The following is a 57,671-nucleotide window of genomic DNA, read 5'->3' as shown; positions in this document are numbered from 1 at the left end:
CATACCAGATGTCGCTACTATAACCCCAGAGACTGGAGAGATGGTACGACCTAAGTTAGAGGCTTGTAACATTGGGATGATAAGGAACGCTGGGTTAAGACCCATTTTACCAGCAAGTTGTGGAGCAAGCTCAACAAATGCGTAGAAAGGGGCGTTACCAGAACCTGTTGCGACAGCAGCAGCAACGGTTAATAGCGTTAATAGAAGCATCAGCGCAACACCACCTGCACCAGCGGCTTCTGCCAGACCAATGAGGTTATCAATCGCACCAATTGACATTAGACCCTGAGCAAATACGCCTGCTGCAACTAACAGCATTACTACGCCTTTAAATGCGTCCGCCATACCTGCATAGCAAGATTCAAGATCTTCTAATGTCTCTTTACCATTAAAGCGATGAGTCGCTAGATTGACCAACGCACCGACGAAAATAGAGCCAACAACGATAGTATAGATATCCAAAGACAAGCCAGGAATCACTTTACCATTGAAAAGGAATACACCGACGATTGGTAGGAAAGGTAAGATTGCATAATAGGCAGGCGCTTTTACTTCCATTTCAGAGATGTCAACTTTCTCCATTGGCGTGTTCTCTTTTTTATCCAGATAGATGTTCCAGAAATACGCAGCAGCTGACATGACGATAATTGCGCAGATAGACACTGGAAGAACGGTTTGAATGGCAAACACATCTAATGGCATGCCTGCTTTTTCTGCAGCAACGACAACATCACCAGAGGTCGGTGATAAAATGATAGCGGCCGGAGAGGCACACACTGCAACCGCTGCTGGGCGAGAGATACCCATCGCTGTCATCATTGGGAACAAGGTTGCCATTAAGAGAACACCAAGACCTGTTGCAGAACTCACGGCAAGAGACATTAGGCACGCAACAATATAAGCCGCAACAAGTAAAATGTATGGTGATTTGATGAACGCAAGAGGTTTAGAAAATTGTTTTACTACAACATTATTAGCACCGATATGTGTCATGTAAGAGGCAAAACCACACAGTAGCATGATCTGCATACCCAAGCCGCCGCCACGGTATTTCAGCATGTATTTAACAAATTCCAGTGAATCGGTCAAAACGTTACCCGTTGATGCCACTTTTGCAGGTAAAACAGTATGGCCAATTAGACCTGTAGTGATTAATAGAACCAAACCAGCAGTCAATAAAACACCAGCAGCTCTGTAGCCTTTAACAATAAAATAACCAACCGCAATGGTGACGATTAGTCCGATCATTAACTCCAACATAGAGTTTTCCTTAATAAGATAAAAAATAAAAAATCGTTGATACCAACTCCTTTAAATACTCGTAATCTGTAAGTGTTCAAAGGACTAAGTACCAACATATTTGCTTACATCTTTCACGAGGCAACTCTACATAATAATTTATAGAAAATGATAAATACCGATGAGAGACGTGATCTATGACAAAGAGAAAATCATCATGTTAAATGCTTGTTCGGCAGGTGATTTTTGCCAGTAATCAGCTAGTAATAAAAATAGGGTGTAAATGTTGCAAAATATAGATGCTATAGGATGAGGGATACGGTTTAATCGGTGTGGTCGCGTAATTATTAAGCAGTGAATTTTTACGCAATTGTTATGGGTTGGTAACAACTTTGATGATGGTCACTGCTGAAAAATCAGAGTGATACTCCATTAGAGTTCGCTATTGGGAATATAAGTATTTAAGAAATAAATTGAAAAAATACATTTAATATATTTTTCATATCATAAGAATGTTGATAGGCTGTAAATGCAACCATTAGGTATACGTACCATGCATTTTAGAGGCAGTAATGATCAGTGCAGGCACCCAACAGTATCGTACCGTGACCACCGCATTAGCCCTTGGTTCATTTATGGTTTTTTGTAATTTATATCTTTTTCAGCCGCTGTTACCGATTTTAGCTGAACACTATCAAGTCACCATCATTCAAGTTAACTGGGTATTGGCAGCCAGTACATTTAGCTTGGCTTTTTCTCTGGTACCTTGGGCTATTCTGTCAGAGATGATTGGGCGGAAGATTGTCATTATGATCAGTCTGCTGTTGATCCCTATCTTGGCTGTTTTGGGCAGTTTTGTAGACAATTTCTTACTGTTGGTCGCTCTACGAGTGGCGATGGGAGTGGCATTAGCGGGTTTTGTGGCCGTTGCCGTTGCGTATATGGCTGAAGAGTTAACTCCTATGGCATTCAGTGTGGCAATAGGAATCTATATAAGTGCTAACTCGCTAGGGGGAATTGTAGGGCGAATCATGGGCGGACTATTAACGGATCACTTTGGTCTGATGCACGCTCAACTGCTGTTTGGTGGCTTCAGTGTTTTACTTGGTCTTTACGTCATCTTTTCGCTTCCGGATCAACAGCACTTTTGCGCCAAAAAAGTATCAGTGAAAGCGCATATAAAAAGTGCATGGCTTCATTTGAAAAACAGGCATCTACGTTCTGTAATGTGGATTGGTGGCTTGAACTTCGCACTGTTTGTCAATTTATACTCCGTCATGGGTTTTCGATTAGTGGAAGCACCATTCTCACTGCCAGTCAGTATTACTTCGATGATATTTATCTGCTATTTAGCGGGCACGGTGAGTTCATCGCTTAGTGGAAAATGGGTTCGTCGCTACGGAGCAGAGTCAGGTATGGTATTAGGGACTCTTATACTCGCTTGTGGCCTATTGGTGGCATGGTTTGACTCGATTCCAGCGGTGGTGATAGGTCTGTGTTTGATCAGTACGGGCGCTTTTCTTACTCACTCTATCGCTTACGGTTGGATTGGGCGTCACGCCAAACGGGCGAAAGCTTCTGCAACATCACTCTATCTGGTTCACTATTACGTAGGCGGTAGTTTAGGTGGGTTCTATCTGATTCTCTGTTGGCAGTATTTCCAGTGGCTAGGCGTAATGTTCGGCGCGTCATTGTTAATTGTGGCTATGCTAGTGTCGATCTTCTCTTTGATGCAGTCGAAAATACCAGATCCGCAGCAAATGAACTCTTTATAAAGCATTTGAGTCAACTATTGATGCCCTTTATACTTGCGGCTCACTATTTAGGACTCAACTATGCCGTACTTTGACACTTTGATACCCCACGCACACTATCTTCTTATACCTGGGTTACTGGGCGCACAGCTCATACTCTCTCTGGTTCTGCAAAAAGGGGATATCTGTCCAGGCCAGCGTGGCCGAGTTCATAAAGTACTGCCTTTGATCATCTTAGGCTGGGGCTTGTCAGCTTGGTTTGCTCCGGTTGCGCTACTGCCACTCAGCTTGCTTGCTGCCTTTACGGTGAAGGTGAAAACCAGTAAAACTCGCGATAAAGGCCCAATCTTACTGCTTAATCTATCTAGTATTACGGCGGTAATGAGCTTGCTGTGGTTAATCACTCAGCAGTTCACTCTATTTTCTCTACTGTTTGTTCTGCTGGTGGTGGTGATATTAGGTTCCAGTTTGGCGCACCTATTTCTTATCCAAGCAAGGAGCCGGCTACAAGCTTTCCATAAACTGTTACCAGTGATTGGCACTGTGGCTGTGATGTTATTGATCTTGGCCACCTTGATTCCGATTAGTGCTCTTGAAGCGTCGCTACTGCAGAAAATCACTCCGATATTATTAAGCAGTTTTGTGTTGTTGGTGATGGCGGTTGTCGGTTGGGTGTGGCATTTAATTCGCGTAAAAGCTGTCAGCAAAATGCAAATTGCACTCTCGTTATGTCTGTTATCTGCCTCATTAACGCTACAAACTATCTTGTTGTAGCGAGCTTGGTAAACAGAGTCTAAACTGAGGTTAGGTGCATTCAGAGGGAAAATAGGATGGATTTAACCAATACGTCAAAAATGAACAGCTCAATTTTGTTGGGTATAGTGAATGAAAAGTTGCGTTTAGAGTGCGATAGTTTTGATGATCTGATCAGCATGTATGAGATGGATATGGAGGGTGTGGTAGGAAAACTCGATACATTGGGTTACCACTATGATCCATTAACAAATCAGTTTAAATCCTACCCACGATAATTCAAATTTTAAGCCATCTTGATCTCATCAAGGTGGCTTTTACTTTCCGTTTTAGCGGTTGAGAAGAACGCTTGCAGATAGCGCCTGTCATGCTCAGAGTTTCTGACGGCAGCAAACAGTCGTCGCCATAACCCACTGCCTAGCGGTTTACTCACGATTAATCCCTGCTTTGAAAACTCACTGATCGCCCAGTTGGGTAACGCTGCTACCCCTAAACCCGCCGACACCATTTGCACCAACATTAAGGTATTGTCAGCTTGTTTCCAACGATTAGGTTCAACACCAGCAGGTTGCAAAAAGTGCTTTACTACGTCCAGTCTCTGTTTGGGGACGGGATAAGTGAGCATGGTTTGATCCGTTAAATCTTTTGGTTGGATCGTTTTACGATTGGCCAACGGATGGTTGGTTGACATGATTAACTTCATTTCAAAATCAAACAGGGGCTCATAGTGTACTTCAGATCGAGGCTGAATGTCTGAGGTGATCACCAAGTCTAATTCTCCCGCCACTAAAGCAGGCAGCGGTTCAAAACTGAAACCAGACGAGAAGTCTAGCGCAACACTTGGCCAGCTTACTTGATACTCTTTCAGAGCGGGCATAAGCCACTGAAAACATGAGTGGCACTCGATGGCCATATGAAGTCGTCCGTTCAGATCCTCTTTTAGGCTCGCCACATCATGTTCAGCTTTAGCTAACTTCGGTAATATTTCGTCAGCAAGCCCGAGAAGAATATCCCCTTCAGCGGTGAATTTAACCGGGCGAGTCTTCCGTAAAAAAAGCGCGCCGCCTATTCTTATCTCTAGATCTTTAAGCTGATGAGAAAGAGCTGACTGGGTTAAATGCAGCGCAGTTGCCGTTGCTGTCAATGAGCCGGTGTCCCGCAATTTTGTTAATGTTCTTAAATGTTTAAGCTCAATCATTATCTATCTCAATGTCGAAATACTCAGCCATTTCTGAGTCTAATGTCACTACAGTAAAAGATATTCTTAGACTTGTAAACATCTAGACGTCCAAATGACCATATTTGCAATGTTGAAACAATTTCATAGTTACGATGAAATATTAGACATTGTCTGTTATCAATAAAATAGCCATTATTTAGCCATCTAGACGCCTTAATTCGTCAGTTGGTTATACAAGGAAAAAAATAATGACTAAAACTACAACACACATATTGGGGTACCCTCGAGTAGGGGCACAGCGCGAACTGAAATTTAGTTTAGAAAAGTATTGGCGTGGTGAAATTGAACAGCGGGAGCTACTTGAGGTCGGAAGTTTATTGCGTAATCGCCATTGGGGTGAGCAAGCAGGAGCTGGGCTAGATTTCGTTTCGGCGGGAGATTTTGCTTGGTATGATCATGTGTTAACGACGAGTTTGTTACTCGGTAATGTACCAAAACGCCATAACTCTAATGGCACCATTTCTGATCTGGATACCCTGTTTAAAGTCGGTAGAGGGCAATCTCAATCTGATTGTGGTTGTGGGGCGGCGGCCTCGGATATGACCAAATGGTTTAATACTAACTACCACTATATTGTGCCTGAGTTTACTAAAGAGCAGCGATTTGAAGTGAGTTGGACTCAGCTATTTGATGAAGTGGCAGAGGCCGTAAAGTTGGGACATAAAGTAAAACCAGTGCTGTTAGGTCCACTGAGTTACTTATGGTTAGGCAAAGAGGTAGAAGAGGGTTTTGAACGACTCTCTCTATTGCCACGCCTACTTATCTCTTATCAGAACATTTTATCTAAACTAGCCAGTTTAGGGGTGGAGTGGGTGCAAGTTGATGAACCGATTCTCTCTTTAGAGTTGCCAAAAGCCTGGAGTAACGCCTTTAAAGTCGCTTACCAGGTGATTGCCGGAGACGTAAAGATACTGCTTACAACCTATTTTGATTCTATTGATCATAACTTGGACAAGATCATTGAGTTACCAGTGAATGGTTTGCATATTGATCTGGCAGCGACACCTAACCAACTTGAGGCTGTGGTTGAGCAGTTGCCAACTGATTGGGTGCTTTCGGCTGGTGTGGTTAATGGTCGTAATGTATGGCGAGCGGATCTGAACCAATGGCTATCTCAACTGCAGCCGTTGAAAGCAAACTTAGGCGATCGTTTGTGGATTGGCAGCTCATGTTCACTGCTGCATAGCCCGGTTGATTTAGATTTAGAAACAGCGTTAAGCGCCGAAGTACGCAGTTGGTTATCTTTTGCTAAACAGAAGTGCCGTGAAATTAGCTTATTAGGAGCGGCATTGGATGGAGATGAGATCGCCATTGGTCAATGTGCGCAATACAGTCAGCCAATTATCAATCGTGTGAATGCACAGCATGTGAATAAACCGTCGGTCAAACAGCGAGTGAAGTCGATTGATGCTCAATCTGGTGATCGCAGTGCTGAGTATGCGGAGCGCGCCCACCACCAAAAAGAGGTACTTGGCTTGCCTCTGCTGCCGACCACGACCATCGGATCATTTCCGCAAACCGCTGAAATTCGTAGCCAACGAAGTGACTATAAAAATGGCCGCTTAGGTGAGACCGAATACACACAAGCGATCAAAGGCCACATTAGTGATGCGATAGCGCGACAAGAGGCACTGGATCTTGATGTACTCGTGCATGGTGAAGCGGAACGTAATGACATGGTGGAGTACTTTGCAGAACACTTATCGGGTTTTGATGTCACACGATTTGGTTGGGTACAGAGCTATGGCTCACGCTGTGTTAAACCGGCGATCGTGACAGCGGATATTGAAAGAGAACAGGCCATTACCGTTGAGTGGACCACGTATGCTCAGTCGTTAACCAGTAAGCAGGTAAAAGGGATGCTTACCGGACCTGTAACCATTTTAGGTTGGACTTTCCCACGTGAAGATATCAGTCGTAAAGAGATTGCTCAGCAGTTGGCGCTAGCTCTGCAAGATGAGGTGAGAGATCTGCAACAAGCAGGTATCAATATCATTCAGATTGATGAACCCGCTATACGCGAAGGCTTGCCGCTTAAGCGTTCACAGCAGAAAGAGTACCTCGATTGGGCGGTGGATGCCTTTAAGGTATCGGCGGCCAGTGCTAAGCCAGAAACCCAGATACACACTCACATGTGTTATAGCGAATTTAATGAAATTATCGACTCGGTGGCAGCTCTAGATGCCGATGTGATCACCATTGAAACCTCTCGATCAAACATGGAACTGCTCAAAGCGTTTGAGGAGTTTAACTACCCGAATGAAGTTGGGCCTGGAGTGTATGATATTCACTCACCTAACATTCCAGATGTAGAGTGGATTGTGGCGTTATTGGAAAGAGCGGCGGATAGAATTCCGGTAGAGCGTTTATGGGTTAACCCAGATTGCGGTCTGAAAACACGTAATTGGACGGAGACTGAAGCGGCGTTAACTAACATGGTCACGGCAACAAAACAGTTAAGGGCTCAGTTAGCGAAATAGAAAGAAAAGAGGCCGTCATTATTGACGGCCTCTTTACATCGTTCATTTGGTAGCTACTTCCAATCACTTAAGGTGAAAGTAAGTTGGTGTTGCTCACCTTGTAAAGTTAACGACTCTTTGGTCAAAGAGATGTCACTCCAATCCGATAGGGTACTCGTCACAACTTGTTCCGTTTTCATTACATCACCCAGACAGGCTTTCATCGACATGCCCATCCTCTCGATGCGGAACTGACCTTTATCATTAAGCTCAGCTTGACCAAAAAAGTTATTACATCCCGCTTTACCGTTGGCCGAGAAGTTTTCTCCAATTTCAAGATCAGGAGCAGCAAATTTATCAGGAGTACTGATCGCTTCACCATCGATTTTGGTTAGTATCCAGTGATGATGCTGAAGTGCTTCTGCAGAGACTTGGATCTGTTTTTCATCAGCGGTTGAACCACAAGCTGCCATAAATAGAGGCAGTGATGCTGCAATTATTAGTTTTTTCATTGTATCTCCAATTTGAAGAGGTGCAGAAAGAGTGTAGTAATTATAATCGATAGATGTGACTGCTTGTCAGCCAATTGTCAGACTTGTCTCAAATAACAGGGGGTTCAGTTGTTTTTCCTGATTATGCTATAGTGATGGTGTAACGTATGAGAGTTGTACGGTTTTAATGGAAAAGTATCGATAATACGGTTAAGGGGGAGACATAGAACAGCTCGAGTTTTTTTCAGTTCCTAGCCCCTGTATCGGCGTATGCAGTTTAGACAGCAAAGGGTATTGCAATGGCTGTATGCGTAAGCGCGAAGAGCGTTTTACTTGGATGGATATGACGATTGCACAGCAGAAAAAAGTGATTCAATTATGTAAACAGCGTTATAAACGTAAAATGGCTAAGCAGAAAGAGAAGGTCCAAGAGGTGGAGCTACAGAGCAGGCAGGTTGATCTGTTTTAGCGTAAAAACTCAGAGAGTAGAGAGAGAAAAAGCAGCTTGGTAAGGGCTGCTTTTTCAATTATGCAAAAGAATAATTACAACGAATTAGATGCGGATGAAGTCCATGTGCATGACTTTAGGCTTAAACGCGTGACGTTGAACGTCTTGCGGCTTAACCTTAACTTCAACACCATCAACAACTAGAACTAGACCTTCGTAAAACTCAGGCTTGTCCATTTGGTTGATAACTTCATCATGGTTTAAAGCGATAGAAACTGGAGCTGCTTCACCACCGTAGATGATTGCTGGGAATTTCTCAGCGTGACGAAGGCGGCGGCTCGCACCCTTACCTTGTTCAGTACGTACTACTGCATCAAATTTCATAGTTTTTACTCTCAAAAATAGTAAAATAAAAAGAATCCACTAGGTTTAGCGACCTAACTTAGTGAAGTTTCGTTCCTAAAAACGAGCGCGGATTCTAACATTGATTATGGGGATGCGCAAATGTTTAACCGTCTAGCAATGAAAAGCTTAAAAGCTCCATTTTATTCGGCCAAAAATCTGGGTAGCGGCGCTGCTATCAAACAAGCTCTCTTCTTTTATCCCATCAAAGCGTTGCACTACCGCGAGTAACTCCCAATCATTCGCCAGTGAATAGCTGTTAGTAGCACTGACAAAGTAGGAGCCATCTTGATAATAGCTGGCGGCAAAGGTGAGGCGGCTAAGCGGTGTGAGGTCAACCCCGACATCGGCATAGTAAGTCCAGTGAGCGAAACTCAGGGTTTTTGGCGTTAGGGGCATGTTCAGATAGTGCAAACCGCTGTTAATATCTTGCAGCTCTGAGATATAGAGAATGGCGGCACGAGCAGCCCAGTTGCTGCTACTGTTAAAGGTATAGTCCGTTTCCAATGACGCGACCCAGGTTCTTTTTTGTACTGAACTGCTCTGCGATTGTCCAGGGATGGTTTCCCAAATAGGATCAAAAAACGTGACCTCTCCGCGAGCGCCTGCTCCAGCAATATCTCCAGCAAAACCTGCCCCTATCACCCGGTCAGACAGGGATTTACCCAGTAGCAATTGCATATCCCATAAGTCATGATTAAACAGGTAGCGGGCTGAGTAGCTGTCTAAATCTCTATTGCTGTTTGGTGCATAAACAATATCAATGTTACTGGCATAACCTAAGGTGTGACTAACCATTAGAGCATCCGTTCCTGCTCGCTCTTCGTAATCAAAGTCATAAATCGAGTAGGAGTTGAAAATATCATTGGCGTTCCATAAGGTCGCCATGGCCCAATTGATTCGAAATCGACCGCCCCTCACTTGCCACTGCTCGTCGGCCCAACTTAATGAGAGTCGATCAATCTGACTGTTTCCAATCGCTCCTGATTTATCTAGCCAATTACCGGAGAGATCCACATAACCAGTGTCGGTATCGATTACGTCAGCATAGCCGGGAATGTCAGTCGATTCACCCAGAATTAAGCGATTGCGTAAGCTGCTGTTAAACCGTAAGTGGTCGTTAAAGCGATATTCGAAGTTGAAACGTTGATGAATTAGATGCTCAGTAATATTTTGATTGTTGTCGGCCAGAGTAACGTTGGCCATGTATTTCACATAACCATCCAGATCCCAATTGTTCTCAGGTTCAAGTCCGGGTATGCCGTTAGCAAAAATAGGCATGGCAAAAAGTGTCAACATAGCCAATGTGGGGCGTATCACTGAAGCTTATCCTCTTTTAATTGCCCATCTTCAAAGACAATCACTCGGCGGGCTCGGGTGATCACTCGGGGATCATGAGTTGAGAAAATAAATGTGGTTTGCTCTTGTTGATTTAACTCCAGCATAATATCCAGAAGCTCAGCGGTACTTTGAGCATCTAAATTTGCGGTGGGTTCATCGGCCATCACAAACTTTGGACGAGGAGCAAGGGCTCGCGCCACAGCGACTCGTTGCTGCTGACCCCCCGACAATTTAGATGGTAATTTATTGAGCTGCTCGGATAACCCCACTTTGTTTAACAACTCCGTTGCTCTTTGCCGGCACTCCGTTTCGGAGTGTCCCTGTAATAACATAACAAATTCAACATTCTCTAATGCCGTTAATACGGGTAATAGGCTGTAATCTTGAAAGATAAAACCAATATTATCTCGACGAAAACGAATGAGCGCTTTATCGTTTAGATCGGCAATGGTATTCCCATCAATGGAGACACTGCCTGATGTTGGTCGATCTATTCCTCCCACCATATTGAGCAGTGTGGTTTTTCCAGAACCGGAAGGGCCCATAATGGCAACAAACTCTCCCTGTTCGATATTAAGGTCAACATGATTGACCGCTTTGACTGGAAAATCACTGTCGGGATTATAGGTTTTGCACAGTTGCTTAAGTAAAATAGTCATGATCAGTGTTTCTCCGACATCGCTTCAACGGGGGGCTTTTTCAATATTTGCCGGGCAGGGTATAGTGCAGCGGCTAAACTGCTACACAGCACCATAGCGACTGTTATTAGATAGCTATTGGCGTCAACCCAAGGGTAGAGCACTGTATCAATCCCCATGGCACCTAGCCCTTCCGCAAGAGCTCCTAGGGGGAGTCCAGTACGTTGCAAAATGATCATCAATAATAGACTCACTGTACAGCCGAGCAGTCCTCCAACCAAACCGAGCAGCCCAGATTCTATAACAATCAGTTTAAAGATATTCGCTTTGTCCATGCCAATCGCCATCAATACACCAAACTCTTGGGTACGCTCAAAAACTGACATCAACATAATATTGATGATGCCAAAACCCATTGCGAGAACAAAAATGCCTAGAACAATAAAATTGCTGGTGGATAAGCTGGCGACCATAGCAGCAAGTAAGGGTTGAATTTGCGACCAAGTTTGCAGCTTGTTAGGCGCTGAAATAAGGGGACGTAGTTGCTGATAGACGTCATCGAGTCTATCAATATGGGTTAATTTTACCGATATCTCATGATTGGCGTTTACTTTACTGTGGCGGGCTAAATCAGTCTGCCTGACATAAACATTGGCTTCATCAAAGGTGCTGGAGGGAGAGCGGAAGATTCCTTTTACTTTAAACGCTACGCCGGTCACTTCTCCAGTAAAGTCAGTAAAGGTCAACACCACCTTAGACCCTAACCGTAAGGCTAATCGATTGGCGGTTTTTTCAGAAACTAAAATCGGATTACGACCCTGATTGTCTAACCATTCACCCTGTCTGATGGTGTCACTCATCAAGGTGACGTTTGCTTCATCGATCGGGTTGATGCCATTAATCATCACGCCACGTGAGTTTTTTGCTGAGGCCACCATGCCATTGATTAGCAACCGAGTTGAGTACGCGTCGATGAGTGGGTTGTTATCTAACCGCTGAGTGATCGCTGATTCATCCACTAATGTGGCCTTGATATCTGGGTTGCTGATATAACGTTGGTTATGAATCTGCATGTGACTGGTTTGGTAAGCGATCACATTACTGATCAAGCTGTGGCCAATCGCATTCATGAAACCCATCATGAGGATCACGCCGAGTAAACCAAACACCATCGCTGAGAGCATGATGGTGGTTCTCAACTTATTGCGCCAGAGGTTACGCCAGGCTAATTTAATGAGCATGAGTGCCTCCTTTTAATCCGGATACAATCTCTAAGCGATAGAGCCTGAACATGGGATAGAGTAAGCAGAGAAGTAAAATAATAAGCACCATCAGAATTTGTTCGTAATAAAAATCAAGGCTAAGCAGTACTGGAATAATAGGGTCGTACCCCATCTCTTCCATCATCGCCGCCGTGTCTCCTGTGAGTTGGATAGGAAAGCGTGAAAACCAAAGTAGCAGTGGCGTAGTAATGATGATGCCAATCGCGACCCCAATAGCGGCAATAAAACTCGATTCAATAGCGATCAATTGTAATAACTTTTGCCTGACCATTCCGGTGGCCATCATGACTGAAAACTCTCTCTGTCTCTCTAAGGTCATCATCAGAAGGGTAGCAAATAGACCAAACCCCACTACGCCATAGAGTACATACATTAAGAAAATACCGCTGACCCTATCTAGGGTGATCTGTTGCGCTAATTCAGGAATCAGGGTTTGCCAATCCAGTACATCGATGTCGGTATGATATTGCTGTTTGAGTTGGCTGATCACATCAGGTAGATGGCTAACGGCATCGGTGTGGATTAACCAGTTGGTGACTTGTCCATCGGTGCTAAACAGATTTTTAGCGGTATCAAGTGGCAGGTAGATTAATTGTGAATCCAACTGAGCTTGTGGGAGGTGAAAGATACCTTTAATAGTAAAAAGCCCTGCCGCCGTTTGCCCCCGATAACCTTGACCATATAGAACAATTTCATCGCCAATCGTGATATTAAGGAAAGAGGCTAAACTTTGACCTATGATAATCTGTTTATCCCCCGTTTCTAAAAATGCCCCAGTGACAATCTTTTCTTCAATGTTTGAGTAGTCTGCTTCTAACTTTGGGTCAATGCCGATAACCATTACCCCTTTAGATTTGTCATTGGCGGCAATCAAAGAGAAGGTCTCTATTCGTGGAATGGTAAACGTGATCTCAGGGATTGATCTTGCTGGGGTAATAAATGCATCACTGCCAGGGAGCAGGTCATCAATACTTTGGCTGTCGTAGTATTTGCTGTTTTGCAGTTGTGCTAAACCTGAAGAGAGCCGGGCAACAGTATCAATGTTGTGGGCATAACTGCCCTCTTGGGTTGAGCGCATGAACAACGAGAGAAACAGCGCTAATCCAAGCGCTGAGGCGGTGAGCAGGGTCCGTCTTTTTTGTCGCCAAATATTTCGCCAAGCCAGTTTAAATAACATAAGCGCCTACTATTTTCGTAAAGACTTCATCTGTTTTTGGGAGAAAAACCCATCGGTAATATCAAAATCAAACTGGGCTTTATGAGTCGTCATTATGGTCTTGTTTCCCGGCTTATCAGCGGGTTGCATGACAGTGCGAGTGGGCAGCATTCTCCCCCCCATCTCTTTAATATCAAAGGTGGTTAAGGTATTCACTAAGTCATCAAACTCATCATAAAATACCACTTTACGTTGATTATAAGTTTGCTTTGAGATCCATAAACGTACTTTACTCCACACCACAGGTGCATCAGGTTTGGCGATGGCATCAATCACCCACACGCTTTCACCGTCAACGGTGTCATCTTGAACAAATTGGTGCTCATAATCGACGACGATAGAGGATTGATTAATCAGGTCGTCATTGGTGAAGTCAGAGCCCATCCAAGATTGACTTAACATTGATGGGGCAATTTTGATCACTCGTTCAACACTTGGGATCCAGTTCCACATTTCAGTGGAGCGTTTAAGCGAAGCACTGCCTTGGTCTTTAGCTGGAGCCGTGACGAGTACCATGGAGAGCTCGGTGCCTTTACTCCATGTTTTCATGCTCATTGAACGGGACCAATCTGGGCGAACGATCTCCATTGTCATCTCGGTATAGCCAGACTTTCCTCGCATTTGTTGATCAGACTGAGTGATGATCTGTTTCGCGGTTTGAGAGGCAAAACTGGGTATGGAGAGCAAAAAGAGTAGAGCTAGGATGCAATATTGATAGGTTCTTGTATTCATGACCATGCCTCCGAGAAAGGTAGGTCATTAACATAGAGGTAATGGTGTGAAATTACAGAGACATAGATAACACTTTGACCTAAATATGTGATCTGTTTATCGTTAATCTCAGTTATTTAAGCAGCGATTGAGTGACGCCAAAAGCGATGATGAATAGCAGCATGAAGAACACATATTTGACAAAGTTACGCATAATAAAGCCTCGAAAATTTTAGAGGCGATAAGATAAATCAATTTTAGAAAAAAGAAAGAGATAATGATAGCAAGTTTAGACTTGAGCCGTATTTATTAGAATAGTGGAGATAATAAATCAATTTTTAGTCGTATTTTTACTCATCTATTTGTATGATTAGCGCATTATTATTTAGTGTACGTCATATTGTATTTGGGCGATTTATGGTAAGAAAAATATTGGCAGTAGGAGCAATTTTATTGTTTTCTCAGCTGTTGTCAGCAAAAGAAGCCTTCAACCCTTTAGTACTTTTTCAAGGCGAAGTTGAGCCGGGTTCTTACTTATATCGGATTGAACGTGGAATTTCTCGGTTTGAAGAGAGCACCAATATTATGGTGGCGCGTAAACATTTAATTCGAGATAATTCACTTTATATTCAAGAGCTTAAAGAGTCAGCAACATCGGGTTATAACCCCATCATTGTTCAAGACTCCAACTCGATAACGAATTTTGAAGAGATAGCCAAGTCGTACCCATCTACCCGCTTTATCTCACTCGATGTTGCCTACGATGTGCCTAATGTGCTCGGTTTGACTTTTAATCATGCGGAAGGGGCTTATGTTATCGGTTATGCCGCAGGGTTAAAGAGCAAAACGAATAAAGTGGGTTTTATTGGCGGTATGACGATTCCAGTTATTGAGAATTTTCAATGTGGTTATGAACTTGGGGTGAAGGACGCCAATAAAAATGTGATGGTATCTGTCGACTATATTAACAAAGGTGCTTTCTCATGGGATGACGTTGAAACGGCTCAGAAACTGACTCAAGTGATGTTGGATGGTGACGTCGATGTGGTTTTTCCGGTTGCGGGTTTTGCCAGTAAAGCGGTTATGGAGACGATGAAAACATCAGGGACAGGTGGTTACAGCTTCGGTATTGATTATAATTACAACCAGCAGTATCCAGAGACATTAATCGCCTCGTTTGAAAAGCGAGCAGATAAAGCGATCTTTGCAGCATTAATGCTATTGAACAATGATATTTGGAATAGTAACGAGAAACATTTTGGTATAAAACAAGAGATCATCAATATAGCTATTAATCACGATAACCCTACTCTAACAAAAGCAGAGATTAAGAAGATTAATGATTTAATCGTACAGCTAAAAGGTAATAACAGCGCAGTTACTCATAAAATCTCAATGCTATGTCAGATGTAACAATGAAAAAGCTCTCTTCACATATTATTGTGTTGTACATCATTTTGACGTTGGTGCCTCTACTGATTTTTGCAGGGGTGGATATGACTAAAAGCTTAATACAGGAAAAAAAAGAACACTTGCAGCTGTACGATCAAGTGCTCTCTCAGCAGTTGCTAAATGCACAAAAATCCCTTGAGAAATTTGATCTACCTGTCGCTGAACTTGTGGTTAACGATCTTTCGCGCTTAGAGTACATTACTTCTGTTAAGTTAGAATCAGAACAGTATGAGATGACGTTAGCTGAGGTCATTAATGCAGATTCATCGCCGCCTCACATCAATAGATTGGTCTATCCGGTTGTTGATGCTGATGGACATTTTTTAGGTCAACTGGTCATTCATAAAGACAATGATGCTCTGAGTAAAGATATCTATTACTTAATATTGCCCAGAACAATACTCCTGATTTTATTGGTAGGTCTGCTGTCGTATATTTTTAGTTATAAGATCTTCTCGGTATTAAGGAAGCCCTTTGATGACGTTCAGCAGTTCACGCAGTTAGTCGCAAGAGGAGAGTTTGCCATTCCTCCCCCTAAGCACAACAGGTTTAGCGAAATCAATTCAATATTTACTTCGTTAGAAACGATGCGGCTTCGTTTATTTAACTCAATCAATCAGTTAAGACAAAGTGAAGAGCGTTACTCAAGAACCTACAATTTAACTCAAGTTTGTTTGTTTGTGGTGAACGTTAAAACGTACCAAATAGTGAGAGCCAACAATAAATTTGTTCAATTAATTGGTGAGGTTGATAAGATTAACGAGCAGCAAGAAGAGTTGTTGGAAGCATTAATTGCACAGTTATTACGTCGAAAAAGCGGCAGTGGTTTTGAGTATTCATTGTCAGATGACAATGGGAAAATACATTTTCAGATTAATCATTCCAAGCGCATCAAAGATGAAATCGAATGTTCAGCCCTGGACATTAGTGATCTTATTGAAGCAAGGGAGTTTGCTGAAATGCAAATGAAAACGGATTCCTTAACCGCGATTCCTAACCGTGTCAGTTTTAATGATTTTGCCCAGCAAGTTGAGAAAGGAATCTACGACTGTTTTACTTTCATGATGCTCGACTTGAATGGTTTTAAAGTGATTAATGATACGCATGGTCACGATGCAGGAGATGCGGTTTTACAAGTGGTTGCATCACGTTTAGAGAGAGTGACTAGTGCTTTAGGTGCGGTTTACCGTTTAGGGGGCGACGAATTTATAATTACTCTGATTGACCCTTTTTCAGAACAGCAGTTACGTGGTATTGCGAATACGATAGTGCAAGCGGTGGAACAGCCGATTGAGTTTAATGGGTTGACTCTGTTTGTCTCGGTCAGTGTCGGTATTAGTGGTGATGACAGTGATAGTGTTTGTTCGGTAAAAAATGTGTTACATAATGCTGATGTAGCTATGTATTATGCCAAAGCCAACGACTTACCTCCGGTATTTTTTTTGGAGGTCCCCAACAACAGTGCGAGTCCCTCTTAGGCTAGAGTTATCAACCGTTACTCTTCAAATATCTTATCCCGGATCGTCCAAAACCGTCCCTGCTTGCGGGCAATAACAAAAGTAGGAGGTCTAAATCTGTGTTGGTGTGTTGCAATTTTACTAGCAGAGGTTTCATCAAAGGGTCTGTGTCGATCGGCTAAGTGCGGACGAACAAAACGTTCTTGGAACGCAAGTTTCTGCTTTTTGGTCGCCATTTGCCATACTTCATGGATCTCTGACTCATCAAAACCAATATAGGTCACCTTGAGCTGAGGTTTATCAAACTTGTTTTTTCCGGCACTGATTATCAAATCACGACACTCAATGATTCGAGCATCTTTTAGTTTTAATGCCTCTTTCAGCTTTTTATCGGGATCAACCAAAATAGCATCACATTGATGACAAATTCTGGCTGCTATGTCGTTATCTGCGCCGCACTCGTTGCAGTATTTAGCCCGGAATCGATAGCCGCACTCCTCTCTAACCTGCTCATCATCTTCGAAATACCCTTGGCAGCGGCGTCCGAAATGCTCTAAAAGAAAACCGTTACTGTCTAGTTTTCCCCAGAAATTATTATTAAAACCGCAGGCTGGACAAGGGATAGTGACGATTTCGCTGTTACTGTCTGGTTTGGGATCGCCAACCTCTGGTTGATAGAGGTCATAGCAGTTACCGGCGTAATCGAGAATGGTGCACTCCTCTTTGCCTTCTGAGAGTCTCAAACCACGGCCAATTATCTGTTGATATAAACTGACCGACTCCGTTGGTCGCAAAATAGCAATCAGGTCAACATGTGGGGCATCAAACCCAGTGGTTAAAACTGAGACATTAACGAGAAACTTGGTCTGTTGTTGTTTAAAACGTTGAATGATGGCATCACGATCGTCAATTTTTGTTTCTCCAATCACTAACTCGGATTGCCCAGTAGGCAGTAATGATAAAACCTCTTGAGCGTGTCTAACCGTGGCGGCAAAAATCATGACACCTTTGCGATCGGCGGCATAATCTATTATCTGTTGTACGATTTGTGGTGTTGCTCGTTTAGACTCTTCAATGACTAGGTCCAGTTCGGACTCTTTATAGCGACCCGTTGATGCGGGTTTTAGTTGAGAGAAGTCATAACTGAGAATAGGCGCATCAAGCAGTTTAGCTGGGGTTAAAAAACCTTCATCCAGTAAATATTGAATGGGCAATTCAAAAATACAGTCTCGAAAAAATCGAGCGTGGCTTGACTTTACCTGTCCTCGAGTGTGGTACTGATAAATCCATCCCATACCCAAACGGTAGGGGGTAGCAGTAAGACCTAAAATTTTAATGTTGGGGTTATTTTTTTGCAGGTGAGTGATGACCTTGCGATAGCTGCTGTCTTTATCATCGGGAACTCGATGACATTCATCAATGACCAGAAGTGAAAATTGATCATTAAAAGCCTCTAGATTTCGAGCAATGGATTGCACTGAAGCAAAAACCACCTGTTTATCGTTCTCCTTACGGCCCAGCCCAGCAGAGAAGATGCTCGCTTGTAAATCGTAACTCTCATATTTTGCGTGGTTTTGTTCAACCAACTCTTTTACGTGTGCCAGCACCAACACTCGACCTCTCGCTAATCGAGCCAGTTCAGAGATCACTAAGCTTTTTCCTGCTCCAGTTGGCAGAACAATCACCGCTGGAGAGGTGTGCTTGCGGAAGTAGTGAACCACCGCTTTTACTGAGTCTTGTTGGTAAGGACGTAATGCGAACATAAATTAGAGTAATAAAAAGATGGTTAGATGGTAATTGCCCACTATAATAGCGCGGTATTGGCCTCAATGTACTGGAATAATAATGCGCCTAGATAAATTTTTGTGTGACTCGCTTGGAGTGACTCGTAAAGAAGCAAACCAATTAATAAAACGTAAAGAGATCTCAGTGGATGGGGCGATGCGTAATGTTGCGTCGATTCAAGTGAATGACGCGTCAGAGGTTGTGTGGCAAGAGCGCAAGCTAACGATTGCTGGTCCTCGCTACATCATGTTATTTAAACCTGACGGTTATGTCTGTTCACACGAAGACTCAAGCAACCCCACTGCGTTTGTGCTTATCGACGAGATAAAAATGGACAAGCTGCATTTTGCAGGGCGTTTGGATGTGGATACCACGGGATTAGTATTGATTACCGATGACGGAAAATGGTCGCACCGTATCACCTCACCAAAACACAAATGTTCTAAGCGTTACCGCGTTTGGTTAGCGGATCCAATTCAAGACGATTATATTGAAAAGTTTGAACAGGGGATTCAGCTTAATAGTGAGAAAAACCTGACACTTCCAGCGAAACTAGAGATTGTTGATCGCGAAGAGAATGAAGTGTTATTGACCATTCAAGAAGGAAAATACCACCAAGTTAAACGTATGTTTGCTGCGGTAGGTAATAAAGTAGAAGGTCTGCATCGTGACACCATAGGCAGCATTAAATTGGATGAAGCGTTAGAACCTGGTGAGTACCGATATCTCACCGAAGAAGAGGTCGCTTCATTTTAGTCTAGGCCTTGTTTTTCTTAATAATAAAGGACGCTTAGCATCCTTTATTATTTTGTACTCACTGCAAGAAATGACAATAACTGTGAGTAAGATCATGATACTCTAGCCGCGGTATTTTTCTCTTTTGGACTGTTATGACTTCGGAACAACCAGCACCAACATTAAATCTAACACTGATTGTCATATTAGGCGCCATCGCGGCATTAACCCCTCTAGCTATTGATATGTATCTGCCAGCAATGCCAAGTATTGCTGCTGATTTAGGCGTCACCTCCAATGCGGTACAGATCACTTTAACCGCCTACATGGCGGGTTTTGCTATTGGTCAGCTTCTACATGGTCCATTGGCGGACAGTTATGGCCGTAAACCGGTTCTGCTTATTGGAACTCTGTTTTTTGCCCTCGCGTCTATTGTCAGTGCAACCACAACGGGTATCGAGGCGTTAACTTGGGTGCGCGTAGCTCAAGGGTTTTCTGGTGCTGCCGCCGCGGTGGTGATCCAAGCGATCGTGAGAGACATGTTTGATCGTGAAGATTTCGCACGAATCATGTCGTTTATCACCCTTGTCATGACTGTTGCTCCGTTAGCTGCGCCGATGATCGGTGGGCACATGACGGTGTGGTTTGGTTGGCGTTCAATCTTCTGGCTTCTGGTGGTGTTTGCATTAATCGTAATGGTGGCGGTACTGATTAAAATTCCAGAAACGCTATCGATAGATCGCAGGCAACCTTTGCGAGTGAGTGCCATTTTGCGTAACTACATTCAACTGTGTAAAACCCCGAGTGCCATGGGACTTATCTTGACCGGAGCTTTCTCCATCTCAGGAATGTTTGCCTTTTTAACTGTGGGCTCGTTTGTTTATATCGATGTGTATGGGGTGAGCTTACAAAATTTCGGCTATCTGTTTGGCCTAAACGTTGTCTGTATGATTTTTATGACCAGTTTTAATGGCAAATTGGTGAAGAAAATGGGCTCGCATTGGATGATTCGTTTTGGTTTAATAATCCAAGTAATAGCAGGCCTCTGCCTAGTGATTGCTCAGGCATTAGATTTGGGCTTATGGGGTACGGTGATTCCAGTGGTATTCTATGTGGGTACCATCTCAATTATTGGCAGCAATAGCATGGCGCTGCTATTGAGTAACTACCCGCAAATGGCGGGCACCGCCTCATCGTTAGCAGGTACTTTGCGATTTGGAATGGGCTCAATAGTGGGAGGCATCGCAGCACTATTACCTGTTGGAACCGCTTGGCCAATGGCGTGTACTATTGCCGTTTGTGGAATATTAGCCATCTTATTTTATTATCTATTTGCTAGAGATGTTTAACACTAGCAATACATCCGTACAGGCGTTAATAGATGTCATCAGTTTACTATCAAGAAATTCAACACGTTGTTAATCAATCTTTGAAAGAGATGAGAGAACAACAGAATTGCGGCAGAGTGCCTAAAAATGCACTGAGTGAAACTCATTTTTTGGTTCACTGGGTGACGAAAGCGTTAAAAACTCATCAATTTGATCGCTGCGTCGTACCTGACCTTATGAAGTGGCAGAAACAGGGAAGAACTAAAGGCGCGTCTTCAGACTTATTAAATACGTTTATGCGTATTTCTGACCTCTATGCTCGAGTAACGCCACTAGAGAGTGAAAGAGTCCCGTTGACTGAGTCAGACTTTGAAGCATTAATCCACGGCTTAGAAGCACAAGATTGGATCGCTGAGATTGATGAAGAGCTGTCGGGGAAAATAAGGTTTGACTCAGACGGTGAGAACTCATTGGTTTTTTGCAGTAAACAGTTAGCTACCGTTTTTACCGATGAGTTACTAGTCGCGCCAATAAGTTGTTATGTGAGAGGCGATCATCAGCAGTTTCTACAGATGGCGACTGAGGCTGGTATTTTAATGCACAAACAATCCGATTATAAATCCATCGTTAAATATCATGGTGAGTATGTTATCCATCCTAACAACATCGCCTCACAACTTGCAGAGATGCCATATTTAACTAACAAATAATAGTAAAAATGTAATGCTATATTTTTACCACGACTAAAGTACTTCCTCAAAACGTGATATTGCTGTAGATTCTGCGTCACGTTTTTAAACGGATTTTTACGCGAAAGCAAAGAGGGACGATGTTACGACTGCATGACCTGAATAAAGGCTTTCTTGATGGAGGGGAATTTCATCCTGTTCTTCAAGGCGCTGAATTAACACTACAACAAGGCTGTCAGACGGCGTTGATGGGAGAGAGTGGTTCAGGAAAAAGTACCTTGCTTAACCTTATTGCAGGTCTTGATAGTGCTGATTCCGGAGAACTCTGGTTTGGCGAGTTTGCTTTACATCAGGCTTCTCAGCGCCAAAGTACGGCATATCGAAGAAATAACATCGGATTAATCTTTCAACAGTTCAATTTATTACCCACCTTGAGTGTGGCTGATAATATCCGTTTTTGTAGAGAGCTTCGCGGCCTACCTGAAAACGAATCGTTGTGGCGACAGATCATCTCAGCCCTCGATTTAATGCCGTTACTAAGCCGCTTTCCTGAAGAGATCTCTGGGGGACAGCAGCAGCGTGCCGCGATTGCCAGAGCCCTGTATATGGAACCTAAGTTACTGTTAGCCGATGAGCCAACAGGCAGCTTAGATGAGAAAAATGCCGAAGCGGTCATGCGTTTACTGACGACCCTTGCAAGAGATTTTAACTGTAGCCTTTTATTGGTGACGCACAGTGAATCTGTCGCGAACCACTTAGAGGGTCGCATTCGATTACAAGGGGGCCAGTTGAATGTTGTTTCCGGTAATTAAAGCGCTTTTAGCTCATTATCGAAGACATCCACTGCAGATACTCCTTGTTTGGTTAGGCTTAACCTTAGGCGTTTCTCTTTTGGTTGGCGTTTTAGCCGTCAATCAACATGCTAAAGAGAGTTACAGCAAAGGCGAAAAAATCTTTTCAAACCCACTCCCTTTTCGAATTAAAACCACTCAAGCAGGCATGAAAGTACCACAAGGCTTTTATGTTCAATTAAGACGCTCTGGGTTCACTGAGTGTGTCCCCATTGATAGTTACTCATTAGAGACCGATTCCGGTGTTGATCTAACCTTAGTTGGTATTGATCCGCTGGCGATGATTGGTGCCATGTCGAATCAAACGACAGAAAGGCTCGATGTGCTAACTATTATGCAGCCGCCTTACCCCATCATGATAGGACAAGAACTCGCCAGTTACCTTAATCTCTCTGAAGGGGATTATTTGACGTTAGAGAATAGTAGCCGCTTGGGGCCTATTAAGGTTGACAGTAATCAATTATTAAACAGTTCTCGACTGGTCGCTGATATCGCTCTGGTGCAAGCCATCAGTAAAGAGAGAGGCTTCACTCTGATTGGCTGTAGCGCGATGTCGGATCAAAAATTACTGCGTTTAAAGACTAGCTTACCGAGAGGTTTGAGTCTGAACGAATATCGACAGACCGAATTGCAATCCTTGACTCGCGCCTTTCATATGAACTTGTTAGCGATGGGAATGCTGGCTTATGTGGTCGGATTATTTATCTTCTATCAAGCGATGTCACTCTCTTTTGTACAACGACAACCTTTAGTTGGGGCTTTAAGACAGATAGGAGTCAGTACTTTTCAAATCACTCGAGCATTACTGCTTGAGATTGTCTGCTGGGTGCTTATTGGCTGGGCCAGTGGCAACTTAATTGGATTACTGTTGGCACAAAGTTTAATGCCAAGTGTGTCAGTGAGCTTGAACGAACTGTATAACGCCAATGTCGACCTTGATCTTGTTTGGTGTTGGGAGTGGGGCTATCAAAGCTTATTGATGGCGGCATCCGGCTGTATTTTAGCCTGTGGTTGGCCGATGGTCAGACTATTACGCACCGCACCTATACGTCTATCGTCTCGCCTCTCTTTGGTGCGCTCAGCAGGTAGAGAGTACGGTTGGCAAGCATTTGTAGCCTGTATTTGTACTGTGGCGGCGGTCGCGGTATATCAGCGACCTCATGATCAAGAAGCGGGTTTTGTCCTTATTGCTCTGCTGTTGATCAGTGTTGGCCTTATCACGCCATTTCTTATTAGTAATCTGTTTAAGCTGCTGTCGTTATCACTGCCGGGTACAAAAGTGAGGTGGTTCTTTGCGGATGCTTCTAACAGCATGAGTTACCGTGGGGTGGCTGCGATGGCGTTTATGCTTGCCCTCGCGTCTAACATCGGCATAGAGACAATGGTAGGCAGCTTTAGAACCACTACAGACAGTTGGTTAACTCAACGACTAGCAGCGGATATCTACATTAAACCGACCACCAGTTCAGCGGGTCGTATTAACGCATGGCTTCTTAAGCAACCTGAGGTGGATGAAGTGTGGCAGCAGTGGCATGTCGCGATGCCAACCGATAAAGGTAAGTTGCAGGTCATGAGTATCGGTCGTAGTGAAGGGGAAAACAGAGCACTTGCGTTAAAGGTGACGATTCCTGACTATTGGTATAATTTTCACTACAAAAAAGGGGTAATGATCAGTGAATCGATGGCCCTGAAGCTGAAGTTAAAACCTGGAGATAATCTCTCTTTCCCTGCTCCTATGGGCGGCGGTTGGAAAGTCGTTGGGGTCTATTACGATTACGGAAACCCGTACAAACAGTTATTGTTATCACACAATAACTGGTTAAATACCTTTACTGGTAAAGGCAGTATCGGATTAGGGGTAACCCTGAAAGAGGGCGTGGATAGAACCGATCTGTTATCAAGAGTAACCAGGTTATTCCGTTTATCTTATGAGCGAGTCTATGATAACAGCAGCATTCATGCTCAAGCGATGCGAGTGTTTGATCGTACCTTTGTGGTCACTGATACATTAGGTACCTTGACCCTGTTTATCGCGGTATGTGGTCTATTTTTTGCTACGTTAGCGGGTGAAATATCAAGACAGAAGCAGTTTGCTTTACTGCGGTGTTTAGGATTAACCAGTGCAGAACTCGTGATGCTTGCTGGTCTTCAGTTACTGGTGATTGGGTTAATCACCACCATGATCGCGTTACCATTGGGTTTAGTGTTAGCTCAACTCCTTATTGATGTCGTGATGAAATACTCTTTCGGCTGGACGATGGAGATGACGCTATTTCCTTTGGAATATATATTGACCTTCTCATGGACCTTAGTTTCACTGATTATTGCAGGAGCTTGGCCGGTATGGAGAATGGTTAAGAGACCACCAATGAATTCACTTCGTAACTCACTTTAACGGACAGTATTGACGTTTATGACTAAACAAAAACAACAACGCACGACTAAACTCATTTGGCTGATTATTGTGGTCATTGGTGTGCTGTTGTCACTACTGCAGTTAAAAGAGAGTGTCGAGCGCGATAACTCTGACAGTATGAATGTGCTTATTTCTAAGCAATCTTCGTTTATCTTTGAGCCAGTCTTACCTGATACAGAGATCGTGTTACCAAAAGACTATGATGAACACCCGGATTATCAAAACGAGTGGTGGTATTTTAATGCCACTTTAGTGGCTGAATCGGGTGAGGAGTTTGCTGCCCAGTGGACACTGTTTCGGTTAGCTACAGATGATCGAAAAGCAAGAGGTTGGAGAAACCCACAAATTTATATGGCGCATGTTGTCATTACCTCCGAGAATCAACGTTGGACGGCTCAACGTATTGCTCGAGGGGGTATCGGCCAAGCAGGAGTGAGTGGCCAGCCATTTAGAGCTTGGATAGATGACTGGTCTTGGCAAGGCATAGGTCAAACCCCTTTTCCTGGCAATATACTGGCGGGTAACGACGATTTTCAACTCAATCTCGCGGTCAGAAAAGAGGGGCCTGAATTCCTACAAGGTGATAAAGGCTACAGCAAAAAACATGATCAGTTGCCGATCGCCTCTCACTACTTTAGCACCCCATTTGTCAAAGTTCGTGGCACCCTAAACTTAGGAGATAAGGTCTTTAAAGTGGCTGGAGATGGCTGGCTTGATAGAGAATGGTCTACGGATCTCTTTGTTAAAGAGCAGCAGGGGTGGGATTGGTTCTCTTTCCATTTGGATGATGGAAGAGCGCTGATGGTTGCACAATACCGCCATGAAAACCAGTTGCCGTACTTCTTTGGTTCTATCATGTCACCTGATGGTACACAGGTAGTGTTAAATCGTGACGACATTGTTCTAAACCCTTTGTCTGACACTCAACTTGAGAATGGAAAAGAGTTACCTCTTCGGTGGAAAATTCAAATAAAAGGGCATGAAATCAATTTAATTACGGAACCGGTAAGAGAAGAACAGTGGTTACCTTTTTTGGTCGAATACTGGGAAGGGCCTATTAGGGCATCAGGCAGTCATACAGCAAAAGGTTTCATGGAATTAGTAGGTTACTGACCTTTTTCTCAATCTAGCTTCTCGTCAGCCGCCGAATAAAGAACGGCTATACCTAACTATATCCTCAAATACCTCGGTTTTACCGAGGTATCATATCTAAACAATCGATTATTCCTTTTTTCAATTAGTGACTAATATTGATTTATATCACTAGTTAATCAGATGAGTGATCAAAATAATAATTTTAAAGGATGAGCCATGAGTGACGTTTTTCGCGATTTTTTCAAATTAGAATCTGCAGGTGGGATCATGCTTGTGATTGCTGCGGCTATTGCGATGCTGACTGCTAACTCTGCACTATACCCATTTTACGACTCTTTCTTGCATACCTATGTTGGTGGCTTGTCTATATTGCACTGGGTTAACGATGGCTTAATGGTTATCTTCTTCTTACTTATCGGACTTGAAGTAAAAAGAGAGTTACTTGAAGGGGCTCTAAAATCTAAAGAGACTGCTATATTCCCAGCGATCGCCGCAGTCGGTGGCATGCTGGCACCGGCACTTGTTTATGTGCTGTTTAATTTTGCAAACATGGATGCACTTGGCGGTTGGGCGATTCCTGCGGCAACAGATATTGCCTTTGCACTTGGTATTATGGCGCTTCTAGGAAAGCGTGTACCTGTGAGTTTAAAAGTGTTTTTACTGGCACTGGCTATCATCGATGACCTGGGTGTTATTGTTATTATTGCCTTTTTCTACAGCAGCGATATTTCAACGTCTGCGCTTGCCGTTGCGTTTGTAGCGACAGCTGCACTGTTCATGATGAATATGAAAGAGGTTACCAAAATCTCTTGGTATGTGGTCGTCGGCCTTATACTTTGGTTCAGCGTTTTGCAATCAGGTGTTCATGCGACGTTAGCAGGTGTTGTGATTGGTTTTGCGATACCACTTAGAGGGAAAAAAGGTGAAGCGTCACCACTGAAGAAAATTGAGCATGCGTTGCACCCTTACGTTGCCTTTTTCATTCTTCCAGTCTTCGCGTTTGCCAATGCGGGAATATCGCTTGAGGGTATCTCAATGTCTGATGTGACATCAATGCTGCCGTTAGGTGTTGCATTAGGTCTGTTACTGGGCAAACCTCTGGGTATCTTCTCATTCAGCTGGATTGCAGTGAAGTTAGGTGTAGCACACCTACCAGAAGGGGTTAACTTTAAACATATCTTTGCGGTTTCGGTGTTATGTGGTATCGGCTTTACGATGTCGATATTTATCTCATCACTTGCTTTTGGGGATACCGCGGCGCAGTTTGATACCTTAGCTCGACTGGGCATATTGATAGGGTCAACAACCGCTGCTGTTATGGGTTACATACTACTGAATTTATCGTTGCCGAAAGCGGTTAAATAAACGGAAAAAAGCAATAACAAAAAAGCCCCGTTCTAGTGATAGAGCGGGGCTTTTGTCTATGTGGTTTATCTACACTTCATGAGCGCTAGGGTACTGTTTGTAACGTACGTCTAACATCTGCTCCATACAGTGAACAACCTGGCAGCTGTAACCAAATTCGTTATCGTACCAGATATAAAGAACACAACGTTGTCCTTCAGCGATGGTGGCTGAGCTATCAACAACACCCGCAAAACGCGTACCGACTAAATCAGTAGAGACAAGTTCAGTCGACTGCGTGTAATCAATCTGACCAGACATTGGTGAATAAAGCGCCATATCTTGTAGGTAAGCATTTAGCGTCTCTTTATCGACTTCTTTAGTCAGATTCAAGTTAGCAATAGCCATTGATACATTTGGTGTAGGAACACGAATGGCGTTGCCCGTTAGCTTACCAGCAAGTTCTGGTAGAGCTTTAGATACGGCTTTTGCAGCACCTGTTTCAGTTAATACCATGTTCAATGCAGCAGAACGGCCACGACGGTCGCCAGAGTGGAAGTTATCAATCAAGTTCTGATCATTGGTGAATGAGTGAACAGTTTCTATGTGACCAGACTCAATACCATACTTATCGTTCATTGCTTTCAGTATTGGAGTGATCGCATTGGTGGTACAGCTTGCGGCTGAGATGATATGATCATCTTGTTTAATATCAGAATCATTTACACCAAATACAATGTTCTTCAGGTCGCCTTTACCAGGAGCAGTAAGAAGGACTTTTTCAGTTCCTTTTGCTGCTAAGTGCTGACCAAGGCTATCGCGGTCACGCCAGATACCCGTGTTATCAACAACAAGTGCGTTATGGATATCAAACTCAGTGTAATCGATGTCAGAAGGTGAGTTTGCGTAGATCATTTGAATGTAGTTACCATTAGCGATGATTGCTTTACGCTCTTCGTTAATAGTAATACTGCCGTTAAATGGACCATGAATTGAGTCACGACGCAGAAGGCTAGCACGTTTAGCTAAATCACCTTTCTTACCACCACGTACCACAATACCTTTTAAGCGAAGCGGATAACCGGGTCCACTTTTTTCAATGAGGATACGAGCCAGGAGGCGACCGATACGACCGAAACCGTAAAGAACGACATCTCTTGGCTCAACGGTTTTTTGGCTGTCAATGACTTCAGAAAGCTCACTGTTAATGAAAGCTTCTATGCCTTCTTCGTCGGTATTGTCTTTCCAGTAGCTCCAGCTTAATTGACCAATATCTAAACGACATGGTGACAAGCTCTTTTGAACCAAAACTTTTACTAATGCAAGCGTTTGCTCTGGAGATAAATTCTCGCCAGTAAAACGGCGAGCTACTCGGTGAGCTTTGATGAGATCGATGGTCGATGCGTTAACAAGCTGACGTCCAAATAGTGACAGCTCAACGCCATATTCTCTGTAGAGAATGCCAAGTAATGGAGACATGGCTTCGGCAGATGCCTGGCTAGTTTGCCAATCATTTAGGTATTGTTCAGGACTCATTATCAATCATTCCTTTAATATCGTGGATTACAGCTTACGTAGTAGTAGGCGTGTGAGAGATTATCACTCTGTAGGTTTTCTGTTTCTGCAAAGGATTGTAAAGGACGATCAATTATTCAACGAGGAAAATTAACGGTGAAATATTTGCTACAAATGTAAACTTATTACATATAAATGGCGCAGTAATGTGAATTATCAGACCTTTTGTCGTTACTTGGTTACGACTTATTTTATGAATTAAAATGAAAACAAGGTATTAGCGATAAATGGGTCGAATATGACCCATTTGTTCGTTAGGCAAAAAAAAACCCAAACAATAAGTTTGGGTTAAAAAAGAACATAGGGCTATGAAAAAGAGTGTTTGAACAGATAGATAAAAAACAATTTGGCGGCCTTGCTAAATTAAGGAATTCGCTATCGGTTACTCTTAGTAGGACTCGTCGATTTACAATAGGTTCCAATAAAACAGAAATAAATGTTAGGGAGGTGAAAATATCATTGGAAATTCAATTTATAGATAGTTACTGATTATCTGATTTACATCAGATCTGACTCCCCTAGCTTGTGTCATTTTATTGCCTCCTCCAGTGATACTCATCACTCATAGCTTGATTAAGGAGAGCATTATGGCTCTGCAGTTTGATCTTAACGAATACCTCTCTAACCTAGAAACGCTCGTCAATGTTGATTGCGGCAGTTATACCCCACAAGGTATCGCAACAGTTGCTGATATTATCACTACTCTGTATCAGCAGATAGGCTTTACCGTAAAGCGTCACCAACTTCATCCTGAAGCGGGTCCTTGTCTTGAAATCAGCAACAACCCCAACGCAACGCTTTATGATGTGATGTTGAGTGGCCATATGGACACCGTGTTCTTAGAAGGGACTGCAGAGAAGCGTCCAATGAGTGTGGATGACAAACATGCCTATGGGCCTGGTGTAACGGATATGAAATCAGGCATTTTAAGTGCTTGGTACGCATTGAAGAGTTTAGAAGAAGAGACCCGAAATGGCCTTAATATACTGGTTCTGCTCAATTGTGATGAGGAGATAGGCTCAATATACTCTAAAGAGTGGATACAATCTTTTGCTAGGCGAAGTCGTCAAGTTTTAGTCTGTGAAGCCTCAAGACCAACCGGTAATTTAATTCGTTCGCGTAAAGGGAATGCCAAGTATCAGATAGAATTTCATGGGGTAGCCTCCCACGCTGGTTCGGCCCTTGCTGAAGGGGTATCAGCCATTTATGAATTGAGCCATTGGTCATTAGCCATTAAAGACATGGTCAATCTTGAAAGTGGCACCACAATGAATGTTGGTGTGATAGAAGGGGGGCTAGCGGTCAATGTCGTACCAGATTACGCCAAAGCGATTGTTGATCTCCGTTTTTGGAATAATGAAGAAGCCGCGGCCATTCATGAAAAATTAAATCAAATGGCGGAACAACCTTTTGAGCAAGGTGCCAGTGTGACGGTTTCACGATTGGCATTTAAACCAGCCATGATCCCAACGGCGAAGACGCAGGATCTGATTACTCTTGTAAGTGAAGAGGCTGATAAGTTATCGATTGTTCATGGTTGGGAAGATGCAGGGGGGGGATCTGATGGTAACTTTACCGCGGATGTTGGTGCAACAACACTTGACGGGTTTGGACCGATGGGCGCGGGTTTTCATAGTGATAAAGAGTATCTCATCCTCAACTCAATTGAACCAAGAATCTTACTGCTTATGGAAGTCTTGAAAAGGTTGAAATAAGAACTGAAATGTACTCCCCTTTAGATAAAGAAAAACCCGCTAACTATATAGTGAGCGGGTCTCTTGAATTTTCATCAAGAAAAAGCAGTGTATTACTATGACCTCGCTCCCACTATTTGGTTCCCCTCTAACTAATATTTTTTGTAATTAAATATAAATAATCACTTAAAACAAGATCTTAACTGATTTTATTAATTCTTTCTTAATTTCATGATGTCGATCACTTGTTAATTCTGTTAATGGATTGTAAAGTTTCAAACAAGTGTTTAATACGGTTGATTGAAAATGTCAGAAAAAGGCAGAACAAAGAAAAAAATCATCGATGCGGCAGAGACATTGTTTGCGGAGCATGGCTTTAATGATACGTCACTAAGAAGCATCACTAGCAAAGCTGAGGTAAATTTAGCATCAGTGAATTACCACTTCGGTGATAAAAAAACATTGGTTAGAGCGGTACTAGCGCAATACTTAGATGAGTTCATGCCCAAGTTGGAAGTAGAGCTAGAGCGTCTGCTTGCCCAAGATCAATTTTCAATGTTTGATGTGTTTCAAAGCATCAAAAAACCTTTATTAGAGCTCGATACCTTTAAACCTAAAGGAGCAGCGATGTTTATGCAGCTCATTGGTCGCGGTTATACCGATGTGCAGGGACATCTACGTTGGTTTATTACTAGTCGATACGCCAATGTATTCTCCTACTTTACCCAAGCGGTCTTTCGAGCCAATCCAAACCTCGATCCACAAACGCTCTTCTGGCGATTGCACTTCACACTGGGTACCACCATCTTTTCGATGGCTTCAAGTGTGGCGTTAACAGAGATCGCTGAAAATGATTTTGGTGGGAAAGTAGATACTGAAACAATGATAGATTTTTTGATCCCTTACTTATCTGCAGGTGTTTCAGCACCTTAATGCAGCATTAACCTAATAACGACAAATGAATTATTGAATTAAAAGGAAAGGAACATGTCCACTCTACGAAAACGTTTTGTCAGTGATCCAACATTTAAAATGTTTAAGGAACTACTCCCTCCTCTATCTGCTACCGAGCGAGAGGCGATGGAAGCGGGCAGTGTTTGGTGGGACGGGCAACTGTTCTCAGGGAATCCAGACTGGAGTGTGTTGCATCAGTACCCAAAGCCAAAATTGAGCGATGAAGAGCAGCACTTTATTGATAATGAATTAGAGACACTGTTGGTGATGTTAGATGATCATCAGATAGTGCAAAACGATAAAGATCTGACTCCAGAAGTGTGGAGCTACTTGCGAAATGAGCGCTTTTTTTCGCTAATCATTGCGAAAGAGTATGGTGGTAGAGAGTTCTCTGCATTAGCGAACTCAACCATAGTAACAAAGATTGCGACGCGCAGTATCAGTGCAGCAGTGAGTGTGATGGTTCCCAATTCGTTAGGCCCTGGTGAGCTGTTAAGTCATTACGGTACCAAAGAGCAGAAAGAGTATTGGTTACCAAGATTAGCGGATGGTACGGATGTTCCCTGTTTTGCATTAACCGGTCCAGAAGCGGGATCTGATGCGGGAGGAATTCCTGATATCGGAACCGTCTGTTACGGTGAGTATGAAGGGGAAGAAGTGTTAGGGATTAATGTATCGTGGAATAAACGCTACATCACCCTTGCTCCTGTCTCCACAGTACTTGGTTTAGCCTTTAAATTGAATGATCCAGAAGGGTTGTTAGGGGATCAGAAAGAGCTGGGTATTACCTGTGCATTGATTCCAACCGATCACCCAGGTGTTGAGGTTGGTGACCGACATAATCCCCTTAACCTTGCCTTTATGAACGGCCCAACACGCGGTAACGATGTGTTTATTCCGCTCGATTGGATCATCGGTGGTAAAGAGTACGCTGGCCGAGGTTGGCGTATGTTGGTGGAGTGTTTATCCGCAGGTCGTGGCATTTCATTGCCAGCATTAGGCACCGCAATTGGTCATTTAACGGGGCGCACCACAGGGGCTTACTCGTACGTTAGAAAACAGTTTGGTATGTCAATCGGCCGCTTTGAAGGTGTGGGCAAAGCACTGGGTCGAATAGGGGGCTTTACCTACATGTTGGAAGCAGCACGTACCCTGACGACAACGTCGTTAGACATGAAAGAAAAGCCAGGAATTGTCACCGCCATTGCAAAATATCATATGACTGAAATGGGCAGAACCATTCTTAATGACTCAATGGATATACATGCAGGCAAGGCGATTCAGATGGGGCCAAAGAACTATTTAGGCCACCTCTATTATGGTGTTCCAGTCGCGATAACCGTAGAAGGTGCCAATATACTCACCCGTAACTTGATGATCTTTGGTCAAGGTGCCACTCGTTGTCACCCTTACGTGTTTGGTGAAATGGAGGCGGCAGCCAACCCAGACCAAGCAGAAGGTGAAGCGCAATTTGATCAGTTATTGAGTAAGCACATTTCGTTTGCGGTTAAAAATGTGCTCTCTTCTATTACGAATGCTTTTACCCGATCACGCTTCAACCGCTCACCAATGAGTGGCGAAACCAGTGATTACTACCGTCAGCTATCGAGAATAAGTCGTGCCCTAGCCGTAACTGCAGATTTCTCGATGCTGAGTTTGGGTGGGGATCTTAAGCGACGTGAAATGTTATCGGCGCGCTTGGGGGATGTGCTAAGCCAGCTCTATCTAGCCTCGGCCGTTTTAAAACGTTTTGAGGATGACGGCAGACATCAAGCGGACTTGCCGTTCGTTCACTATGCACTGCAACACTGTTTACACCAAGCTGGAATTGCGTTCGATGGCGCATTTAATAACTTCCCAACCAAAGGGGTTGGTCGTCTGTTACGAACACTGACTTTCCCGTTGGGGATTCACTATAAAGAGCCAGGTGATGAATTATGTACCCAAATCGCGACACTCCTAATGACACCGGGCGTGCATCGTGAGCGATTAACCAGTCAATGTTACATCGGCGAGAAAGAGAGTGATCCTGTGGCCATTATGGAACGTGCATTTATCGCACTCTATGAGATTCGATCTTTAGAAAAGAAGATGGTTAAAGCCGCTGCTAATGGAATTATTCCACGTAAAGGGTTGTTGAGTGACAGGTTAATACTGGCCAAAGAGGCAAATGTATTGACGGACGATGAAGTGATGCAAATAGAAAAAGCAGAAGCACTACGTCAAATAGCGATTCAAGTGGATGACTTTTCGCCGGATTATTTCGATTGATAAGTAACCTAAGAGCAAACAAAAAAATACGCAGTAATGGCTGCGTATTTTTTTATCTGAAAAGCTACCATATTGGTCTCTAGCTACCTCGATGCTCATCAAGGTAGATTCTCAACTCTTTAAGAATCGGTAAGAGTGCCGCAACTTTTTCAGCGTCTATATGCTTTGACAGAAGGAGTAAGCTATGGCTCAGTTTAGCGATAGACTCATCTCTAAATGCTCTTCCCTCATCGGTTATCCAAACACACTTGCTTCGGCCATCTTTTGGATTGGCACGCATTACAATTAAGTTGTGTTTTTCTAAAATCGCCAAAGTGTGAGTCATGGTGGTTTTGGGTACTTGGAATGCATTAGCAATTTGTAATGGCGTACCACCATCCCTGACTCTGATTAAATGGTTTAGTACAGAAAAATGCGACTGTAAAAAACCATTTGGAAGTAGCGTCTCTAATGAGGTACGGCTCAGTTGTTCAATAATACCAATCTCATTGAACAGCTCAAAATAGAGACCTAAATCTTGTTTATCCATGAACTATTTTTTCCTCTAACGGCCAGCGAGGTGTTTGCGCTGTCATTGGTCCAAAACCAAGTCGGCCTAACATTTGAACGGTATGTCCAGGTTTAGCAAGCAGTTGCTGTGCATGTTGGTAGTGCTCTGCCATCTCAGGAAACTCTTGCAGCGATTGGCTAACTGGGTGCAGTGCCAAACCAAGTGATGTGGTTGCAAGGTTTAAACGAATCCAACGTCTTCCCGCATCAATTTGGTCAATTCGTGAGTTAGAGGCGGTGGTAATCGTACAATAAGCCGGAGTTGAATTCAGCATATTCTTATAAATTTTCACACCTTCAAGGTAGCCGCTGGACGAGCGGTCAAGCAGAGACTCTTTGTTCATAATCCCCATCAGTTTAAGTACTTCCATTTTTGCGCCACTGATATCGATACCATCAGGGTTGGTATTAACAGACTCTTTACCTATTCGCATTAAGTCGACACTCTCTTGCCACGTTCTAGGCGTTTCAGCTTCGACTAACCAAGCATCCCACGTCAGCTTTTTCACTTCCGCTACTTTTTTCGCATTAATAATGACATTTCCATAAGAGGAGAGTTGTGTAGCCAATTGAGCAGATACAGGCTTATCTTCAAAAGCCTCTTTGCATGAGCGACGTTTCATCACTTGTGAAAACAGCGGATCAGCCTGCGCCCCTTTGGTGAACTTAGCGATAGCAATTGGTCCCTCTTCGCCATTTGGAAACAAGTTATAGGTTACGTTATGGTCAACATTGCTTGCAGCAAGAGAGAGTAGCTCCAAGAAACAGCCCATACCAATAGTTAACTGACGTGCCATGGGATCGGTGTGACGCAGATCTTTGGTTTTATCGCGATAGATAGTTACTTGATCGGGTGTTGATAAGTCGACCTGCCAAGGTTGACGGTTATGAGGGTTGGGCGCTAATAAGGCATAAGAGAGTGCCCACTTTCTAACATCTTGATACTTTCCTGCCATCTCCCATGGTGCTAATGCTTTATTCGGTGTACGAGTGGCAAGGAATGCTCCTGCGCCTGTTGCTGCCAAGATAGTTCCGCCACCCAATATTTTTAGAAAATTTCTTCTGCTCGATTTCATCTTTCTTACTCTCATATAGTACGATATCGCATTATAATGGTACGATATCGTACTATAGTCAAGGTGGGATATTAAAATAGACGCTGCTGGCTCACTAAAAAGTCTAAAAAGGCACGGATATGTGGCTTGGGGTAGTGTGAACTTTTATAGATGGCATAGATATCACCACTGCCGCTCTCACTGTGAGTTGCGGTCCACTCAGGTAGCAGATGTACCAACTGTTTGCTTTCTAGGTAGGGGGTAACCATCCAATCAGACAGCAGCAGTACACCGCTGCCAAATAGGGCCGCATTTAACAGCGGAGAGCCGCCCTTTGAGATTAAATTCCCGCTAACGGATACTTTTTTTGTTATCTGACCTCTTTTAAGAAACCAGTGATTACGTTGCCTTTCATGGCTGATTAATAAGCAGTTATGCTGCTGAAGATCTTCTGGGCGCTCAATGGCGGGGGATTGGGACAAATAGTGCGGAGAGGCGACCAGAGAGGTGTAATTAGTCAATAATTTGCGTGCTTTGAGTCCGCTATCTTGAGGCGTGCCTATACGAATGGCGATATCAATATTATCACTGTTGAGATCAACCATATGGTTATTTAGGTCTAACTCAATTTGGATGTTTGGATAGCGCTGAAGAAACTCGGGAATGATCGGCGCAAGGCAGAGGTTACCGTAACTTTCAAATACAGAAATTCGGAGCATTCCTTCAGGTTTATCATTGTCAGATCGCATTTCATTGAGTAGCTTTTCCGTGTCGCGAAGCAGATGAATGGATTGCTGATGGAAGTATTGACCCTCTTCAGTGAGAATGATCTGCCGGGTACTTCGTTTAAATAAAGTGGTTTTGATTGACGCTTCTAGGTTATCAATATTTCTGGCCACGGAAGAAGGCGCCATATTCAACACTTTACCTGCTTGAGAGAAGCTGCCTGACTCTACCACTTGATCAAAGACTTTGATTAAATCTAACATGATACACCTTTGCGTTTTATGCAAAACTATTTCAGTTTTACATGCTATTCATTGATTAAATGAAATTATGCACAATACCGTCATCGCAATAAAGCGAATTATTTAATGAAGGAAAGGAAAGACGATGACCACACGTATTGATATTGCTAAGACAGAACCTGCTGCGTTAACAGCGATGCTATCGATTGAAAATTACCTTGCAGAGGTAGGGCTATCTGCTGCTTTGAAAGAGTTGATTAAGATACGCGCTTCAATGATTAACCAGTGCGCTTATTGCATTCAGATGCATACGACCCAAGCGGGAGAAATTGGTATTGAACAACAGAAACTGTTTGCCTTATCGGCGTGGCAAGAGTCGCCACTGTTTGATCAGAAAGAGCGTGCCATTCTCGCGATAACCGATGAAATGACACTTATCTCAAATCAGGGTCTGTGTGACGATAGCTACCAACAGGGAGTGGAGCTGCTTGGCGAAGAGCAGTTAGCGCAAGTGATGATGCAGGTGATTATGATCAATGCTTGGAACCGTTTTGCTCTGGCGACAAAGATGGAGCATTAATAGTAAGGTAAGGGCTGGATTGTTTATCAGCCCTTAGTTACAGGCGTTATTTCTTCGCCAACCCCTTACTGTTTAAGTAGCCTTTAATGTGTGGACGAGACTCCCCAGAGAGCTTTCCAGTAATCTGTTCTGACCAAGTACTCTGTTTCTGATTACTAGAGCGAGAAGCGTAGTATTTCTGCATTTCGTTGTCATAGCGGTCGACTTCCGTTTTATCTAACGCTTGATACTGATTTTCATGAACAATCACCGTTGGAGATAAGCGCGGTTTAGTTTGTGGATTTTGGTCCGGGTGACCAAGGCACATGCCAAACAAGACGGCGGTGTACTGAGGCAATTCAAGTAACTCATCGACCTCTTTAGCACTGTTTCTTAATCCGCCTATGTAAACACCACCCAACCCCATTGATTCTGCCGCTAAAATACAGTTCTGCGCCATGATGCCCGCATCCACAGCACCGATAATCGTTAACTCAGTATATTCGGGTTTTATTTGATCATTCATCTCATGATGACGTTGAAAATCGATGCAAAATACCAAAAACTCAGCGGCACTCTCCACATAAGATTGACCTCCGGCAAATTCAGCCAATGCTTTACGTTTGATTGGGTCCGTCACTCGTATAATGGAATTCACCTGCAGTAAACTGGAGGTTGAAGCAGCAATTCCCGCGTTAAGGATGGTCTCTAATTGTTCAGCAGAGATAGGATCTTGAGTAAACGAGCGAATAGAGCGGTGAGCTAAAATGGTATCGATAACTGAATTCATAAATCTTCCATGTAATAAATAAAGACGCAGGTAAAAGTACAATACAGGGAAATATAGGACACTAATAGAGAAAAACAGCATCTGAAAGAATAAGAAAATGGAGTGGTAATTTTAGCTAAGTGATCCAACCACTGGATTATTTAGGCAAAAAATGGATAAATCAGGTGCGTATTCATAGATAACCTTTTATTCTATAGTGAAAATTAAAAGGACAACTGATTATGATCATCAAACCAAAGACTCGTGGATTTATCTGTACAACGACACATCCAATTGGCTGTGAAGAAAACGTAAAAGAGCAAATTGCTTACACTAAAGCGCAAGGCCCAATTGCCAATGCACCTAAGCGTGTATTAGTCGTGGGCTCATCAAGTGGTTACGGACTCTCTTCTCGAATTGCTGCGGCATTTGGTGGTGGCGCTTCAACTATCGGTGTGTTCTTTGAAAAAGCAGGTACTGAGAAAAAACCGGGAACTGCTGGATGGTATAACTCTGCTGCATTCGATAAGTTTGCAAAAGAAGAAGGCCTCTACTCAAAAAGCTTAAATGGCGATGCTTTCTCAAACGAAGCGAAGCAAAAAGCGATCGATTTAATCAAATCTGACCTTGGTCAGATTGATATGGTGGTTTACTCATTAGCGTCACCAGTACGTAAAATGCCAGAAACCGGTGAAGTGATTCGCTCATCATTAAAACCAATCGGCGATACGTACACCGCAACAGCGATTGATACCAATAAAGACGTGATCATTGAGGCGAGCGTAGAGCCAGCTTCAGATCAAGAGATCAAAGACACCGTTACCGTAATGGGTGGTGAAGATTGGGAGCTGTGGATGGCTGCTCTTGAAGAGGCGGGTGTGCTTGCAGAAGGTTGTAAGACCGTTGCTTATAGTTACATCGGCACTGAGCTTACTTGGCCAATCTATTGGGAAGGTGCGTTAGGCAAAGCGAAGATGGATCTCGATCGCGCAGCAACAGCACTGAATGAAAAATTATCGACTAAGGGTGGCACAGCGAACGTTGCCGTACTTAAGAGTGTTGTGACTCAAGCAAGTTCTGCTATTCCGGTTATGCCACTGTATATTGCGATGGTCTTTAAGAAGATGCGTGAAGAGGGTGTTCACGAAGGGTGTATGCAACAAATTTATCGCATGTTCACTCAGCGTTTATACCGTGAAGATGGCGCAACACCAGATGTTGATGAAGCAAACCGCTTACGTCTCGACGATTGGGAATTGCGTGATGATATTCAAGCGCATTGTCAGAAGATGTGGCCACAAGTCACTACAGAAAATGTGAAAGAGCTAACGGACTACGCTGAATATAAAGAAGAGTTCTTAAAACTGTTTGGCTTTGGTGTGGACGCTGTGGATTATGCGGCTGACGTTAACCCTGAAGTTAACTTTGATGTTGCTGATATCTAATTGCTGATTCAATAATAAAAAGGCGCTACCGTGATTTGCAGTAGCGCCTTTTTTAATGCCGTCAGTTTAGGTTTAATACCGAGTAAATATGACTAACGCGGTACCTGCAATGGTCATTAAGATATTGGCAATCGCGTAAGTTCCGGCATAACCCAGCGCGGGAATCGTACTTCTGGCATGCTCGTTCACCACATCCATTGCAGGGGCACAGGTTCGTGCACCGATAATGGCACCAATCAACAGTGCTCGGTTCATTTTTAACACATAAGCACCAAATAGATAGGCGATAAATACCGGCACCACACTGATAGCGAAACTTGCCGCGATCACTTTTGGACCGATGAGTGAGAGATACTCAAAAATATTACTGCCCGCACTCAAACCAATGCCCACCATAAAGACCATTAAACCAAGATCTTTAGAGAAGTTTAATGCCCCTTGGGGTACATAACCGAAAGTGGGGTGGTTGGCTCGTAAATACCCAAGGGTAATACCGGAAATCAATAAACCAACTGCATTACCTAACCCAAAAGTCATTTGGCCAAAGGACATGGTAATAAGGCCAAAAAGAATTCCCAGAACAAAGAAACTGCAAAAAGCGATCAAATCGGCAATCTGACTGTGAATTGAGATAAAACCAATACGCTCAGCAAGACCAAGTACGCGACTTTTTTCGCCACTAACCTGCAGAACATCCCCTTTGGCCAGTACAATATCATGCTCCATCGGCATCTCAATTTGTGCTCTGACTACGCGGTTTAAGAAACAACCATATTCAGATAAATTGATTGCTGAGAGGCGCTTCCCTGCAATGCTGTCACTCTTAACCACAATCTCCTCTTCGACAATACGTAAGTCGAGTAAGTTGCGATCAAACACCTCTTTACCGTTTCGAAAGCTTGAGTCGAGGCGAGCGTGACTATCGGGATAACCCACTAAGGCAATTTCATCCCCGGTTTGTAAAATAGCATCACCATCGGGGTTAGCAAGAATGCCATTTCGACGTATCCGTTCGATGTAACAACCTGTTTGACGGTAGATACCCAATTCACGCAGGTTTTTCCCTTCCATCCATTCGATGAGCTCTGAATCTACTCGGTAGGCACGAATAATAGGAAGATAAACTTTTCGTTGTGAGGCACTGCCAATTCCACGCTCTTGTGCAATTTGTTGCGCAGAGGCTTCAAGGTTCTGCTTCTGTAATTTTGGTAATAACTTGGCAAATAAGATCATGCTGGTTAAACCCACTAGATACGCGATGGCGTAACCCACACTCAAATTTTCAAAAACCGTGTCGTAGCTCATGCCGTCGGGGAGGGAGACTAGTCCTGAATTGATGGCATCTTTTGCGCCTACTAACACAGGTGTCGCGGTTAACGCCCCCGCCATCATTCCTGCAGATACCCCAAAATCGAGGTTCAGTAATTGAACACTGATTAATGTAAGGCCAATAGCAGAGCTGATTACGATAAGTGCTAACACTAGGTAGTGCTTGCCGTCGCGAAAGAAAATTCCGAAGAAGTTAGGCCCAGCCTCTATACCGACACAGAAAATAAACAGCATAAAGCCGATATTGAGTGCTTCCGCGGTAAAGGTAAAGCCAAGATGGCCCATTAACAGAGAGGTCACTAACACACCAATGGAACTGCCCATTAACATATTACCGATTCGGATTTTGCCTACAGTAAGGCCAATAGCAAGGACAACAAATAGAAGTAAAATGCTGTTTTCAGAGAGTAGAGTAGCCACGTCTATGTTCACGGTTAACGCCGATAGAAAGAGTAAAAGAAAGAAGCCTTAGTCTAACTAATAACCATCAGTTGTATAGCAGAATATAGTGAAAAAATGAAAAAAGGCTGATTCGCATCAGCCTTTTAATTTTACGCGTTATTTGAATTAATCAAAAAGCTCTAAATTTGCTTTTGCGTAGGCTTCAAACTCTGTACATCCACCGACATGTTCTTGATCGATAAAGATTTGTGGAACGGTCTCTACGGGTTTACCAACACTTTTTTCAAGGTCAGCTTTACTGATGCCTTCAGCATGAATATCAACATAGCGATAGTTGAAATCGTCACGTTTCTCTTTTAATGACTCAGCAAGATCTTTTGCACGAACACAGAATGGGCAACCAGGACGACCAAAGATAACTACAAACATTGTTAAGCTCCAAAATAATTTTCAATGTGATTAATATGCCTGAATCAACGCGATAAAGAAAGATGGTAATACCTTTTAGTTTGATAGGCAAAATCTATGATATAGCGCTGAGTTATAGGTAAGAGAACGAGCGGTGGAAGTGGTGCGCAATTAACCATCGATTTCTCTTGAAATGGATACCGCACACGGTATTATAATTATAATTATAATTATAATTAATATGATGCACTGTTAATGGGTTTTTAAAATGTTATATCAAATCGAAAGAGAGCTGAGTAAATCTGTAAATTTAACGGGTGTCGACTTTAAGGTGTGCATCGTGGTAAATGGCCAAGAACATATTATTGATGAAAACAGCATGTATAAAATGATTAAAGAGGCCAAACGAGTGATTGAAGAGATAAGAGAGCTGGAAGTGAGTGCATAGGAGTGCGAATCAATTGAAGGGATGTATGTAATGAGTGAAGAGAATAGATAGAGGAAAAATGCGCCAGTACGAACAATACTTATCCATGAGTTTAGCTTACTTAGATATCGGCATCGTAGCGACGGAATCAAAAAATCAGTGGAATATGTATCAACAAGCCATTGCTTACCAAATGTTTCATGCCTGCGAGTTATTTCTTCAGTTTGCCATTTTGCATAAGACCGAGGATGAGCTGGTACGAGAAAGCTCAATAAACGAGTTACTCACTCGATATGAGGTGCTCTACCCAGAAGCCCCCTATGCCTTAGTATTACCTTTCGATTGTCGAGACGTTAGCAGGAAGTCTGATGAAGAGAGAGCGAATATTCAATCGCATATTGAGCAATTTGATCCTCGGCTTATCAATCACTGTTCAAAAGATCGTTTTATTCAAAATAGTGACACCTACTTATTTTACTTCGACTCTGCCTATTTTGAGACCATGAAAACGAGATTTGAACAGATAGGTAGGAAGGTATTAGGCATAGGCTAATTGAGCCTTCCCCGAGCCGGATTGATATTCAACAGTTGAAGTCACAATCGGTTAGGGTAGTATGAAGCTTATGTCTACTCTTATATTTCAACCTGTTATTGCGTTAATGGCACTGACGTTTATCGTGTGGTGTTATATGTATTTTTTGCGTCTGAATTATGTCATCGCGAATAACATTCCAACCAGAAAGCTAGAAACTCCGGAGCAGTACCATTCGGTGCTGCCCACCGCCGTTAACAAACCTTCGAATAACTTGAAAAACTTATTTGAAATGCCAATCCTTTTTTATGCCCTCTGTGCGCTATCTCTCTCAATCAACGCCATCGATATGTTTCTTATTTATCTTGCATGGGCCTTTGTGGTGATGAGGGGGATTCATAGCCTTTTACACTGCTTTTCTGAAAACGTGACGGCTCGATTTTTCGCCTATTTTGTGTCCAGTATGATCTTGTGGATAATGGTAGCTAAGTTTTGCTACACCGCGGTCATGCTGAACTAGATAACATGAGTCGTTGAACAATCATGTGGTTGTGGTTCTATTTTTAACGCGCTAAGGTGTGCATTGTATGCGATATGTGACATGTCGTGAGTTATTATAAGCAAAGGAATGTTTAATGGTCAGTATTGAGTTTTTAATGACCTCTTTAGTGGTTGTATTGATACCCGGTACAGGAGTGCTTTACACGATTGCGACAGGGTTATTTATGGGGAAAAGAGCCAGTGTGTCTGCCGCTTTTGGGTGTACCCTTGGAATCGTACCTTCTCTATTAGCCAGTATTATGGGTTTGGCGATTATCATGCATACCAGTGCCATGGCGTTTCAAGTGGTTAAGTATATTGGTGTTGCTTATTTACTGTTTTTATCTTGGTCTATGCTGCGTTCAAGCGGTGCATTAACGTTAAATGAAAACCAAGAGAAGCAGGGGTTAGCCGCCGTGGCGTTCAAGGGGTTTTTGATTAATATCTTGAATCCGAAATTAACCATTTTCTTTCTTGCATTTTTACCGCAATTTATCCCATTACAGGCTCAGCAGTCCACCTATCATATGATGTTATTAGGGACCATTTTTATGTTGATGACCTTTGTTGTGTTTGTGGTCTACGGTTTACTCGCAACCAGCGTTCGTCACTATATTATTCACTCGGAAAAAATAAGCATCATCATTCAGCGTGTTTTTGCCGGTAGTTTTGCCGCGTTAGGTTTGAAGTTGGCGTTTACCTCCCGTGATTAAAAGGCAGCAATAGCAGCATGATAAAAAAGATGAACCATTCTAATAAAGAGGTGGCGAAAACCATATTTACACTCTTTCAGCGCTCATATCAAATGGAAGCGGATCTTATCGGAGTGGTAGACTTCCCACCATTATCAAGACGTTCAAATGATATTGAACAGGTCAGCACACAGTTCTACGGCTTTTATGAAAATGATGTTCTAGCTGCAGTGATAGAGGTTGAGATTGAAGATAAGCAATTAGACATACACAGTTTAACGGTGGATCCTGCGCATTTTAGAAAAGGTATTGCCGGCAAATTGATCCATTTTGTTGTGGATAAAATGAACTTTTCGCAAGCGATAGTAGAAACGGCAGCAGCAAATATCCCTGCAATCAATTTATATAAAAAGCATGGATTCGTTGAGTGTAAACAGTGGACGCCATCGCATGGTATTCCCAAAGTAGCACTGTTACTCGATAATTCAATGTTGTAGGTGAGTAAGAGCAAGCGTTCATTAAACTCAACGTTTTATGAACGCTTATATCGTTTTATGATTAGTTTGACTTGTCGTATCGAGAATCTTTCAGTGCTTCTTTGACACGTTTCAGATTGTCTCTGAAGCCAACGCCTCGGCGCAGAGTAAACCCTGTCGCTAATACATCAATAACCGTCATCTGTACCACACGGCTTGCCATTGGCATGTAGACATCAGTATCTTCTGGAACATCAAGGCTTATCGCTAAAGAAGAGGCTTTTTCTAGTGGTGAACCACTGGCGGTTACCGCAATCACGGTAGCACCATTTTCTCGAGCGAGTAGGGCAACGTCCACTAAGCTTTTGGTTCTTCCGGTATGTGAAATCACCACTACCACATCATTTTCGGTACAGTTCATACAGCTCATACGCTGCATAACCACATCATCGAAGCAGATGATTGGGATATTAAATCGGAAGAATTTATTCTGTGCATCATGAGCAACAGAAGCCGAAGCGCCTAAACCAAAAAATGAGATTTTTTTCGCTTGGGTGAGTAGGTCTACTGCGCGATTGATCTGCATAGGGTCGATGCTATTTTTAGCAACATCTAAACAGGCCATTGTCGATTCAAAAATCTTATGCGTGTAAGCATCAGGGCCATCGCTCTCTTCAACATTGCGATTTACATATGGTGTACCGTTGGCCAAGCTTTGTGCTAAGTGAAGCTTAAAATCTGGAAAGCCTTTTGTGTCAAGACGACGACAAAAACGGTTTACAGTGGGCTCACTCACATCAGCCAATTTAGCCAATGTCGCAATGCTTGAATGTATTGCGGTTTGCGGGGAAGTTAAAATGACTTCAGCAACTTTTCGTTCAGACTTACTAAAGTTGTCTAAACTTTTTTGAATTTTCTCTAATGTGTTCATTATTCCTGTCTTAATTCATAGGTTTAGAGAGTGACTGTTTATTATTGTTTATGTAGTCAATTGTTATAGTGAATTATACTACTTAACAGCACATCGCCCCTATTAATAGATACGATTATGGACAGCTTTCTATTGGGTTTATGACAAAGATCTACTTATGACTTTCAGTTTTGTAAGTTTTAYGCAAAAAAACGASCGATTTTTATGACTTTAAAGTAATTAAATTTCTTTTTATGATGTAATAAAGGAATAAATTTACATAATTGATGTATTAAATTGAAAGCTGAAAGGGTTCAGCTTTCAATATGAACCCGTATTAATTAGCTTAATATCTCTTTTGATAGGGTAATCAACTGGGGAAGGCATATGGTACTGGTTGCGGCAATCTCACGCTCTTCAGCGAGAACTCGTCGCAGAATTTCATTAGTGGTTAATGGATTAGCAAGAACCACTCTAAAGACGACGGTATGACGCTTATCATATTTCTGCGGTGTCAAACGAGTCCTTGATACAAAAGACTTACCTGATTCACGTTGGCGCTTTTGTATGAATTTGGTCAAATCATTCAATAATGAGTGGAGGGTATCGGTCTGTTCTGATGTCGCAATGTCGAGTGCTTGCTTAACCAATTCAGGAACATAACGGTAAGTTAATATACATAGTTCAGGCTCTGTGATCAGCTCAAAATCATTTTGTGCATTAATCAATGAGGCAAAGAAACGGGCTTTCTCAAGGCTTTTATCAATCAACAGTTCGTAACCAGGACGACTGATAATATGAAAACAGGAGTAGAGTAACATCGCCATGCCACCACGTGAGCCTTCAAGCGTATGACGGCCTAAATCTTTCGACCCTTTTCGTAAAATATACTCAGCATGATGTTTCACAGAGGCCATTGCTGTGGGATCTTTAAACAGGACCATCCCTGCACCCATTGGCAGATAGAGCTGCTTATGAGCATCGATCGTTACAGAGTCTGCACGTTCAACCCCTTTAAGCAGAGAGCGATGGGTATTCGACATTAGCGTTGCACCGCCCCAAGCTGCATCCACATGGAAGTGACACCGCTGCTGCTGAGCAATATCGGCTAATTGGTCAAGGTTATCTATTGAGCCTGTCTCTGTGGTACCCGCAACACCAATAATGGCGAGGGGTTTAATGTTCTGTTGTTTTAGCTGTTCAATCTTAAGGGCTAAATCATCAAGACAGATTCGGTTGTTATCATCGGTTTTCACAGAAACGACGGCATCAGCACCAAGGCCTAATACGTCGGCGGCTTTTTTCAAAGAGTAGTGACCGCGCTCAGAGGTTAAAATGGCTAACCCTTCACACTGATAATGCTTGAGTGCTTTAAATAGGCCTTCTTTGGCAACCCCTTGAAAATCGCCATCGGCTTTTAATAGGTTATTTCGAGCAACCCACAGCGCGGTAATATTAGCAATGGTGCCACCGGAGCAAAAAGCTCCAAGAGAGTGATTGGCGCTGTGCATCCATTGAGAATAAAAGCCCTCTTGTTGGCCAAAGATAAGCTGATGAAGCATACCTAACACTTGTCTTTCTAAAGGGGTAAAGGCTTTAGACGTCTCGACTTTAACCAAGTTTTGATTCAGGGCAATCATGATCTTGGATAGTGGCATTAAAAAGTAGGGTAGAGCAGAGGTCATATGACCAATAAAACTGGGTGCCGAGGTATGAACGGATTGGCCGACTAACGTTTCTAAAAGGTGTTGCGTATGCTCCGACACATAGGTTGGCATTTCCGGCATGCTAGGATCGGAAAAGTCCTTCTCAATTTCTACTAAGGGCTTCTCTTCGGCCACAATGTGCTCACGAAGGAATTGATTTAGATTTTGAGATAGTCGTTGCTCGATCTGCCCAAGTGTTGAGTTAGGGGCCTCAGGAACTGTGAAAATACGCAGTAAACTTTCGAAACTGGCGTTAGCAGGTTTATTATCCGATACCATGGTCTTTTAATGCTTATCTTAGTGTAAAACAGGGTTCATTATGCATAGTGGTACTTACCTTTTTTGTTGTTATTTTGCGGTAAGAGAGCACAATTTAGTCGAAATAGTAGGGAATGTCTTGTACTAATTGCATGAAATAAACTTGCTTGGGTAAATATCAAACAGTGACATTTTGAATTCTTTACCCAAACAACGGTGTTAATTAGCCAGTCGTGAACGGTTAAGGGCAAGTCACTTCTGAGATTGCACTCATTTTATCGTTATAGCTATTAAGAGGAGCTTCAATCGCTTTTGGATCGCTAAGCAGATCTGCAAACGCAGAGCGCAGTTCATAGTTTTGCTGATGCGGGTTGCTTTGACGATCGGTAAAGGTGATTTTAGCTATCTTGCCAAGCTCATCATCTCTTTCCGCTAATACTTTGATCTCTTTCTGTTCCAGCTGAAGCCAAGACTCGACTGGTTTTTCTAAAGAGACATGGCTCGTATCGTTCACCAGGTAGAAATCGACAGCGACTCTGTTCAGTTCGAAGTGATGCTTACGACCTTCTAAAAACCATGTCCCCACTTCGGCTAACGATGGATCTTTTTTGACGGTGAGCTCAATGAGTGAGTTATACCAGCTAAGAGAGGCGTCCACATAGGCGTGGTACTTTTTGCTATTACACTGAGTGTCAGCAGCAGATGCTGTTGTCGAGAGAAGAAGCAGTGAACATAGGGCTACAACGTATTTCATTGGTATTCCTTACTGGTTAAACGAAAGTCTTCTTGAGGACAGGATTTTATGCTTATGAGGCTGTAATAGAAAGCAGAGATCGAATAAGTTGCGATCTCTGACAGTTCTTGTTAAATCTTTTATAAAGAGACAAAAAATAACATTAATATCGGTACCAGTAAGCTGAGAATAAATCCGCTAACAATAGCAATAGGGACACATTTTATCCCACCGGTATTTTGAATAATGGGGAGGGTAAAATCCATTGCAGTGGCACCGGCATAACCTATCGCAGTGGAAGGGTAACGTTGGATCAGCACTGGAATCAACATTAATGCCACTAATTCTCTAAGCAATTCAAGCATAAAAGAAGCACCACCATACACAGGCCCTAGTGCATCACCCATTAAAATGCCGGCTAGTGAGTACCAGCCAAAACCAGAAGCCATCGCCAGTCCATAATTAATTGGGATATCCAGAATGAGTGCAGCAATCACTCCTCCCATTAATGAGCTCACAATAACCACAGCAGCGATGCTTAACCCTTGCTTGTTGACTAAAATTTGCTTCAAGGTTAATCCACTGTTTCTCAATTGAATACCAATCAAAAAAAGAAGTAATAGAAGAATCATTTCACTGGCGGTATCGACCCACGAGAGATCGATATTGATGAGTAATCCAACCACAAGACCTAAGGCGACCACAACAATCAGTTTGACTGACTCTAGTGCCATTGTTGTCAGAGGGACTTTGTTCTTTTTGTTTTCAGACTTGATAGGTAAAAATCGGTCGATCAGTGGTAAAATGGCGAGATTAAATAAACCAATCGAGACGAAAAAGACCAGTGTGTATTTAATTATCTGGCTGAGATTCTGATTGAGGTTGTCTAATCCTGCTAGACTTAGGCCCATTAGCGAAAGGATCACTAATATCAATCGATTGGTATTAGTATTGATTTTATTAAGCGTGTCATCATTTGATACTGGGATCAAATAGCCAAGTATCAATGGTAAAAAAATGTATAGCATCCCTGACAACTCTGACTTCCTCTATCAGCGGTTCAAAAAACAAGAGATTATCACACTTATTCTTACTGACAATAGTGAAAGTGGAATGATTGACAGAATCTCTACAAACCGCTTTGTTTAATGACCTCTTTTATACGGCTTCGGAAGTCGGCATCAGATAGGTTACTCAATTCATAGAGTGCTTCCGCGCCCAATGCGGTGATCTCTACATCATGTTCATCAATAGAGCTATCATCACTTCTGAACATTAATAGATGGTTAGCCATGCGAGCAATGTCTAAGTAACTGACGGATTCACTCTGGTTGGAGTTGGTTGTCTTATTGGTCGCAACATCAATGAAGTCTTGATCAAATCCCCATAGTGATAACACAATTTTACTCACGTATGAGCAGCGTGAATTGAATATCTGGGTCGCGATATCAAAGCTTAGGTAGTTCCCTGCGTTCTGATATTCGTAATACTCACTGATCAAACAGAAAATGCCAATATCAGCCAATAAACCGGTGAGTAGGGCTTTTTCAGGCTCTAGAGTAAAGGTATCGTCCAGCTCTTTGTGCTTAATCATGCTTTGACAGACGAGGGTCATCACCGCGGCAAAATCACGAGACGATAAGGCACTTTTTTTCAGTAGTTGGTTACATTCCGCATTGAGGTTGGTTGAGTTTTTTAACTCCTCAATCGCTTGGGCGGTCACTAAATCTCTTACACGATAGATCCCTAAACGTGAAACCGCAGTAACGGCAGAGTTGCAAGTGATGTTACTGCGATTAAAAACGGCAGAATTAGAGACACGAATCACATTGGCAGTTAAGCCAGGATCAGCGAGTAACGTCTCGGCCACCTCTTTGATGGTTGCACTCTCATTGGAACTCAATTGTTGAATTTTAATAACAACATCTGGAATGGGAGGCAGAACAATGTTGTTCGATAAAATAGATTGTTCGACTAACTTACAGAAATCAGATTTGAGTGCGTCAATCTGTTTCTCTTTGTCGGGTTGTAGCCAATAAAAAGATAGATGATTCATAATGTCTTTGCCTAAATGCCGTTGCTATATTCTACCGAATCATTAGAGAGATCAAAACATTATTTATTATTATTGCCTATTGATTTTGATAAGTTTGTCATTCATTGACCTAGCATAATCGCCGAACAATCTTGTTGTGATTTATCTCGACAGTACGGTGTTCACAACAATGAATAAGGTTATAAAATTGAGAGCCAAATCAGGTTATTTATGAATTTTAGTGCTTGTGTTTTTTAACTAGATAGTCTTTCTAAGCGATTTCTACAACTATCTTTTTGAATATGTGATTGGTTCTATTCAAAAGGAGATGGACGTGAAAGGAAGACACTGTAAATATTGTATATGCATTGAGAAGATGACCTCTTATACCAAACGGTCGATGTTTGGTGGTATAGGTTTGTTTCATGGTCACGCGATGTTTGCGCTCATTTTTGAAGGGATTATTTATGTGAAAGGGGGTGGGAAGAATTGCGAAGTATTGAAGCGATATCACTGCAAACCTTTTCAGCATGTCAAAAAGCGATCCGTTGCTACCATTAACTATTTTGATATCAGCGCCCTCTACGAACAAGATCAGGCTCTTTTTAAGCAGCTAATCACTAACGGTATTGATACCTCTTTTGAGGAACGAGCCTGTCGACACTCTTTAAAGCGATTACGTGATCTTCCCAATATGCAGTTGCGGTTAGAGAGGATGTTAAAAAAATCGGGGGTAAAGGATGTCTCGATGTTTGAAGATTTAGGGGCGGTAGGAGTATTTAAAAAAGTGAAAAAAACTTATCAAGAGGATATTGATATCACACTATTGTGGAAATTTGCAGGAGCGATTCTTGGTTGCCACTGGTCGTTAATACGAGAGGAGGAGAAGAGTGCGTTGTTGCAACAGATATGAAAAAAGCCTCGTAGAACGAGGCTTTTATTTATCCAAACAGGCTTAGAACTTAAAGCGAGTAGATATCAGAACGTGATCGTCATAAATGCCGTTGAAACGACCTTCGACACCCATAGAGAACAGTTCTGTTGAGTGGAAACGAGCATATACCGAACCAATCGTACTCTCTCTTGAGTCGATGGATACATGGCCAATTTTGCCACCAACTTCAAGCTGTGGCCCTAACCATTGGCGTACACCTAGGTTAATCTCTAAACCAAGCTCACCGTTATTGTAATGTTTATTATCATCAACCAATCTTACTAGCATTTCACCAGTAATGTCTGCCCAGTTATTAATTGGGGCATGAAATCCAACACCACCAGATAGATCGTAGTCACTTTCAAATTCAGAGTCGACAGTGGCGACCAAATGCGCATTTGGGTGAATAGACTTACTAAAGCCACCACCTAAAGTGATTGGGTTTGCACCGATACGCGCTTCGGCATAGTCGTAGCTGAAGTTACTCATTACTGTTTGGCTTTGATTATCCACAGCCGCATAGAGTGAAGATGAAGATAAAATAAGAGCTGTTGTTAAAAGTATTTTACGCATGATATCTAAAACCTTGCTAATTCTATGGAGCATCCCTTCACGCTCCCAATGTGGGTGGATAATACCAGAAACCGTTTAATATCTACATGTAATCAAACCATTTCTTAAGGTAAAAATATATATTCCTCACAAAAGTTGTCTATCCCGCGGTGTGGAAGTCAAATTTTTGTCATGAAGATTATGACTATTGTTAAGCAAAATGAGTACCAATTTTACAATGTTGGTTAATCACTGCCCAGTTCGCTTCGGCGTTGGTTGAGAGTGTCAAATATTTTGACGGTATCCAGCACTCTTGCCCAAGGCATTAAGTCTTTTTCATTTTCAATCATGTAGTTAGTTAACTGATCTGTCACCGTTTTAAGCAGTGAGTCTCCATCCCAAGGTTTGGTAATAAAGTAGTCTAAACAGGCAGAGTTTACCGCTTGAATTGTGGCTTCTAAATCGGCTTGCCCTGTGAGTAACAGTTTTTTTGCATGCTCAGTATGTTCTTGTTTCTTTAAGGTTATAAGGAAGTCGACACCGCGATATTCCGGCATGATGTGATCGCACAAAATTAACGCCAGAGGCATCCCTTCGATGACTGCATCCGCAATAACTTCCTGGGCTTCTGACACGGATTCGGCGGCTTCAATCACAAAGTACTCTTCTAAGGGAGAGAGATCTTGAATGACACTATCGAGTACGTCTCTCTCATCATCGACACATAAAATGAGGTATTTTTTCATGGTTAACTCCTTGTAGAATGTGGTGTTGCGCCATCACTTAAGGGCAGTAACGGAGAGTGAAGTGGTAAAACGACCGTCATTTTTGTAAACATCTCCGGCTCTGATTCTACTTCAAACCAGCCACCGTGGTGTTTTACAATTTGCTCACTGACAGAAAGGCCAATGCCAAGTCCAAAGTTACCTTCTCGTTTGGTGGTGTAGTTAAGCTCAAAAATTTTATCGATTATCTCTGGTGGAATGCCGTTTCCATTATCTTTAAATGAGACACTCAAATAGTGGTGACTCTCTTTACGGATGATCTCTGTTTTAATCTCAAACTCACCATTTTTGGGAAGTGCATCAATCGCATTGGAGATAATATTGGTCCAAACTTGCTGCAGTGCAAAGGGTTGGCAGGGGACTTCGGGAATATCAGAGTAATGTTTAATGACATTGTGGTGTTTAAGGCGATTTTCAAAAATGATCAGAGTATCTTCAATGCCTTCATGAATATTAACAAAATGAATAGTCTCATCGTCTTCTCGAGCATACCCCTTTAGACTCTTCACTAAGTCAGCAATACGCTGCGCACAAATCGACATAGAACGGATTGTATTGCCTGCTAAGGAGTACTGTTCCCACTCGGTTACGGTCTCTTTAAATTCGTCACCTAATTGAGCCTGAAATTGTCGGATTTTTGCCTCATCATCCAGCCCCATCTGTACCATCTTTTTTGCAACCACTCTATCTTTGACTAGTGATTCTATCTCTTTAGCTCGAACACGAGTCACTGAGGTTGATGTGGGGTTGCTAACCAAACCATTTTTAAATACATCACTGCCTATTTGCTGGATGTGGTCGGGAAGGGGCGAGTTGATCAAATGCGATATCTTCTGTTTTAAATTATCGCTGCCTCGAATAATCGCTGAGATAGGGTTGTTCAACTCATGGGCGACCCCAGCCACCAGTTGACCTAACACTGCCATTTTTTCGCGTTCGATGAGTTGTTGATAGGCATTATCTAAAGAGGTAACAGTTTGCTGTAACTTTATCTTGGTTTTGATGCTGCCTTGCAAGCGTCGATTAAAATGACGCAGCAGTAGGTTACTAAACTGTGGCAGTAACTCTGAATTGTTGTGCATGATCTTACTAAATAGAGTTCTATCGAGCTTGATCACCTTAGTTGAGGTGAGCGTAATCGCGGTTGAGAACGAGCGCTCACCGGAGACAAAAGACATGCTGCCAACGATATTGCCACTTGAGTATTGAACTACCTCATGTTGCTCGCCATCATCATCGGATTTATACAGTGCAACTTTCCCTTCGGCAATAAACCATAAAAATCGATTCGGCTCTCCCTCTTTGGTGAGCAGATGGTTTTGATGGTAAGTCCGACAGGCCCGCGTTTTGTCGTTATCTTTGAAAATGTCATAGAGGGTGGTGATAACCTGCTGAGCCAGTTCGGTATCATCAATATTGTGATAGTCGTTAATAAACCCCGCTTGAAACTGACTCATCTTTCGAACGATATGGGCCTTGAGAATTCTCTCTTGATCTAACAACTCGCTGTATTTTAACCAATCGCCATGATCATTTTCTAAGATAAAGGTGGTCAGCTCATGGATGATAACAGGTAGGTGCTGCTCGCTATTCCATGCTGACTCGAAGCAGTGGTCTAAACGTCCTTGGTTGACGACCCTGAGAACATCACCCATGGTGTAGTGATCACTGATGAGAAGTTTTCGGGTCTTTTTTGTCTGTTGCGGGTGATGCAATTGAATCAAAAAATCGAACGTTTTATTCTGCTCAGAAGCCCCACCACACACCACAAGCGCAATCTCAGTTTCAGATTCACTCATTGAAAGCACGACATTCTCTGCCTCTTGATAAGAAGAGGTAAAGATCAGATTGAATCTCGATTGTAAAAAGGAAAAATCACTTCTTATCGCATCAATCTCAGCGGCATTGGTATTAAGGCAAAGAATGGAGTATTTGATCGCTGCTACCCTTGTAACGTTAATTGAGTTAAACCATACCATTGTTCATAACAGTGAGGTGAGAGCTTGGTTTGAATTCTAAAAAATTGAATGGTATTCAAGAGGATGTTAATTCGATAAACTGAAAATATCATTCAAAAGCGATTACTAAATATGAAAGAATTAAAGAAATATGCAGCTATAGGTGGTGCGATTGCCATCGCCGCGTGTTGGCCATTTGCTACTGGTCAAATTGGTCAATCAATCATGACAGATACGATTGCCCATTATGATAACCCCGTTGTTTCAATTGAGCTGCTTGATTACGACAGAGGGTACTTAAGCTCTACTGCTGTATCTAAAGTGACCATCACCGATCCTGTCATTGCCGAACAGTTTCGAGCAGATGGGCTGCCGGAATCGCTTACCTTTAATCATCAAATTCATCATGGTCTCATCTCGATTGATTCGGTCAGCCACTTAGATGTGCCGCCCGAGCTGGAAGAATTCTTAGCGGATATGGACATCAAATTTGAATCGAGCAGCCAACTGAGTGGTTCGACGCACATTCAGTTCACCTCTAAGGCCAAATCCATTCAGATGCCAGCAGAGCTTGAATCAGGTATAGAGCGTATCGATGTGAGTCGCTTCACCTTAGATGCCGATATTGATAGAGATGGACTTAATGGTTTCTCTTATCATCTGCCGGCGTTAGATTTTGTTTCCGATCTTGGTGAAAAAATTAATCTGTCCGGCTTTTCTGGTGAAGGGAAGGGCAGCAGTAATGGGGCGTTTTGGGTTGGCACCAATGACGTTTATCTAAAAGAGGCTTCTATTACATCAGGAACTGAGAGTGGTGTGTTGAAAGGTCTTAGTTACAAAAACTCGACCTCATTGAGTGAAGAGAGTCAACCAGGTAGTGATGATCAAAAGGTAAGTTCAACCAATACCTTTAAATTAGGCTTACTGGAATCAGGCCAAGATAAAGTTGAAAATGCGCGCTTGAGTGTGACCTTTTCTGAGCTTGATTACGCGGCATTAAAAAAGATGTTTGCCACTTATAATAAGCTGCAAGAGAGTCAAGATCAGACGGTTATTTCAGAGCTTGAGTTAGCCATTAATCTGCTTGTTGCTAAGGGATTAAACCTATCAATTGATGATTTTGGTGCGACGATAATGGGCGGAGAGTTTAGCAGTAAGTTAGACTTGATGCTGCCGGCGGGAACACCAAGAGCATCACAAGACGCCACAAAGTTGGTTGCAAACTTGCGTGGTAGCTCATCGGTCTCTATCTCTAAGTCATTGGCAGAAAATAATCCAATCGTTCAGTTAATGCTTGATGAGCAGTTAGAAAAAGGTGTTGTGGTAGACAGTGGTGAGCAGTATGAATTTACCACTGAGATCAAAGAGGGCTCTGCAACACTATCTAATGGTGAGCAAGTACCACTGTTTATGGTGTTAGCCCCGTTCATGTAATTTACTGTTTCGCTAACAAACAATAGCGCACACACTATGTACTTGGTGTGTGCGTAAGTTGATGATACAGAGCGCTTTGCACTCCATCCGCCCTATGTTTCCCATCTTTTGCATCCCAAACTTCTATACCAAAAAAGTCAAAATCAATGTCTTTTATTCGTAAGCGCGACTCAAGTGATAATGGCCTTTTAATTATCATGCACCTCTTTTGGGTGCTTCTTATGATGAAATAAAATGTAGCGCTTAATCCACTGTAAATAATTTTTAATAGTAGATTGCCTAAAACGTTTTAATCGCATCGTTTCTTCAATAAAGCCTAGATAAGGAGAGCTCATAAATATGTTCCATTTACTGTGTGTTTGTACAGTTTTATGGAATGCCTACTTTCTACAAATCAAAGCCTACTTTCTACAAGTGAAATTTATAACTTTGCGGTAAAGCACTAATTTTTAGAGATATRYATGATACGSTAWGACAAATTTRTGAGTGATAAGATGCAAAATGCATTGTTTAAACAATGCATTTTGCATCTTATTAAGCTGTTATAAAGCCTAAGGAAGTATCGTGAATATCTCAGGTAAGAGAATCAAACTAGCTCCATTTGATGAGTCAGATAAAGAACTTTTTATACAAATATCAATATGCCCATTTATGATGGAACATGTCTACGACCCATTTACCTATGAAGACGCTGAAAAAGCTTTTGAAGCAAAATCTCAAAAATGGAACTTAGATAGTTCAGGTTGGCTAGCCTTAGGAATAACAGATTTATCATCTGGTGAAAAACTAGGAAATATAGGTCTCAAAATTGTAAATCATACGGCAAAGATAGCAGAAGTCGGTTTTATGATTAAGCAACAAGCTCAAGGTAAAGGCATTGCTTCGGAAGCTCTAGAACTTGTTAAAAACTTTGCATATAAAGAGCTGAAATTAAATAAGTTAGTTGCTACATGCTCCGTTAATAATGAAGGCTCTTATCGATTGCTAGAAAAAATAGGCTTTATTCGTGAGGGGTGTTTACAACAAAACTCATTGATAAAAGGTCAACGCATAGATGATTATATCTATGGGTTGTGTAAATCGGCTTTATAACGAGGCGTTATACGCAGTAAGGAATTCTAAATCGTGCAAATAATTAGCATTGATGATTTTCCTCTCAAATGGAGATGGACTGAAGAACAGTATCGCTTACTTTCTAAGGAAGAGCTCGCTCAGATTACTCCATTAGCGCCAGTATCAGCTAAAGATGTGTGGGAAACTTCGTTAACATTCGCGTCAGACAAAAGTGATTTTTCACCAAGCAATGAACTTTTCACTGATATAGCGAGTATCGAAGCTACAGATGAAAATACAGTTAGGAAGTGGCTCGCAGGTAAAATTCCTAATTGTGAGGTTATTGTCTCCTGGCAACCAGATACAGCAGTTCTAACAAATACAGAATTGTTTATTCAGTACTGGGATGACTTTTGCTATGGTGCAAGTGATGATGTTTCTGTCTGGCCAAAAGATAAATCATGGATAATTCACTACTTTCACGAAGAAGTATTTTGGTATGGTAAGTCAGCAATCGTATAACAAGGGCAAGCAACGGACTCGTCAAACTGTCACTTGTTTTGCAAAAAGCCGCAAAACAAGCGCCAGTTTAACTCGCCCCTGTTGCCGGCGTTACAACGCTCTGGTTGCCGCTTCGGTACAACTCTATAAGAAGGAAAGAAAATGGATGATTTGATTGATGACGAGTTGTTCTTGCAAGTAGAGGAACACTTGAAGTGTAGTGAGCAAAGTTGGCTACTCGGTGCAGGAATAAGTTTCGACGCTAAATTACCACTTATGTACCCTTTAACGAATAAAGTTAAAAAGGATGTAGAAACTAGTCATAAGAAATTATATGACGATATTATCACTCCACTATTTGAAGAGTTGCCAGAGCAATGCCACATAGAGCATGTTCTTAGTCATCTTGGCGACTATGCTGCGTTAGCTGAAAGAAACAAAGAAAAGAAAACAGTAATTAGTGGGGGAGAAGTTGAGTTAGCTACCTTAGAAGAAGTACATAATACAATTCTTGAATCTATCTCAAATGTTATCCGATGCGGCTATGTTGAAGGCGATGATGAAGCGGCAGATGAAGAAGGTACGTTGTCAGAGCCAATTGTCGATATTGAGTCCCATTTAGAGTTTATCGACACTCTGTTTAATCATGCATCTGCTGGTGTTCATGAGCGAAGAAAAACAGTTAATATTTTCACAACTAACTATGACACTCTTTTGGAAGATGCATTAGCACTGAACAAAGTGCCGTATTGGGACGGTTTTGCTGGAGGAGCTGTAGCTCACCGTACTCAGAGATATGGCGAACTAGCACCAACAAATGGACAGCGCGCAAACTTAATCAAGATGCATGGGTCGATAGATTGGTTTCTTTGTGACAAAGGCTATGTCTGGCGAGTTAGGGACAATGACCGCTATCCCAAGGCAGATCGTCGCGTTCTAATTTATCCTCAAGCAACAAAATACATTGCTACTCAGCAAGACCCGTTTGCTTCTCAGTTTGATTTATTTAGAAAATCTCTAAATTCTCGTCAAAGTAATAC

Annotated in this window: 55 protein-coding genes (1 of these 55 running past the window's edge); 29 read left to right on the top strand and 26 right to left on the bottom strand. The window is 42.5% G+C overall.

Annotated features, from left to right (window positions below; genetic code table 11):
• Nucleotides 1-1,260, bottom strand: the 5' portion of a protein-coding gene (gene dcuC / locus L4C32_RS06730) for an anaerobic C4-dicarboxylate transporter DcuC (protein WP_428196100.1). It extends 108 nt beyond the left edge of the window; only the first 1,260 of its 1,368 coding nucleotides appear in the window; the start codon lies at nt 1,258-1,260; the stop codon falls past the left edge of the window.
• Between the two features lie 551 nt (nt 1,261-1,811).
• On the opposite strand from dcuC, the gene L4C32_RS06725 reads away from it, so the two are divergent.
• From L4C32_RS06725 to L4C32_RS06715, 3 genes are read left to right on the top strand one after another with little or no spacing between them, the layout of a single operon-like run.
• Complete coding sequence (locus L4C32_RS06725; protein ID WP_428196099.1) at nt 1,812-3,014, top strand: MFS transporter; 1,203 nt, start codon at nt 1,812-1,814, stop codon at nt 3,012-3,014.
• Between the two features lie 60 nt (nt 3,015-3,074).
• Nucleotides 3,075-3,767, top strand: a complete 693-nt coding sequence (locus tag L4C32_RS06720) for a hypothetical protein (protein WP_428196098.1) — start codon at nt 3,075-3,077, stop codon at nt 3,765-3,767.
• Between the two features lie 56 nt (nt 3,768-3,823).
• Nucleotides 3,824-4,024, top strand: a complete 201-nt coding sequence (locus tag L4C32_RS06715) for a DUF4250 domain-containing protein (protein WP_428196097.1) — start codon at nt 3,824-3,826, stop codon at nt 4,022-4,024.
• 8 nt (nt 4,025-4,032) lie between these two features.
• On the opposite strand, the gene L4C32_RS06710 is transcribed toward L4C32_RS06715, so the two are convergent.
• The gene (locus tag L4C32_RS06710) at nt 4,033-4,944 is read right to left on the bottom strand and encodes a LysR substrate-binding domain-containing protein (protein WP_428196096.1); all 912 of its coding nucleotides are present in this window, start codon (nt 4,942-4,944) and stop codon (nt 4,033-4,035) included.
• A 230-nt stretch (nt 4,945-5,174) separates the two neighbouring features.
• Between L4C32_RS06710 and metE the strand changes: the two genes are divergently transcribed.
• Nucleotides 5,175-7,466, top strand: a complete 2,292-nt coding sequence (metE, locus tag L4C32_RS06705; RefSeq protein ID WP_428196095.1) for a 5-methyltetrahydropteroyltriglutamate--homocysteine S-methyltransferase — start codon at nt 5,175-5,177, stop codon at nt 7,464-7,466.
• A 53-nt stretch (nt 7,467-7,519) separates the two neighbouring features.
• Here metE and L4C32_RS06700 read toward each other — a convergent pair whose 3' ends face one another.
• A complete protein-coding gene (locus tag L4C32_RS06700; RefSeq protein WP_428196094.1) occupies nt 7,520-7,957 on the bottom strand; it encodes an META domain-containing protein in 438 nt (145 codons plus the stop codon).
• Nucleotides 7,958-8,159: 202 nt separating this feature from the next.
• Here L4C32_RS06700 and L4C32_RS06695 point away from each other — a divergent pair, with 202 nt between their 5' ends.
• Nucleotides 8,160-8,405: a DUF1289 domain-containing protein gene (locus L4C32_RS06695; protein ID WP_428196117.1), complete on the top strand. Its 246-nt coding sequence runs from the start codon at nt 8,160-8,162 to the stop codon at nt 8,403-8,405.
• An 84-nt stretch (nt 8,406-8,489) separates the two neighbouring features.
• Here the strand turns inward: L4C32_RS06695 and rplY are convergent, their stop codons facing one another.
• The 6 genes from rplY to L4C32_RS06665 all read right to left on the bottom strand — a co-directional run bounded on the left by rplY (nt 8,490) and on the right by L4C32_RS06665 (nt 13,996).
• Nucleotides 8,490-8,768 (bottom strand): 50S ribosomal protein L25, encoded by a 279-nt coding sequence (gene rplY / locus L4C32_RS06690; protein WP_428196093.1) that lies wholly within the window; start codon nt 8,766-8,768, stop codon nt 8,490-8,492.
• A 147-nt stretch (nt 8,769-8,915) separates the two neighbouring features.
• Complete coding sequence (locus tag L4C32_RS06685; protein ID WP_428196092.1) at nt 8,916-10,106, bottom strand: hypothetical protein; 1,191 nt, start codon at nt 10,104-10,106, stop codon at nt 8,916-8,918.
• Nucleotides 10,103-10,786: an ABC transporter ATP-binding protein gene (locus L4C32_RS06680; RefSeq protein ID WP_428196091.1), complete on the bottom strand. Its 684-nt coding sequence runs from the start codon at nt 10,784-10,786 to the stop codon at nt 10,103-10,105. The genes L4C32_RS06685 and L4C32_RS06680 overlap by 4 nt, the downstream gene beginning before the upstream one ends.
• A 2-nt stretch (nt 10,787-10,788) precedes the next feature.
• Nucleotides 10,789-12,006 (bottom strand): ABC transporter permease, encoded by a 1,218-nt coding sequence (locus L4C32_RS06675; RefSeq protein ID WP_428196090.1) that lies wholly within the window; start codon nt 12,004-12,006, stop codon nt 10,789-10,791.
• On the bottom strand, nt 11,996-13,225 hold the full coding sequence (locus L4C32_RS06670; protein ID WP_428196089.1) for an ABC transporter permease: 1,230 nt from the start codon (nt 13,223-13,225) through the stop codon (nt 11,996-11,998). Before L4C32_RS06670 ends, L4C32_RS06675 begins: the two co-directional genes overlap by 11 nt.
• A gap of 9 nt (nt 13,226-13,234) precedes the next feature.
• Entirely contained in the window at nt 13,235-13,996 is a 762-nt protein-coding gene (locus L4C32_RS06665) for an outer membrane lipoprotein-sorting protein (protein ID WP_428196088.1), read from the bottom strand.
• Nucleotides 13,997-14,392: 396 nt separating this feature from the next.
• Between L4C32_RS06665 and L4C32_RS06660 the strand changes: the two genes are divergently transcribed.
• Together L4C32_RS06660 and L4C32_RS06655 are read left to right on the top strand one after the other, a co-directional pair.
• Nucleotides 14,393-15,388 (top strand): BMP family ABC transporter substrate-binding protein, encoded by a 996-nt coding sequence (locus L4C32_RS06660; RefSeq protein WP_428196087.1) that lies wholly within the window; start codon nt 14,393-14,395, stop codon nt 15,386-15,388.
• A gap of 2 nt (nt 15,389-15,390) precedes the next feature.
• Nucleotides 15,391-16,905 carry a diguanylate cyclase domain-containing protein gene (locus tag L4C32_RS06655; protein WP_428196086.1) on the top strand — a complete coding sequence of 505 codons (1,515 nt, stop codon included), beginning with the start codon at nt 15,391-15,393 and terminating at the stop codon, nt 16,903-16,905.
• Between the two features lie 17 nt (nt 16,906-16,922).
• On the opposite strand, the gene radD is transcribed toward L4C32_RS06655, so the two are convergent.
• Nucleotides 16,923-18,647 carry a DNA repair helicase RadD gene (gene radD, locus L4C32_RS06650; RefSeq protein ID WP_428196085.1) on the bottom strand — a complete coding sequence of 575 codons (1,725 nt, stop codon included), beginning with the start codon at nt 18,645-18,647 and terminating at the stop codon, nt 16,923-16,925.
• Nucleotides 18,648-18,729: 82 nt separating this feature from the next.
• Between radD and rsuA the strand changes: the two genes are divergently transcribed.
• From rsuA to nhaA, 7 genes are all read left to right on the top strand, one after another.
• On the top strand, nt 18,730-19,425 hold the full coding sequence (gene rsuA, locus L4C32_RS06645; RefSeq protein ID WP_428196084.1) for a 16S rRNA pseudouridine(516) synthase RsuA: 696 nt from the start codon (nt 18,730-18,732) through the stop codon (nt 19,423-19,425).
• Between the two features lie 134 nt (nt 19,426-19,559).
• Nucleotides 19,560-20,753: a Bcr/CflA family multidrug efflux MFS transporter gene (locus L4C32_RS06640; protein WP_428196083.1), complete on the top strand. Its 1,194-nt coding sequence runs from the start codon at nt 19,560-19,562 to the stop codon at nt 20,751-20,753.
• Nucleotides 20,754-20,785: 32 nt separating this feature from the next.
• On the top strand, nt 20,786-21,442 hold the full coding sequence (locus tag L4C32_RS06635) for a DUF2913 family protein (protein ID WP_428196082.1): 657 nt from the start codon (nt 20,786-20,788) through the stop codon (nt 21,440-21,442).
• A gap of 119 nt (nt 21,443-21,561) precedes the next feature.
• Complete coding sequence (locus tag L4C32_RS06630) at nt 21,562-22,233, top strand: ABC transporter ATP-binding protein (RefSeq protein ID WP_428196081.1); 672 nt, start codon at nt 21,562-21,564, stop codon at nt 22,231-22,233.
• Complete coding sequence (locus tag L4C32_RS06625; protein ID WP_428196080.1) at nt 22,214-24,667, top strand: ABC transporter permease; 2,454 nt, start codon at nt 22,214-22,216, stop codon at nt 24,665-24,667. Before L4C32_RS06630 ends, L4C32_RS06625 begins: the two co-directional genes overlap by 20 nt.
• Nucleotides 24,668-24,685: 18 nt before the next feature.
• Nucleotides 24,686-25,801, top strand: coding sequence for a lipocalin-like domain-containing protein (locus L4C32_RS06620; protein WP_428196079.1), 1,116 nt, complete (start codon nt 24,686-24,688; stop codon nt 25,799-25,801).
• A 198-nt stretch (nt 25,802-25,999) separates the two neighbouring features.
• Nucleotides 26,000-27,148, top strand: coding sequence for a Na+/H+ antiporter NhaA (gene nhaA, locus L4C32_RS06615; protein WP_428196078.1), 1,149 nt, complete (start codon nt 26,000-26,002; stop codon nt 27,146-27,148).
• 69 nt (nt 27,149-27,217) lie between these two features.
• On the opposite strand, the gene L4C32_RS06610 is transcribed toward nhaA, so the two are convergent.
• Nucleotides 27,218-28,663, bottom strand: coding sequence for a glyceraldehyde-3-phosphate dehydrogenase (locus L4C32_RS06610; RefSeq protein WP_428196077.1), 1,446 nt, complete (start codon nt 28,661-28,663; stop codon nt 27,218-27,220).
• A gap of 626 nt (nt 28,664-29,289) precedes the next feature.
• Between L4C32_RS06610 and L4C32_RS06605 the strand changes: the two genes are divergently transcribed.
• The 3 genes from L4C32_RS06605 to L4C32_RS06595 all read left to right on the top strand — a co-directional run bounded on the left by L4C32_RS06605 (nt 29,290) and on the right by L4C32_RS06595 (nt 33,621).
• The gene (locus L4C32_RS06605) at nt 29,290-30,417 is read left to right on the top strand and encodes a M20 family metallopeptidase (protein ID WP_428196076.1); all 1,128 of its coding nucleotides are present in this window, start codon (nt 29,290-29,292) and stop codon (nt 30,415-30,417) included.
• A 285-nt stretch (nt 30,418-30,702) separates the two neighbouring features.
• Nucleotides 30,703-31,329 (top strand): TetR family transcriptional repressor PsrA, encoded by a 627-nt coding sequence (gene psrA / locus L4C32_RS06600; RefSeq protein WP_428196075.1) that lies wholly within the window; start codon nt 30,703-30,705, stop codon nt 31,327-31,329.
• A 54-nt stretch (nt 31,330-31,383) separates the two neighbouring features.
• On the top strand, nt 31,384-33,621 hold the full coding sequence (locus tag L4C32_RS06595) for an acyl-CoA dehydrogenase (RefSeq protein ID WP_428196074.1): 2,238 nt from the start codon (nt 31,384-31,386) through the stop codon (nt 33,619-33,621).
• 79 nt (nt 33,622-33,700) lie between these two features.
• Here the strand turns inward: L4C32_RS06595 and L4C32_RS06590 are convergent, their stop codons facing one another.
• The 3 genes from L4C32_RS06590 to L4C32_RS06580 form a co-directional block, all read right to left on the bottom strand.
• Nucleotides 33,701-34,150 carry a MarR family winged helix-turn-helix transcriptional regulator gene (locus tag L4C32_RS06590; RefSeq protein WP_428196073.1) on the bottom strand — a complete coding sequence of 150 codons (450 nt, stop codon included), beginning with the start codon at nt 34,148-34,150 and terminating at the stop codon, nt 33,701-33,703.
• On the bottom strand, nt 34,143-35,246 hold the full coding sequence (locus L4C32_RS06585; RefSeq protein ID WP_428196072.1) for an Acg family FMN-binding oxidoreductase: 1,104 nt from the start codon (nt 35,244-35,246) through the stop codon (nt 34,143-34,145). Before L4C32_RS06585 ends, L4C32_RS06590 begins: the two co-directional genes overlap by 8 nt.
• A gap of 71 nt (nt 35,247-35,317) precedes the next feature.
• Nucleotides 35,318-36,214 carry a LysR family transcriptional regulator gene (locus L4C32_RS06580; RefSeq protein WP_428196071.1) on the bottom strand — a complete coding sequence of 299 codons (897 nt, stop codon included), beginning with the start codon at nt 36,212-36,214 and terminating at the stop codon, nt 35,318-35,320.
• 124 nt (nt 36,215-36,338) lie between these two features.
• Between L4C32_RS06580 and L4C32_RS06575 the strand changes: the two genes are divergently transcribed.
• A complete protein-coding gene (locus L4C32_RS06575; RefSeq protein WP_428196070.1) occupies nt 36,339-36,773 on the top strand; it encodes a carboxymuconolactone decarboxylase family protein in 435 nt (144 codons plus the stop codon).
• Between the two features lie 46 nt (nt 36,774-36,819).
• Here L4C32_RS06575 and nfsA read toward each other — a convergent pair whose 3' ends face one another.
• Nucleotides 36,820-37,542 (bottom strand): oxygen-insensitive NADPH nitroreductase, encoded by a 723-nt coding sequence (gene nfsA, locus L4C32_RS06570; RefSeq protein WP_428196069.1) that lies wholly within the window; start codon nt 37,540-37,542, stop codon nt 36,820-36,822.
• Between the two features lie 221 nt (nt 37,543-37,763).
• Here nfsA and fabV point away from each other — a divergent pair, with 221 nt between their 5' ends.
• Complete coding sequence (gene fabV, locus L4C32_RS06565; protein ID WP_428196068.1) at nt 37,764-38,966, top strand: enoyl-ACP reductase FabV; 1,203 nt, start codon at nt 37,764-37,766, stop codon at nt 38,964-38,966.
• Between the two features lie 72 nt (nt 38,967-39,038).
• On the opposite strand, the gene L4C32_RS06560 is transcribed toward fabV, so the two are convergent.
• Together L4C32_RS06560 and L4C32_RS06555 are read right to left on the bottom strand one after the other, a co-directional pair.
• A complete protein-coding gene (locus tag L4C32_RS06560) occupies nt 39,039-40,727 on the bottom strand; it encodes an aspartate:alanine antiporter (protein ID WP_428196067.1) in 1,689 nt (562 codons plus the stop codon).
• Nucleotides 40,728-40,862: 135 nt separating this feature from the next.
• A complete protein-coding gene (locus L4C32_RS06555) occupies nt 40,863-41,126 on the bottom strand; it encodes a GrxA family glutaredoxin (RefSeq protein WP_428196066.1) in 264 nt (87 codons plus the stop codon).
• 247 nt (nt 41,127-41,373) lie between these two features.
• Here L4C32_RS06555 and L4C32_RS06550 point away from each other — a divergent pair, with 247 nt between their 5' ends.
• The 5 genes from L4C32_RS06550 (at nt 41,374) to L4C32_RS06530 (ending at nt 43,793) form a co-directional block, all read left to right on the top strand.
• Nucleotides 41,374-41,553: a hypothetical protein gene (locus tag L4C32_RS06550; RefSeq protein WP_428196065.1), complete on the top strand. Its 180-nt coding sequence runs from the start codon at nt 41,374-41,376 to the stop codon at nt 41,551-41,553.
• Nucleotides 41,554-41,611: 58 nt separating this feature from the next.
• Nucleotides 41,612-42,085, top strand: coding sequence for a hypothetical protein (locus L4C32_RS06545; protein ID WP_428196064.1), 474 nt, complete (start codon nt 41,612-41,614; stop codon nt 42,083-42,085).
• A gap of 70 nt (nt 42,086-42,155) precedes the next feature.
• Nucleotides 42,156-42,584: an MAPEG family protein gene (locus L4C32_RS06540; RefSeq protein ID WP_428196063.1), complete on the top strand. Its 429-nt coding sequence runs from the start codon at nt 42,156-42,158 to the stop codon at nt 42,582-42,584.
• A 115-nt stretch (nt 42,585-42,699) separates the two neighbouring features.
• On the top strand, nt 42,700-43,317 hold the full coding sequence (locus L4C32_RS06535; protein WP_428196062.1) for a LysE family translocator: 618 nt from the start codon (nt 42,700-42,702) through the stop codon (nt 43,315-43,317).
• A 29-nt stretch (nt 43,318-43,346) separates the two neighbouring features.
• A complete protein-coding gene (locus L4C32_RS06530) occupies nt 43,347-43,793 on the top strand; it encodes a GNAT family N-acetyltransferase (RefSeq protein ID WP_428196061.1) in 447 nt (148 codons plus the stop codon).
• Nucleotides 43,794-43,854: 61 nt separating this feature from the next.
• Here the strand turns inward: L4C32_RS06530 and L4C32_RS06525 are convergent, their stop codons facing one another.
• The 5 genes from L4C32_RS06525 to L4C32_RS06505 form a co-directional block, all read right to left on the bottom strand.
• Nucleotides 43,855-44,703, bottom strand: coding sequence for a MurR/RpiR family transcriptional regulator (locus L4C32_RS06525; protein WP_428196060.1), 849 nt, complete (start codon nt 44,701-44,703; stop codon nt 43,855-43,857).
• A gap of 320 nt (nt 44,704-45,023) precedes the next feature.
• Entirely contained in the window at nt 45,024-46,667 is a 1,644-nt protein-coding gene (gene panP, locus L4C32_RS06520; protein WP_428196059.1) for a pyridoxal-dependent aspartate 1-decarboxylase PanP, read from the bottom strand.
• A gap of 220 nt (nt 46,668-46,887) precedes the next feature.
• A complete protein-coding gene (locus L4C32_RS06515; RefSeq protein WP_428196058.1) occupies nt 46,888-47,400 on the bottom strand; it encodes a hypothetical protein in 513 nt (170 codons plus the stop codon).
• Nucleotides 47,401-47,519: 119 nt separating this feature from the next.
• Complete coding sequence (locus L4C32_RS06510; protein ID WP_428196057.1) at nt 47,520-48,407, bottom strand: LysO family transporter; 888 nt, start codon at nt 48,405-48,407, stop codon at nt 47,520-47,522.
• 101 nt (nt 48,408-48,508) lie between these two features.
• Nucleotides 48,509-49,435: an HDOD domain-containing protein gene (locus L4C32_RS06505; protein WP_428196056.1), complete on the bottom strand. Its 927-nt coding sequence runs from the start codon at nt 49,433-49,435 to the stop codon at nt 48,509-48,511.
• Between the two features lie 307 nt (nt 49,436-49,742).
• On the opposite strand from L4C32_RS06505, the gene L4C32_RS06500 reads away from it, so the two are divergent.
• The gene (locus tag L4C32_RS06500; protein ID WP_428196055.1) at nt 49,743-50,327 is read left to right on the top strand and encodes a TfoX/Sxy family DNA transformation protein; all 585 of its coding nucleotides are present in this window, start codon (nt 49,743-49,745) and stop codon (nt 50,325-50,327) included.
• 42 nt (nt 50,328-50,369) lie between these two features.
• Here the strand turns inward: L4C32_RS06500 and L4C32_RS06495 are convergent, their stop codons facing one another.
• From L4C32_RS06495 to L4C32_RS06485, 3 genes are all read right to left on the bottom strand, one after another.
• Nucleotides 50,370-50,921, bottom strand: coding sequence for a hypothetical protein (locus L4C32_RS06495; protein ID WP_428196054.1), 552 nt, complete (start codon nt 50,919-50,921; stop codon nt 50,370-50,372).
• Between the two features lie 224 nt (nt 50,922-51,145).
• A complete protein-coding gene (locus L4C32_RS06490) occupies nt 51,146-51,646 on the bottom strand; it encodes a response regulator (RefSeq protein WP_428196053.1) in 501 nt (166 codons plus the stop codon).
• Between the two features lie 2 nt (nt 51,647-51,648).
• The gene (locus L4C32_RS06485) at nt 51,649-53,664 is read right to left on the bottom strand and encodes an ATP-binding protein (RefSeq protein WP_428196052.1); all 2,016 of its coding nucleotides are present in this window, start codon (nt 53,662-53,664) and stop codon (nt 51,649-51,651) included.
• Between the two features lie 111 nt (nt 53,665-53,775).
• On the opposite strand from L4C32_RS06485, the gene L4C32_RS06480 reads away from it, so the two are divergent.
• Nucleotides 53,776-55,077, top strand: a complete 1,302-nt coding sequence (locus L4C32_RS06480) for a DUF945 family protein (RefSeq protein WP_428196051.1) — start codon at nt 53,776-53,778, stop codon at nt 55,075-55,077.
• Nucleotides 55,078-55,265: 188 nt separating this feature from the next.
• Here the strand turns inward: L4C32_RS06480 and L4C32_RS06475 are convergent, their stop codons facing one another.
• Nucleotides 55,266-55,376, bottom strand: coding sequence for a phage integrase N-terminal SAM-like domain-containing protein (locus L4C32_RS06475; protein ID WP_428196116.1), 111 nt, complete (start codon nt 55,374-55,376; stop codon nt 55,266-55,268).
• Nucleotides 55,377-55,641: 265 nt separating this feature from the next.
• On the opposite strand from L4C32_RS06475, the gene L4C32_RS06470 reads away from it, so the two are divergent.
• The 3 genes from L4C32_RS06470 to L4C32_RS06460 all read left to right on the top strand — a co-directional run.
• Entirely contained in the window at nt 55,642-56,169 is a 528-nt protein-coding gene (locus L4C32_RS06470; protein ID WP_428196050.1) for a GNAT family N-acetyltransferase, read from the top strand.
• Nucleotides 56,170-56,202: 33 nt separating this feature from the next.
• The gene (locus L4C32_RS06465) at nt 56,203-56,652 is read left to right on the top strand and encodes a hypothetical protein (protein ID WP_428196049.1); all 450 of its coding nucleotides are present in this window, start codon (nt 56,203-56,205) and stop codon (nt 56,650-56,652) included.
• Between the two features lie 141 nt (nt 56,653-56,793).
• On the top strand, nt 56,794-57,671 hold an 878-nt coding region (locus L4C32_RS06460), incomplete at its 3' end, for an SIR2 family protein (protein ID WP_428196048.1).

The sequence above is a fragment of the Aliivibrio kagoshimensis genome (assembly GCF_050337105.1).
GTDB lineage: Bacteria > Pseudomonadota > Gammaproteobacteria > Enterobacterales > Vibrionaceae > Aliivibrio_A > Aliivibrio_A kagoshimensis.
This window is presented reverse-complemented; position numbering and strand designations above follow the sequence as displayed.

Bases quoted from the DNA above. Each gene is read 5' to 3' on its own strand.
- L4C32_RS06605 (WP_428196076.1), top strand. From the start codon at position 29,290: ATGGCTCTGCAGTTTGATCTTAACGAATACCTCTCTAACCTAGAAACG.
- rplY (WP_428196093.1), bottom strand. From the start codon at position 8,768: ATGAAATTTGATGCAGTAGTACGTACTGAACAAGGTAAGGGTGCGAGC.
- L4C32_RS06585 (WP_428196072.1), bottom strand. From the start codon at position 35,246: ATGAAATCGAGCAGAAGAAATTTTCTAAAAATATTGGGTGGCGGAACT.
- L4C32_RS06715 (WP_428196097.1), top strand. From the start codon at position 3,824: ATGGATTTAACCAATACGTCAAAAATGAACAGCTCAATTTTGTTGGGT.
- L4C32_RS06540 (WP_428196063.1), top strand. From the start codon at position 42,156: ATGTCTACTCTTATATTTCAACCTGTTATTGCGTTAATGGCACTGACG.
- L4C32_RS06595 (WP_428196074.1), top strand. From the start codon at position 31,384: ATGTCCACTCTACGAAAACGTTTTGTCAGTGATCCAACATTTAAAATG.
- L4C32_RS06525 (WP_428196060.1), bottom strand. From the start codon at position 44,703: ATGAACACATTAGAGAAAATTCAAAAAAGTTTAGACAACTTTAGTAAG.
- L4C32_RS06555 (WP_428196066.1), bottom strand. From the start codon at position 41,126: ATGTTTGTAGTTATCTTTGGTCGTCCTGGTTGCCCATTCTGTGTTCGT.
- L4C32_RS06665 (WP_428196088.1), bottom strand. From the start codon at position 13,996: ATGAATACAAGAACCTATCAATATTGCATCCTAGCTCTACTCTTTTTG.
- metE (WP_428196095.1), top strand. From the start codon at position 5,175: ATGACTAAAACTACAACACACATATTGGGGTACCCTCGAGTAGGGGCA.
- L4C32_RS06590 (WP_428196073.1), bottom strand. From the start codon at position 34,150: ATGGATAAACAAGATTTAGGTCTCTATTTTGAGCTGTTCAATGAGATT.
- nfsA (WP_428196069.1), bottom strand. From the start codon at position 37,542: ATGAATTCAGTTATCGATACCATTTTAGCTCACCGCTCTATTCGCTCG.
- L4C32_RS06545 (WP_428196064.1), top strand. From the start codon at position 41,612: ATGCGCCAGTACGAACAATACTTATCCATGAGTTTAGCTTACTTAGAT.
- L4C32_RS06680 (WP_428196091.1), bottom strand. From the start codon at position 10,786: ATGACTATTTTACTTAAGCAACTGTGCAAAACCTATAATCCCGACAGT.
- L4C32_RS06635 (WP_428196082.1), top strand. From the start codon at position 20,786: ATGTCATCAGTTTACTATCAAGAAATTCAACACGTTGTTAATCAATCT.
- L4C32_RS06505 (WP_428196056.1), bottom strand. From the start codon at position 49,435: ATGAATCATCTATCTTTTTATTGGCTACAACCCGACAAAGAGAAACAG.
- L4C32_RS06640 (WP_428196083.1), top strand. From the start codon at position 19,560: ATGACTTCGGAACAACCAGCACCAACATTAAATCTAACACTGATTGTC.
- nhaA (WP_428196078.1), top strand. From the start codon at position 26,000: ATGAGTGACGTTTTTCGCGATTTTTTCAAATTAGAATCTGCAGGTGGG.
- L4C32_RS06660 (WP_428196087.1), top strand. From the start codon at position 14,393: ATGGTAAGAAAAATATTGGCAGTAGGAGCAATTTTATTGTTTTCTCAG.
- L4C32_RS06475 (WP_428196116.1), bottom strand. From the start codon at position 55,376: ATGCGATTAAAACGTTTTAGGCAATCTACTATTAAAAATTATTTACAG.
- L4C32_RS06700 (WP_428196094.1), bottom strand. From the start codon at position 7,957: ATGAAAAAACTAATAATTGCAGCATCACTGCCTCTATTTATGGCAGCT.
- L4C32_RS06720 (WP_428196098.1), top strand. From the start codon at position 3,075: ATGCCGTACTTTGACACTTTGATACCCCACGCACACTATCTTCTTATA.
- L4C32_RS06575 (WP_428196070.1), top strand. From the start codon at position 36,339: ATGACCACACGTATTGATATTGCTAAGACAGAACCTGCTGCGTTAACA.
- L4C32_RS06610 (WP_428196077.1), bottom strand. From the start codon at position 28,663: ATGAGTCCTGAACAATACCTAAATGATTGGCAAACTAGCCAGGCATCT.
- L4C32_RS06675 (WP_428196090.1), bottom strand. From the start codon at position 12,006: ATGCTCATTAAATTAGCCTGGCGTAACCTCTGGCGCAATAAGTTGAGA.
- radD (WP_428196085.1), bottom strand. From the start codon at position 18,647: ATGTTCGCATTACGTCCTTACCAACAAGACTCAGTAAAAGCGGTGGTT.
- L4C32_RS06670 (WP_428196089.1), bottom strand. From the start codon at position 13,225: ATGTTATTTAAACTGGCTTGGCGAAATATTTGGCGACAAAAAAGACGG.
- L4C32_RS06550 (WP_428196065.1), top strand. From the start codon at position 41,374: ATGTTATATCAAATCGAAAGAGAGCTGAGTAAATCTGTAAATTTAACG.
- L4C32_RS06630 (WP_428196081.1), top strand. From the start codon at position 21,562: ATGTTACGACTGCATGACCTGAATAAAGGCTTTCTTGATGGAGGGGAA.
- L4C32_RS06500 (WP_428196055.1), top strand. From the start codon at position 49,743: ATGGACGTGAAAGGAAGACACTGTAAATATTGTATATGCATTGAGAAG.
- L4C32_RS06485 (WP_428196052.1), bottom strand. From the start codon at position 53,664: ATGGTATGGTTTAACTCAATTAACGTTACAAGGGTAGCAGCGATCAAA.
- L4C32_RS06490 (WP_428196053.1), bottom strand. From the start codon at position 51,646: ATGAAAAAATACCTCATTTTATGTGTCGATGATGAGAGAGACGTACTC.
- L4C32_RS06530 (WP_428196061.1), top strand. From the start codon at position 43,347: ATGAACCATTCTAATAAAGAGGTGGCGAAAACCATATTTACACTCTTT.
- L4C32_RS06625 (WP_428196080.1), top strand. From the start codon at position 22,214: ATGTTGTTTCCGGTAATTAAAGCGCTTTTAGCTCATTATCGAAGACAT.
- L4C32_RS06495 (WP_428196054.1), bottom strand. From the start codon at position 50,921: ATGCGTAAAATACTTTTAACAACAGCTCTTATTTTATCTTCATCTTCA.
- rsuA (WP_428196084.1), top strand. From the start codon at position 18,730: ATGCGCCTAGATAAATTTTTGTGTGACTCGCTTGGAGTGACTCGTAAA.
- L4C32_RS06510 (WP_428196057.1), bottom strand. From the start codon at position 48,407: ATGCTATACATTTTTTTACCATTGATACTTGGCTATTTGATCCCAGTA.
- L4C32_RS06515 (WP_428196058.1), bottom strand. From the start codon at position 47,400: ATGAAATACGTTGTAGCCCTATGTTCACTGCTTCTTCTCTCGACAACA.
- L4C32_RS06725 (WP_428196099.1), top strand. From the start codon at position 1,812: ATGATCAGTGCAGGCACCCAACAGTATCGTACCGTGACCACCGCATTA.
- L4C32_RS06480 (WP_428196051.1), top strand. From the start codon at position 53,776: ATGAAAGAATTAAAGAAATATGCAGCTATAGGTGGTGCGATTGCCATC.
- L4C32_RS06535 (WP_428196062.1), top strand. From the start codon at position 42,700: ATGGTCAGTATTGAGTTTTTAATGACCTCTTTAGTGGTTGTATTGATA.
- L4C32_RS06655 (WP_428196086.1), top strand. From the start codon at position 15,391: ATGAAAAAGCTCTCTTCACATATTATTGTGTTGTACATCATTTTGACG.
- L4C32_RS06710 (WP_428196096.1), bottom strand. From the start codon at position 4,944: ATGATTGAGCTTAAACATTTAAGAACATTAACAAAATTGCGGGACACC.
- L4C32_RS06580 (WP_428196071.1), bottom strand. From the start codon at position 36,214: ATGTTAGATTTAATCAAAGTCTTTGATCAAGTGGTAGAGTCAGGCAGC.
- psrA (WP_428196075.1), top strand. From the start codon at position 30,703: ATGTCAGAAAAAGGCAGAACAAAGAAAAAAATCATCGATGCGGCAGAG.
- L4C32_RS06620 (WP_428196079.1), top strand. From the start codon at position 24,686: ATGACTAAACAAAAACAACAACGCACGACTAAACTCATTTGGCTGATT.
- panP (WP_428196059.1), bottom strand. From the start codon at position 46,667: ATGGTATCGGATAATAAACCTGCTAACGCCAGTTTCGAAAGTTTACTG.
- fabV (WP_428196068.1), top strand. From the start codon at position 37,764: ATGATCATCAAACCAAAGACTCGTGGATTTATCTGTACAACGACACAT.